The organism is Kribbella deserti (assembly GCF_042434725.1).
GTDB lineage: Bacteria > Actinomycetota > Actinomycetes > Propionibacteriales > Kribbellaceae > Kribbella > Kribbella deserti.
On record NZ_JBHLTC010000009.1, the window covers coordinates 1 to 57,509 of the forward strand.

Sequence of the window (57,509 nt, forward strand, 5' to 3'; positions counted from 1 at the left end):
GGGTGAGGGGTGTCCGCCGTTGGCGGAGTTTTGTGCGATGGAGTTCGGTGGGCGGTTGGGGATGTCGCACGGGGCGGCGGCGGCCTATCTGGGTGAGGCTCTGGCGTTGCGGCACCGTTTCCCTAAGACTTTCGCGCAGGTTCTGGCCGGCAAAGCTGAACCGTGGCGTGCCCGTCAGGTTGCCCGTGCCTGCCTTTCCCTGAGTCTGGTGGCGGCGGGAATCGTGGATGACCGGGTGAGTGGCATCATCAACAAGGTCACTCCAGCCCGTTTGGGCCGGATCGTCGCCGCTGCCAAGATGCAGGCCGATCCGGAGAAGGCGAAGGCTGACGCGGAGTTGTTCGCCCGGCAGCGTGGTGTGTGGCTGGGCCGGGCTAATGAGCACGGTACGAAGTCGGTGATCGCTCGTACCGCGGTCGGTGATGCGAACCGCCTGGACGCGGCCGTCGAGGAACTCGCCGAGATCTTGGCGCTGTGCGGTGATACCGACAGTCACCAGCAGCGCCGTGCGAAGGCCCTCGGCCTACTCGCCGATCCGGCCGCCGCCCTCGAACTCCGCAGCCACGGCCGCCGCAAAGCCGCCAGCCCCACTTCCACCCCGCCCGGCACCCCCTCGCCCCAGCCCTCCAATGCGAATCCACCCGCCGACGCGAACGCCGACGCCGACTTTGCCGCCAACGCTGGCGTTGCCGCCGACACCAACGCTGACGCTCCGGCCAAGGCCGGCACCGACCTCGATACCGATGCCGAGGACGAGGGTGACGTCGACACTGACGCCGACGCCGACGCCGACGCCGACGCCGAGGCGAAAGCGAGCCGTGGTGCCAGCACGGACGCGGACCCCAACGCCAGCCACCCCGCTGACGCCGATAGCAAGCTCGCGGGCGGAAGGCATTCCAAGGCACGCGAAGCCGACGACGAGGATGTGCCGCTGGACCAGTTGCTCGCTGACATCAAGTACCGCAGTGGCAAGCGGACGCCGCACACCTTCTACGTGCACATCACCGACGCAGCCCTGCTCTCCGGCGAAGGCGTCGCGCGGGTAGAAGGAATCGGCCCGATGCTGGTCTCGCAGCTGAAGGAACTAATCGCTCACGAACACGTCGTCCTCAAGCCGGTCATCGACCTGCGAGAACAGATCAGCGTGGACGCCTACGAAGCACCCCACCGGCTCAGAGAGTGGATGAAACTGCGCTACCCGACTCCGATGGTGCCCTGGGCAACAACCGAGACAACCCTGGGCGCGGATCTCGACCATGTGCGGCCGTTCAGCAAGAACGGTCCACCCGGCCAAACCAGCACAAAAAACCTCACACCGGTCACACGCCTGCCGCACAACGCCAAAACCCACGGCGGCTGGCGCAACCTCATCCTGCCCGACGGCAGCGTCGAATGGACCAGCCCACGAGGAGCCCGCTACCTGGTCGACCACACCGGCACCCAATACCTCGGCCAAGTCAACCTCACCACGGGAGTCCTCACCCCACCCCTTCCCCAACCCCAGACGCCCCTGCGCTCGCAGACGATCCGCAGCTCGACTCAAGACCTACCCCCGGCAGATCCACCCCCAATGCCACCCGACGCCCCCCAGGCGAGTCCCCCCACAAAACCGAACGTCAGACCCGTCGCCCCGCGCCCCCGAGGATGCCCCTGACTGCGCCCGCCACCCAGGCGGCCAATGTCACCCACGACGCCTCGGGGCGGCGGCATCGGTCAACCACCCGTTCAGTCGTGGCGCACAGGGTCGCATCGTCCTGAGCGGCGCCCCATCCGCGGCCGCTCAGCGTCCGCGGCGGCGGCGGGAGGGCTAGTACAGAGTGCCGTCTACGTACACCCAGCGTCTGGCGCGGCGGCTGAAGCGGGAACGCTCGTGGAGTTCGCCGACCGTGCCGTGGTTGGTGAAGGTGGCCACGAACTCGACCTCGCCAGTCTCGTCGTCAGGTCCGCCATCCGTGGTGTCCACGATCGTCAACCCGGTCCAACGCAGACCAGAATCGGGGGACAGGTCGTCCGGCCGGGTCCGGGGATGCCAAGTACGGAACACGTAGTCAAGGTTGCCAACGGCATAAGCCGCATAGCGCGAGCGCATCAGCCGTTCGGCCGTCTCCGCCTGCGCCTCCCCATCGTGCAATGGCCGACAGCACGCGTCATACGCCAACCGCCCGCCGCCACCCAACCCTGAACCGACGCCGACGCCGGGGGTGAACGTGGAGTCGTCAGTGGGGGCGATTGCGCCGCAGGGGCAGAAGGCCTGGAGGTTCATCGAGCACATTCTCGGGCATTGACGGTCACAGCCCGGCGGCTTATCGTCTGTAAACGATTACAAGAACGATTACAGACGGTGGTAGCTCCAGTGAAGTGAGGCAAAGCGCTACGGCCGGCGCCAGCGTCGGCGCAGACGGTACGGCCCCGCCTTAAGTGTCACGGCGACGGCAACCAGCCATGTCTCGATGGCAAAACGGCCGCGGCTACTGGAGGCGACTAGCCGCGGTTCCGAGGGCGACCCGGCCCAGGTGTTCAGCGAGTGCGAATGAGAGGGGAGTGGCGGTGAGTCGGCCGACTATTTCTGCGGTGGCTCGGGCGGCCGGGGTGTCGGTTGCGTCGGTTTCTCGGGTGCTGAACGGGCAGCCGGCCACGCCCGAGATGGCGGACAAGGTACGACGGGCCGCCGAGGAGCTCAGCTATGTTCCGGATTCACGGGCTCGCTCGCTGAAGGTGGGCCGTACGTTCCAGTTGACCCTGGCTGTCGCCGACGTCGGTAACCCCGTCTACGTCACGATGATGCGCGCAGTCGAGAGCGTGGTCGCCGCCGCCGGGTACCGCCTGGTCGTCACCACCACCGGCCCCGACGTGGTGGACGAGGTAGCCCTGGTGAGAGGAATGGCCCGCGGCTACGCAGACGGACTCGTGATCAGCCCGCTGCGAGTAGACGACGACCTCATCAAGTCGATCCGCGAGTGCGAGGTTCCCGTCGTCGTCGCCGGTAGCGTCCCCGCCAGCGCCGGCGTCGACACCGTGCGCGCGAACTCGCCCAAGGGCATGACCCTGGCGGTAGGTCACCTCAAACAGGCCGGCCGCAAACGTATCGCCTTTGTGAACGGTCCAGCCGACACCGTGCCAGGCGAGGCCCGGGCACGCGGATTCGCCGAGGCGATGAAGAAGTTCGGCCTCACCCCGGCAGGGACTGTTGAGGCGGCGGACTTCACCTTCGCCGCTGGCCGCGCAGCCGGGCCGAAGTTGCTCAAGCACACGTGGCCCGACGCGATCGTCTGCGCGAACGACCTGCTGGCCGTTGCCTTGATGCACGTACTGGCCGAGCGCGGTCTCAAAGTCCCAGATGACGTCGCAGTGATCGGCATGGACGACAGCGAGCTCGCCGAACAGTCCTTCCCGCCGCTGACCAGCGTGAACCTCGGCTCGGCCGAACGAGGCCGGCGCGCCGCCGAGTTGCTGCTGGCAAGGATCGAGGACGCCACTCGCGCGCCGCGGCGCATCGTCGTACAGCCGACGCTGAGCGTGCGGAGGTCCACCCCGTGACAACCGTGATCGCCCCGGCTCCGCACCAGAGCGAGCCCCGGCCCACGCCGAAGAGGAAGCAGAACCGCGAGGCGATCTACCTCTTCCTGCCCGCGCTGCTGCCCGTCTTGCTGCTGAGCGTCTACCCGCTGATCCGCGGCATCGCCCTTGGGTTCACCGACGCCCGCGCCGGGTTGAACGTCACCACCGAGTTCGTAGGCTTCGACAACTTCGCCCGGCTGTTGCAGAACGACCTGTTCTGGGCGTCGTTCCGGATCGGCCTGATCTGGACCGTCGCGGTCACCGTGCTCCAGTTCGTGGCGGCGTTCGGGCTCGCGTTGCTGCTGAACGCGGACCTCCGCTTCCGCGGCGTCGCCCGCACCTTGGCGCTGATCCCGTGGGCGATGCCGCCCGTGGTGGTCGCGATCATGTGGCGCCTGCTGCTGCATCCGACCAACGGCCCGGTGAACGGCGTACTGCAAGGCCTGAACATCACCGACCATCCGATCAACTGGCTCGGCGACTTCAACACCGCGTTGCCTGCCGTGATCGTGGTCGGGATCTGGGTCGGCATGCCGATGACCACGATCACCTTGCTCGCGGGGCTGCAGTCGATCGACCGGTCGCTGTACGAGGCGGCGGCGGTGGACGGTGCGAGCACCTGGCACCAGTTCTGGCATATCACCGTGCCGCAGCTGAAGACCGTCATCGTCGCGATCACCAGTCTCGACATGATCTGGAACTTCAACTCGTTCGGCCTGGTCTACGTGCTCACGGCGGGTGGCCCCGGTGGGAAGACGATGTTGCCGATGTTGTTCGCGTACAACGAGGCCTTCCGCTACGGCAACTTCGGGATGGCCGCCGCGATGGGTGACGTGATGGTCGTACTGATCATCGTGTTCCTCGGGTTCTACCTCCGCAACCGCCTCCGAAGCGAGGCGTGAGGACCATGAGAACAAAACGGACCACCCGCACCTTCCAGTACGTCGCCGTCGGCTGTTACCTGATCTTCCTCGGCTTTCCCCTGCTCTGGCTGATCTCGACCTCGCTCAAGTCACCGCGCGAGTTCGCGAGCGTCACGCCTTCGCTGTTCCCGAAGAGCCCGCAGCTGTCCAACTACACCGGCGCACTGCAGGAACAAGGCCTGATCCGGTCGATGGCGAACAGCCTGCAGATCTCGATCGCCACGACCATCCTGGTGATCATCGTCTCGCTCCCGGTCGCGTACGCGCTGGCGCGATTCCGCAGCCGGCTGCGGCCGATCACCAACGGCTGGATCCTGGTCAGCCAGGTCTTTCCGGTCATCCTGATCGTCATTCCGTTGTTCATGATCCTGCGGCCGTTGCACCTCACCAACACGATTCCCGGTGTGGTCATCGTCTACATGGTCTGGTCGATGCCGTTCGCCCTGTGGATGTTGCAGGGGTACGTCGCCGCCGTGCCGCGCGAGCTGGAGGAGGCCGCGGCGGTCGACGGCGCCAACCGGGTGCGCACCATCGTGCTGATCGTGATGCCGTTGCTGCGGCCCGGGCTGATCGCGACCGCGATGTTCACCTTCATCTCGGCGTGGAACGAGTTCTTCTTCGCCCTGGTCCTGCTGCAGGACCCGCAACTCAAAACGCTGCCGCTGGTGCTCGCCCGCTTCGTCGGGGCCGAGGGCCAGGTCCAGATCGGGCCCCTCGCGGCCGCGTCCGTGCTCGCCACCGTGCCGAGCCTGGTGTTCTTCGCCTTCCTGCAACGCCGGCTGACCTCGGGTCTGCTCAGCGGCGCGGTGAAGGGCTAGTACTTCCCGAGCGATCCCCTGAGGAGTAACAAAATGAGGAAACCACTGATCGCCCTGATCGCGGCGAGCTCACTGGTGTTGCTGGCCGCCTGTGGCGGATCCGGCGGCGATGGCGGCGGTGATCCGGCGCCCGGCGAGAAGATCACGCTGAAGTTCCAGAGCCTGGCCTTCCAGAAGACCACCGTTGCCGCGAGCAAGAAGATCGTTGCCGACTGGAACGCCGCCCATCCCGACGTCCAGGTCGAGTACGTGCAGGGCAGCTGGGATTCCGTGCACGACCAGCTGGTCACGCAGTTCCAGGGCGGCACCGCGCCGGACATCATTCACGACGAGTCCGCCGACATCACCGGTTTCGCGCAGCAGGGATACCTGGCGGACCTCTCGCCCTACTTGTCGCAGGCAACCAAAGACTCCGTACCGCAAGGGGTTTGGGACTCGGTCTCGAGCGACGGCAAGATCTTCGGCGCGCCGACGTTGCTCCAGTCGTACGTTGTCTTCGGCAACTCCGCCTTGCTCAAGCAGGCGGGTATCGCCACCACGGGCGAGAGCCTCAGCTGGGACGACCTGCGGGCCAACGCGAAGAAGCTCACGACCGGCGGCAAGTACGGCCTGGGCTGGGGTCTGAAGAGCCCGACGGCCACCGTGCTGAACCTCGGTATGAACTTCGACGCGGCCTTCTTCGAGGGCAGCGGCCGGGACGCCAAGGCCAAGATCGGCGAACCGGAACTCGAGGTGCCGAAGCGCATTCACGAGATGGCCCACACGGACAAGTCGATCGAGCCGACCTCGCTGACGCAGAGTGGTTCGGACGCACTGCCCGGATTCTTCGCCGGCAAGTACGCGATGGTTGTCGCGGGCAATTACACCGCGCAGCAGATCGTCGAGCAGGCGCCGAAGGGCTTCACCTGGGAGGTACTGCCGCCGCTGAAGGGTACGAGCGAAAAGCAGGCCGCCAACCCGCAGACGCTGTCGGTTCCGGCCGAGGGCAAGCACGTCAAGCAGGCGGCCGAGTTCATCGACTTCTTCATGCAGGCGGAGAACCTCGCGGCAGTGGGCCAGGGTGACTGGCTGATCCCGACCACGAAGGCGGCTCGGGACGCGATCGAGCAGGCCACGGGTGGCAAGCAGGGGTGGAAGCAGATGCTGGCCAGTGGCGAGGAACTGACCAAGGCGCCGTTCCAGAGCGTCGACAACTATCCGAAGTGGAAGGACCAGGTGGCGACGCCCGCGCTGCAGGAGTTCCTGGCGAACAAGATCGATCTGGCCGAACTGGGCAAGAAGCTCAACGATGGCTGGGAGCAGGCCAACAGCTGATGCGACTCGAGGACAAGGCGGTAGGCGCCCTCGTCGGCTCCGCGGTCGGTGACGCGATCGGAGGCGCCGTCGAGGGCTGGACGCCCGAGCAGATCCGCGAACGCCACGGCGGCTGGGTGACCGGCATCGTCGGCCCGTGGTTCGAGGACTGGCGCAACGCGCGCCCGATCGCGCCGTACCACAAGGGTGACGGGCACATCACCGACGACACGTTGATGACGCATGCGCTGGTCGAGGTGTACGACGAACGGCGTACGCACCTGGACGCCCACGCGATCGCGGAGTCGTTCGTACCGAAGTTGCTCGACGGCAAGAGGTGGATCCCCGAGCTGGAGACGGAGGCGCTGCTGCTGCAACGGGTCTTCCTCGCGGAGAAGTGGCTGGTGGCCCGTCTTCACTACGGGCACATCGATCCGCGCGAAGCGGGTGTCGGCAACATCGTCAACTGTGGCGCCGCGATGTACGTCGCGCCGGTCGGTATCGCGAACGCAGGTGATCCTGCGGGGGCCTACGCGGAGGCGATCGACCTCGCGGGCGCGCACCAGTCGAGCTACGGGCGGGAGGCGGCCGGGGTGTTCGCGGCGGCCGTCGCGGCGGCCATGATCCCGGGAGCGACGGCGCGTACGGCGGTAGAGGCGGCGCTGGCCCTCGCGAAGGACGGCACGCGTCAGGCTGTCCAATCGGTAGTTGACGCGGCAGGTGGTCTCGCCGATTGGCAAGAGGCCATCCCCGTATTGCGGGCGGCTGTCGAACCGTTCGACACGGTGGGACCGCACTACCGCGACCAGTCCCTCGACGCGCGCAGGCCGAGCCGGACGAAGTCGATCGAGGAACTTCCGGTCGCGCTGGGTTTTGTACTGGTCACGGACGGCGATGTCCGTCAGGCTGTGCTGGGTGGGACCAACTACGGTCGGGACGCGGATTCGATCGCCAGCATGGCGGGCGCGGTGACCGGGGCGCTCGGTGGTCTGGCCGGGGTGCCCGCGGATTGGGCCGCCACGGTCGCCGAGGCGAGCCGTACCGACCTGGAACAGCCCGGCCGGGTGATGGCCTCCGTGGCGCGCGACCTGCACGAGGCGGACGAACGACGCCGCCAGGCCCGCGCGGAAACGATGGCGGCGCTGGCGCGATGAGACTGACGTGGGTGCAACCGGAGGACCTGCTGCCGCATCAGCTGGTCCAGTCCCGCTCCGAAGGCGTCGAGGTGGAGGACGTGGCTGCCCGCTGGATCGCCGCGGGCGGATCGGTCGTGGCGCCGGTATCAGGTGCCTCCGCGGAACCGGCCGACGAGGCGCAACGCAGGCTCGCGCTGGAGTTGCTCGACCTCCTGGACGCCCGTACGCCGACGCCGCCCGAGTTCGTCGTACCAGCGGGTGTTTCGTTGTCTGGGGCAAGCAAGTCCGACCGGGTGGTACAGGCGTGGGCCGGCCGGGCGGCGGGGTGTTTGCTGGGCAAACCGGTGGAGAAGATTCCGCGCGAGGGTATCCGGGAAATCCTGGCCAGTTCCGGACAGTGGCCACTGCGGCGGTACATCACCGCCAAGGGGGTCCCGGACGACGTGCAGGCGCGGTGGCCGTGGAACCGGCGCAGCCGCCCGACGAGTCTGCGCGAGAACATCAACGGCATGCCCGAGGACGACGACCTCAACTTCGCGATCCTGGCCCTGCAGATGGTCGAGCGGTTCGGGGCCGGGCTCAGTACGGAGGCGGTCGCGCAGGCCTGGCTCGACAACCTGCCCGCGGGACGCGTCTTCACGGCCGAACGGGTCGCGTACCGGAACCTGCTGGCCGGTGTTGAGCCGGGCCGTACGGCGCTGGTCCGCAACCCCTTCCGCGAGTGGATCGGCGCTCAGATCCGGACCGACGTGTACGGCTGGGTCAATCCGGGTGACCTCAGCGCCGCCGCCCGCCTGGCCGTCGCGGACGCGCGGCTGAGTCACACCGGTGCCGGGGTCGAGGGCGCCGTCTGGGTGGCCGCGATGTCGGCCGCGGCGCTGGTGCTCGACGATGCGGAGTCAGTCATCGACGCCAGCCTGCGGGTGTTGCCGGCCGATGGCGCGATCTCACAGGCCGTCCGGTTCGGTGTGAGCCTGGCGGATCTCGACCTGGACAAGGCGCTGGACGAGTTGCACGCCGGCTACGGAGGTTTGCACTGGGTGCATTCGGTGAACAACAGTGCTCTGACGGCTTATGCGCTGACCGCGGCCCAGGGGGACTTCGGCACCGGTATCGGCATTGCCGTGATGGGGGGCTGGGACACGGACTCGGCCGGTGCGACGGTGGGTGCCGTGCTCGGCGCGCTGCACGGCGTTCCGGACGAGTGGGCCGGGTTGTTGCGCAACCGGATCGCGACCAGTCTCCCGGGCATGGACCAGGTACGGATCGACGAACTGGCACGGCGGACAGTGGAGGTGGCGACTCGGTGAGTGGCAAGGGTGTGGTGGTGGTCGGCAGCGCGAACGTCGACCTGGTGCTGCCGGTGCAGCGGATCCCGCGGCCGGGGGAGACGGTGCTGGCGAGCGGGCTCAGCCGCGGTCCGGGCGGCAAGGGCGCGAACCAGGCGGTGGCGGCGTCCCGTGCGGGCGCGACCACGCGGTTCGTCGTCTCGCTGGGTGACGACGAGCCCGGCGAACTACTGAGAGCAGTGCTCTCGGATGCGAGCGTTGATCTCTCGCTGGCCTCGACCACCACCACGCCCACCGGTACGGCGATCATCACCGTGGACGCCGACGGCGAGAACGCGATCACCGTCGCGCCGGCGGCGAACGCCGACCTGCGGCTCAACCACGACACCCGGGCCGCGATCCGGGCGGCGGACGTGGTGCTCGCGCAGCTGGAGATCCCGTTCGACACCGTCCGCGAGGCGGCCCGCGAGAGCCGGTATTTCGTGCTCAACGCCGCACCAGCCGCCGCGCTGGACGACGACCTGCTCGCCGATGTCGACCTGCTCGTGGTGAACGAGCACGAGGCATCCGTCGTGGCGGGTACGTCGGACAACCCTGGCGAGGTGCTGCTCAAGCGCGTGCCGGCCGTGGTCATCACGCTTGGTGGCGAGGGTGCACTGGTGCTCACCCGGGACGCCGAACCGCTGAAGGTCGCCGCGGTCAAGGTCGAGGTGGTCGATACCACCGCGGCGGGAGACACCTTCTGCGGGGTGCTGGCCGCCACGCTGGCGACAGGCTCCGAGTTGCCGGAGGCCGTTCGCCGGGCCACAGTTGCTGCCTCGCTCAGTGTCCAGGCCGCCGGTGCGATTCCGTCCGTGCCGACCGCCGACGACATCGCCGCACGTTATGCCGAGGTGTACCCGTGACCCCGTTCGATCCACTCGTACCCCGACCCATCGATCAGCCCACGGTCGTCGACCTGGGCGACAACGCAGACTTGAGCCGGCTGGACGAAGGCAAGATCCTCGCCGCGCCGGAGGATCCCGCCGACTGGGCCCGCTGGCGCGCCCGGCTGGCGGCGTGGTGCGATGACGCCCGAATCCGGACGGCGTACGACGGCAGCCACTACGACGTACCTGGCCGGGAATGGACCCGAACCTGCTACAGCGTCGGACTCGTCTGGCTGTGGGACAACCTGCTGTACAACGCGAAAACCGGCCGTTTCACTCCGGCGCGCCTGATCGAACGTGGCGTCGAGGACTTCGGCGGTTACGACGCCGTGGTGCTCTGGCACGCGTATCCCGTGATCGGAATCGACGACCGCAACCAGTTCGACTTCTACCGCGATGTGCCGGGGCTGGACGCGTTGGTCGCGAGCCTGCACAAGCTGGGTGTAAAGGTGTTTTTGGACTACAACCCCTGGGACATCGGCACCCGGCGTGCCGAAAGGCCCGATGCGGACGAGTTCGCCGCGCTGGTCGGCGACCTCGGTGCCGACGGCGTCTTCCTGGACACGCTGAAGGAGGGCTCGCCGACCTTCACCCGGGCGCTGGAGAAGGCGAACCCGGCGATCGTGTTCGAAGGCGAATCACGGTTGCCATTGGCAAGGATCGGCGATCACGCGTTGTCCTGGGCCCAGTGGTTCGCGGATTCGCGCGCGCCTGGCGTGCTGCGGGCGCACGTGTTCGAGCGCCGGCACATGATGCACCACACCCGTCGCTGGAACCGCGATCACAGCGACGAACTGCAGTCCGCCTGGGTGAACGGCTGCGGCATTCTCGTCTGGGAGTCGGTCTTCTCGTCCTGGGTCGGCTGGAACGCGCGCGACCGCTCGACGTTGCGCCGGATGACCGCCGCGCAGCGTGCGTTCTCGCCGGTGCTGATCGGCGGCGAGTGGACCCCGCTCACGCCGGAGGTGCCGGACGAGGCCCGGGTCCACGGCGTGTTCGGCTCGCGGTTCGAGTTGGCCGACGTCACCTTCTGGACGTTGATCAACCGCAGCGAGCAAGACTTCGACGGCCTGGCCCTGCGTTCGGAGGACCTGGTCGGCGACTGGTACGACGTGACCACGGGTGTTCCGTTGACGGCGGATTCCGACGGCGTGCGAGTGCTCGTACCGGCGCGCGGCGTGACGGGCATCGTCCGGGTCGGCGCGACCGCCGGTTCCTCGTGCCGCGCGACCGCCCGCGAGCTCGGATCGTTGCCCCGGGCCCACGTTTCGGACGCGTCCTTCCCGGCTGCGCCGGCGGTTCGGCGCGAACCACCGATCACCGGTGGCGAGGCGGATCTTGGCCCGCTGATCGCCGTACCGGCTCAGGAATTGACGTTGCCGGTGCGCTTCCGCCGTCGCGAGACGGGCCTGTACGGCGAGGCGCCGTACGTCGAGGAGTGGAAGCCGTTGCCGCCAAGGCTGCACGACATCGTCACGATCGAGCGCGCGGTATCCCTTCGTTCGGTGTCGGTGGCAACCAGCGAGGTGACGAACGCGCAGTTCGCGGAATTCGTTGCCGAGGCCAACTACCAACCACTGATCGCGAACCGCTTCCTGGCCCACTGGCAAGGCGGGTCGCCGTCGCCGGGAACGGAGAACCAGCCCGTCACCTACGTCGACCTCGACGACGCGCGCGCCTACGCGGCCTGGCGGGGCGGACGCCTGCCCACCGAGGACGAGTGGCAGGTCGCGGCCGGCGACGAGGCCTTCGGCCGGGCCGCGCCGATGGTGTGGAACTGGACCGAGAGTGAGCACGACGACGGCCGGAGCCGGTTCGTCATTCTCAAGGGCGGTTCGGACTATGTTGCCGAAGGCTCCGATTGGTACGCCGACGGTGGCCCGCAGGACCCGGAGGTGAGCTTCAAGCTGGTGCTCACCGGTGCCGGGCTGGACCGGTCCGCGTGGATCGGATTCCGCTGCGCGGTGGACGCGGCATGACCCGTGCCGCTCCGTTGCAGGGCATCAAGGTGCTGGAGGCGGCAACGCTTTTCGCGGGACCGCTCGCGGGCACGTTCCTCGGCGATTTCGGGGCCGACGTCACGAAGATCGAACACCCGCGCAAGCCCGATGCCGCGCGCGGGCACGGTGCGAGCAAGGACGGGATCGGCCTGTGGTTCAAGACCCTTGGGCGCAACAAACGGCTCGCCACACTCGATCTGTCCCGAGGGCGTGAGGTCTTCCTCGACCTGGTTCGCGCCAACGACGTACTGATCGAGAACTTCCGCCCCGGCACGCTCGAACGCTGGGGCCTTGGCCCGGACGTCCTGCTCGAGGCGAACCCGCGCCTGGTGATCGCCCGGGTGACGGCGTTCGGTCAGGTCGGACCGTGGTCGTCCCGGCCGGGGTTCGGATCGTTGGCCGAGGCAATGAGTGGATTCGCCGCGGTGACGGGTGAACCCGACGGGCCGCCGACGCTGCCGCCGTTCGGGCTGGCCGACGGCATCACCGCGCTCGCGACGGCGTACGCCGTGATGGTGGCGCTGCGCGAGCGGGACGTGTCCGGCGCGGGACAGGTGGTGGACCTCGCGATCATCGAGCCGATCCTGATGATGCTCGGCGGCGGGATCACGGCATTCCAGCAGTTGGGGTACGTGCAGCCGCGGCTCGGGAACCGCTCGTCGAACAACGCTCCGCGCAACGTCTACCGGACCGTCGATGGCGAGTGGGTCGCGGTTTCCACCAGTTCGCAGAGCATCGCCGAACGCGTGCTGCGGCTGGTCGGTCGCGACGACCTGGTTGAGCAGCCGTGGTTCGGGAGCGGACGCGAGCGGGCGGAACATGCCGACGAGCTGGACGAGGCCGTCGGTTCGTGGATCGCGGCCCGGCCGTTGGACGAGGTGCTGTCGGCGTTCGAGAAGGCCGAGGCCGCGGTGGGGCCGGTGTACGACGTACGGGGCATCGCGACCGATCCGCAGTACGCTGCCCTCGGCACGATCGCGACCGTGGACGACGAGGACTTCGGGCCGTTGCAGATGCAGAACGTGCTGTTCCGGATGTCGGAGTCGCCCGGCGCGATCAAGTGGACCGGGCGTGCGCATGGAGCTGATACAGCCGAGGTGCTTGCGGAGGTAGGGGTTTCGCCCGAGCGGTTGGCGGAGCTGCGAGCGGAGGGCGTGTGCTGACGGCGCTCTACGTGCCGGCCGACCGGCCTGAGCGTTTTGCCAAGGCCGCTGGCGCCGGAGCGGATCTGGTGATCGTCGATCTCGAGGATGCGGTGCCCGTTGCGGCTAAGGCGTCCGCGCGGGTGGACGCGGCCGAATGGCTCGATGGGCAACAAACCGCGGTGGAGGTTCGGGTCAATTCGCTCGACTCGCCGTGGGGACACGACGATCTGCGGGCGCTGGCGGAACTGGGTGCCGGCTTGAGGATCCGCCTGCCGAAAGTGGAGAGCGCGGACGACGTACGACGCGTGCTGGACTTGTTGCCCGGCGCAAGGATCACCGCGCTGCTGGAGTCACCGTTGGCAGTCGAACGCGCCTTCGAGATCGCGTGTTCGGGCGTCGCCGCGATCGGTTTGGGCGAATCCGATCTGGCGGGTCTGCTCGGCGTTGATGGACCGGAAGGCCTTGCGTGGTCGCGTGGCCGGCTCGTTTCGGCCTCTCGTGCGGCTGGACTGGGTGCACCGATGATGTCGGTCTATCCACACGTCAACGACTCCGACGGGTTGCGCGACTCCTGCCTGGCCGGCCGGGCTCTCGGCTTCAGTGGGCGCGCCGCGATCCACCCGGCACAACTTCCCGTCATCGTGCAGGCGTTCACGCCCACGCAGGAGGAATTGGCCAAGGCGATGGAACTGCTCGACGCCGTGGCGCAGGCGGGTACCGCGGATGGCGGCGTGCTGGTGTTACCGGACGGGCGGATGGTCGACCCTGCCATGCTCAATCGGGCGCGCGAACTGGTGGCGCTGGCTCCACGCTGAACCGCCGCGGTGGGGCCATGGCCTATGGTCGAAGGCATGGTGGAGAACGTCGACGCGATAGTGATCGGATCAGGGCCCAACGGTCTGGTCAGCGCGATCGCACTCGCTGATGCCGGGTGGGACGTGCTGGTGCTGGAGGCCTCCGGCCATCTGGGTGGAGCGGTTCGATCCAGCTCAGCGGACGGCTGGACCACGGACCACTGCAGCGCGTGCTACCCGCTCGGGGTGGCCTCGCCGGTGTTGCGAGCGCTGGAGCTCGAACGGTTCGGCCTGAAGTGGGCGAACGCCCCGCGGCCCTTGGTGCACCTGCTGGATCCGGACGGCTCGACGGCGTTCATCGACCCGGACCCGGAGCGTACGGCGGAGTGCCTCGCGGAGGATCATCCGGCCGACGGTGACACCTGGCTGCGGCTCTACCAGGACTATGTGCGGATTCGCGAGCCGTTCCTGCGGGCGCTTTTCACCGGATGGCCGCCGGTCGGAGCGGCCGGACGGCTGGCCAGGCAGCTTGGCTCGCTGGGGGAGTTGGGCCGGTTCGCGCGGTTCATGGCGTTGCCGGTGCATCGAATGGGCCAGGAGCTGTTCGCCGGTCCGCGCGGACGAGCCCTGCTTGCGGGCAACGCCATGCACGCGGACGCGCCGCCGTCCGCGACGGTCAGCGGAACCATGGGCTGGCTCCTCGCGATGCTGGCGCAGGACGTCGGATTCCCCGTGGTCGAAGGTGGTTCTGGCCGCCTGGCCGAGGCGATGGTGGCCCGGGCGCGCGAATCGGGTGTGGCCTTCCGGACCGGTGAACCGGTGCTGGGCATCACCCTTTCGGCCGGCCGCGTTTGCGGCGTACGGACGGCATCGGGGCAATCGATCGGCGTGACTCGGGCGGTCATCGCGGACACCTCCGCGCCCGTGCTGTATGACGAGCTGTTGCCGTCAGCAAGTATCCCTGCGGGTTTGCGGCGGGACCTCGACAAGTACGAATGGGACTTCCCGACGGTCAAGGTGAACTACCGCCTGTCGGCCTCCGTGCCCTGGACCGCCCCACCGGCACGCAGCGCGGGCGTCGTACATCTCGGTGGGGACGCGGACGAGCTGGTTCACACCGGAGCCGACCTGGAGACCGGAAGGTTGCCCGCGGCCCCGTTCCTCTTGGTGGGACAGACGAGTACGGCGGATCCGACCCGTTCTCCGGCTGGAACAGAGGCCTTGTGGGCGTATTCGCACTTGCCGCGCGGCGTCGTAGATGACGCCTCCGCGGACAAGCTGGCAGGCCGGATGGATCGCCAGCTCGAACGGCATGCGCCGGGTTTTGCCGAGTTGGTGGTCGACCGGGAGGTCCAGCGGCCCGCACAGTTCGAGGCAGAGAACGCCGCGATGGGCCTCGGTGCGCTGGGTGGCGGCACGAGCCAGCTCCACCAGCAATTGATCTTCCGTCCGACCCTGGGACTCGGTGGACCTCGGACCTTCGTTGACGGGCTCTACCTCGGCAGCAGCGCTATCCACCCAGGCCCCGGCGTACACGGCGCCTGCGGCTGGCTGGCCGCCCGCGCCGCCCTCCGCGACGCCTCACCCCTCGGCCTCCTGACCCGCCGCCCCACCACAGCTTTGCTCCGCCGCCTGCAGGCCTAGCCCACGTCCGACCTCCTTACAAAACCCGCTGGCCGTCGTAGTCTGGGAGTGGAGGGGAGGGCCGTGGGGTGGAAAACAGCAGAATTATTGCGGTGACTGGGGCAACAGGACGGCAGGGTGGTGCGGTACTACGCCGACTGCTGGCGGATGGCTGGCAGGTCAGAGCGTTGACCCGCAAGCCGGACTCGGACCGGGCCCGAGCGGCGAAGTCCCTCGGCGCGGAAGTGGTCGGCTGCGATCTCGCGGATCCGGACTCGCTGGTTCCGGCCTTCGCAGGCGCCTGGGGCGTTTACAGCGTGCAGAACCCGATGATCGCGGGGATCGACGGAGAAGTGGCCCAGGGCAAGAATGTCGCCGACGTCGCGAACGCGACGGGGGTCCGGCACCTGGTTCAGGGCGGGGCTGGTCCGGGACTGCGCGGCACCGGAGTCGGCTCCTGGGAGTCGAAGCTGATCATCGCCGACTACGTGCGCGAATTGGGCATTCCGCTGACGGTGTTGCGGCCGATGGCGTTCATGGAACTGATGACCGACAAGGACTTCTATCCACCGGTGGCGATGTGGCGGCTGATGCCCAGGTTCGCCGGCCCGGACACGCCGATCCCCTGGCTGGCGGTCGACGATCTGGGCGCGGCGGCTGGGCGGGTCTTCGCCGATCCGGACACCTACGCCGGAACGGACCTTCCGCTGGCCGCGGAGATTCGGTCGGTCAATGAGTGCCGCGAGACCTGGCAACGGGTGACGGGCCGGTCGCCGCGCGGCTTTCCGATGCCGGTTCGGCTGTTCGAGCGCTTCACCGGCAAGGACCTGACGACGATGTGGCGCTGGCTCGCCGCGAACGAGGTCGCGGTCGATCCCGAGCAGACCAAGGCCATGCTCGGCACCGTCACCACCGTCGAACAGTTCATCGTCAACCGCGCCTGACCACCGCGCCCGGCTGCCGCCGACGGCCGCGGTGTGTCGTGGGTCACGTGAAACGAGGTGTAACTTCGGTTTACAGTGGGCGCACGGAGTGCCGAAGCAGGGAGTGTGCGCATGACGGTGCCGCGGAAAAGCCGGCGGGACGCGATCGGAATGGGCGTCGCGCTGCTGAACCGGCTGTCGAAGTCGCGAACGATCGACCGGCTGGGCCTGCGTAAGCAGACCGAGCGAGTGGTGTTCGAGGCGACCAAGACCGGCTTCCGGACGGCCGGGGCGCTGACGCGGAACTTCAAGGCCGTTTCGAAAGCGGCAAAGCCCGCACGGTTGCCGGCGGCGAAGGGCAGTGGCAAGTTCGACCTGACGCCGACCGAGGACCAGGAGATGGTCGTTGGCGTGGTGCGCGAGTTCGCCGCCGAGGCGTTGCGCCCGGCGGCTGCCGTGGCCGATACCGCCTGCGCGACTGATCCGAAGGTGCTGGCCCAAAGCGCCGAAATCGGCCTCAACCTGATCGAAGTACCTGAGGAACTCGGCGGCATCGTCACCGAACGGTCCGCCCTCACCGGCGTACTCGTTGCTGAAGCGATGGCGTACGGCGACATGGGTCAGGCCGTCGCGTGCCTGGCGCCGGCCGCGGTGAGTACGGCGATCTCGCTGTGGGGCGACGAGACCCAGCAGGCGACGTACCTCCCGGCCTTCACCGGCGATTCCGGTCCGGCCGCCGCGCTGGCCGTCGTCGAACCCCGGCCGCTGTTCGACCCGTTCGAGCTGAAGACCCGGGCCGTCGCCGGATCCGGCGACGGGTATGTGCTCACCGGGGTCAAGTCGCTCGTGCCGCGCGGCGCCGAGGCCGAACTGTTCGTGATCGCCGCCGAACGCGAAGGCCACGGGCCGGCGTTGTTCCTGGTCGAATCGAATCACCCGGGACTCACCATCGAGGCCGAACCGGCGATGGGCCTGCGGGCGGCAAGCCTGAGCCGGGTCATCCTGGACGGCGTGCCGGCCTCGTTGCTGGGCGACGGCTCGGCCGCGGATTACGCCGAATGCATCCGGCTGTCGCGGCTCGGCTGGTGCGCGTTGTCTCTCGGTACCGCGAAGGCGGTGCTCGACTACGTCATCCCGTACGTCAACGAGCGAACGGCCTTCGGTGAGCCGATCAGCCATCGCCAGTCGGTCGCGTTCATGGTGGCCAACATCGCGATCGAGCTGGAGGGCATGCGGCTGATCACGTACCGGGCCGGTTCGCGTGCGGAACAAGGTCTCCCGTTCGCGCGCGAAACCGCTTTGGCCCGCCGGTTGTGCACCGAACAGGGCATGCGGATCGGTACCGACGGCGTCCAGCTGCTCGGCGGTCACGGCTTCGTCAAGGAACACTCGGTCGAACGGTGGTACCGCGACCTGCGGGCCATCGGCGTGATGGAAGGCGCGGTGCTGGTCTGATGATCAACCTCGAGACCCCTCGCAAGTTCCGCGCGTTCGTCAACCAGGCGCACCAGGTCGCGGCCGAGATGCTGCGGCCGAACTCCCGCGCTTACGACCTGGCCGAACACGCCTATCCGAAAGAACTCGACATGCTCGCGGCCATGGTCGACGGCCTCGGCGCCTCCGGTACCGGAACCGGCGCGGGAGCGAGCGGCGTACGGCGTAGTGAGGCCGAGGCCGATGGGGGAGTGAAGAACGGGTCCAACCTGTCGTCCGTACTGTCGATCATGGAGATGTGCTGGGGTGACGTCGGCCTGCTGCTGTCGATGCCACGCCAAGGCCTGGGCAATTCCGCCATCGCCTCGGTGGCCAGTGACGGACAGCTGAAGCGGTTCGAGGGCGTGTGGGCCGGGATGGCGATCACCGAACCCGGCTGCGGTTCGGATTCGGCCGCCATCCAGACGACCGCGCGGCTCGACGGCGACCACTATGTGCTGAACGGCGAGAAGATCTTCGTCACCGCCGGTGGTCGCTGCGACGCGGTGGTGGTCTGGGCCACGCTGGACAAGTCCCTCGGGCGCGCCGCGATCAAGTCGTTCGTGGTCTTCAAGGACACCCCGGGCCTGACCGTCGAACGGCTCGAGCACAAGCTCGGCATCCGCTCGTCGGACACCGCGACGATCCGGCTGGAGAACTGCCGCGTCCCGGCCGAGAACCTGCTCGGTACGCCGGAAGTCAACGCGGACAAGGGATTCGCCGGGGTCATGCAGACCTTCGACAACACCCGGCCGCTGGTCGCCGCGATGGCCGTCGGCTGCGCGCGAGCGGCCCTCGAACTCACGCGCGACCTGCTCGCCGAGGCCGGGGTGGAGCCGGACTACGACCGCCCGGTCCACCGCCAGCCCGCGGCCGCGGCGTCGTACCTCCAGATGGAAGCGGACTGGGAGGCGGCGTACCTGCTGACCTTGCAAGCCGCCTGGATGGCCGACAACGGTCGCCCGAACTCCCTGCAGGCATCCATGGCCAAAGCGAAGGCCGGCCGCATCGGCAACGACATCACCCTGCGCTGCGTGGAACTGGCCGGCAGCCTCGGCTACACCGAACACGAACTCCTGGAGAAGTGGGCCCGCGACTCCAAGATCCTCGACATCTTCGAAGGCACCCAGCAAATCCAGCAACTGATCATCGCCCGCCGCCTGCTGGGTAAATCCTCCACCGAGCTCAAGTAGGTGGAAGCCGGGTGCGGTGACTCCTTGCCGGTTTAGCCTGGAGATATGGCGTTCGGAATTCGCAAGCGTGAAGCGGAATACAGCAACGATCCGGCAGTGACATTGCCGATCTACCTGAAGTTCGTGCAGAAGCACCTGGCGAAGGGTGGGCAGGTCAACTACTCAAGCGCCAGCTTCGCCAGCGCCAACCTGGAATACCAGCGCGGTGGAACGGTTCGTCGAGACGAGTCCCGACGTACCGTCATCGCCGGCAAGGGCACCACCATCGAGCAGCCCAACCTCGGCTACCGCCCGCCGGATCCCGGCTCGTACTACGACGACGAGCCGACCCCACGGCAGTCGAACACCACGGTGTACGCCATGGACGGATACAAGGCCATCGGTGGCGACCAGCCGACCGTGTACGCCGATGTCGAGTTCGACGCCATCCTCACCGATCACCAGTCGATCGAGCGACGCGACCATCTCTGGAACGACTATGTCGCCCAAGGGTACGGCGACCTGGTCCCAGCCCGCCTCGGCGGCACAGCCCCCGACACCTACGCCCTCGCCCAGAACGGTCCCACCCCGGCCGCGCCGGCAGAGCTGATGCAGGACGAAACCGTCTTGCCGGAGACAGCAGAAGCCAAGGGCGAGACCACCCCGCCATCGGGCCGAACGACAGACCCAGAAACCCTCCGAGCCTTCCAAGCAGCGTTCGGAAACCCCAGCGCCCCGACCTCCCCCACAGCAGGCGCAACTCCCCCCTCCGCCACAACGCCCGCCGACCGCCCCACCACTCACCAAACCCCCACCCGCGGCATCGAACGCGACTAGCGCGGCGCATAAGGCCTGGTGCCGAGGTGTCTACGCGCTGAAAGTAGCCGTAGTTCTGACGGGTTAGAGCCTGCTGAGCGCCTGCATGGCTTCGCGTTCGATCCGGGCGAGGTCGTGGAGTAGGGAGCCGGCCTGCAGGAGGTGTTCCGCGTCGCCGGATTCGCCTGCCGTCGTGATGAGTGCGGCCACCTGCGTCCAGTGGGTGGCCGCTTCGGCGTACAGGCTGTGGCCAGTACGAAGGTGGCGGCTGTCGACCAGTTGGGCGCACTCGGCGAGGAAGTCGCGGTAGAGGTTGCGGAACAGGGCGCCGCCGGTGCCGGCCTTCTCCATGAGTACGGCGGCTTGCGGCAGGTCCCGCTGCGGGTTGTCGCTGCGGTGCAACCAGTTCGGCACTTGCTTGGCGGTCTTCTCGATACCCCGGTGGCCCAGGTTCGCGATGGGCGGGTTGAGGAAGGCGTCGGCGCAGGTCTTGATCGCCGGGATGATCCGGTCCTGCGGTGCCGTCGAGTTGCTGGGCGCGGTGATCGTGAACGAGCGGTGCTTGGCCGCCATGGGACCGCGCTCGGCCCGGGCGGTGGCCAGGCTGGTGAGACTGGTCGAGACGGCTCCGCCCTGCTGGTCGGTGTCGACCAGATAGGCGTTTTGCTCGTCGAAGCCGTACATGGCCACGACGTGCCCGCCGAAGTGCACTTTGGTGGTGAAGTAGTCCAGGTGGTAGCTGTCGAGCTGAAGTCCGACCGGCCGACCGGACTCGAGGGGGACCGCCACGCTCTGCCAGGCCTTGCGCGGGGAGGTGGTCTCCGCGACGAGTAGGTCCAGTCCGAGAGTGGCGGCCAGGTTCCTGGTGAGCTCGAACGGCTTGACCCGGCCTCCCAGGAACGGGAAGCCCATGGCCTTGCTGTCCCAGTAGATGAAGGACAGCCCGGAGCCAAGCCCGAACAGCATCGGCTCGGAGAGATCGAGTCCCTCGTGGCGCAACAGCACGCCCAGGGCCGTCGTCTCGCAGTGCTGCATACCGCGGACGTCGAGGTCCTCCACCATGGTCATGCCGGTCATGCGTCTTCCCCTCAGAAACAAGCTGGCCGCGCCTCGGCTGGCAGATGTGTATCAAAACCTAGTCCCGAACCTCTAGTTTCGAGATAGCGGTAGATCGTCGCCCTGGAGACTCTGAAGCGGACGGGCGATCCTGAGGGCAAGGGCATCACGCGACGGTGGGTGGTCCCGTCGTATGGTTAACTTTCCATTGGTGCGATTCCAAGGTGTGACGGTCGGGAGCTTCCCGGGCCCGTCGGCTTCGCCGGATCGGCGGAGTAACCCGGCAATGACCGGGGCCACGCGGTGACATCCCGCTTCAGCTCGGACCCTTCCCGGGTCCCTGGCCGGAACTGACAGCCGGAGAGCGAAGTATGTTCACAGGACGAATTGAGCACACGGCCACGGTCGCTGAGGTCATCGGCGACGTACTGCGGGTCAAGACCGGGATCTCCGTGATGCCGGGTGGTGCGGTCTGTCTCGACGGGATCAGGCTCACCGCCGAACCGGCCGAACCGGCCGAACCGGCCGAACCGGCCGAACCGGCCGAACCGGCCGAACCGGCCGAACCGGCCGATGCCGGCGAGGTGCGGGTGGTCGTGACGGAGGAGACCAGGCGGCGTACGACGCTGGACCGCGTCGCGGCCGGTACGACGATGAATGTCGAGCTGCCGATCGCGGCCGGGGACCGGATCGACGGTCACCTCGTGCAGGGTCACGTCGAGGGTGTCGGCAAGGTTCTTCGCGTCGCCGCCGAACCGGCCGGACGGCGCGTCTGGATCAAACCGCCGGATCGTCTGCTGGCCAAGCTGGTCGCGAAGACCTCGGTTGCGATCGATGGCGTGAGCCTCACCGTGGCGGAGGTACTGAAGGACCGGTTCTCGGTGGTGCTGGTGCCGAACACACTGGAGCGAACCACGCTCGCCACCCTGGCCGAGGGAGATCGAGTCAACCTGGAAAGCGACCTGCTGGTCCGGATGGCCCGTGACGCTCAGGGGCCCGAACTGCTGAGGGCGGTCAGCCGGTTGCCGTGGGCCGGTCAGCTCAGCGGCGAGATCGGCGTACAGAAGGTCGTCGCGCAGATCGCTGCCGGCGGTGGTGTGGTGGTCTGGGATCCGACCGCGGAGAACGAAGGCGATGTCGTCTTCGCCGCCGAGCGGTACCGGCCCGAAGCGATGACCTTCCTGCTCACGAACGCCTGTGGGCATACGACGATTCCGGCCGCGGCCGACGTCCTGGAGCGGCTGGAGATTCCACCGATGCCGGGGGAGGGCGACCGGCAGGGTACGGCGATGCACGTGTCGATCGATCTCGCATCCGCGACCGGAACCGGGGTGTCGGCGGCCGAGCGGGCGGCGACGATTCGCAGGCTGGCGTCGCCGGACGCCGTACCGAGCGACTTCCTCCGGCCTGGGCACGTGTTTCCGCTCGCAGCGCGGCCAGGGCTGTTGGCCGAGCGGCTGGGCCACACCGAGGCGACGGTCGCGTTGTGTCGCGCGGCAGGCCTGGCGCCGGTGGGGGTGTGCTGTGAGGTGATGCGGCCGGACGGCGCGATGGCCGGGCCCGCCGATCTGGAGCAGTTCGCGCTGCGCTGGGAGTTGCCGATGATCGACATTCACGACCTGGTCCGGTGGCTGTGAAGGGCGCCGAGCTGTACGACGATCCCGACTTCCTGAGCGGATATCGGCAGCTGCGGCGAAACGGTCTCGGGCTCAACGACGAGCTGGAGATCCCCGCGATGGACGCCGTTCTGCCACCGGTGGACGGCCTGCGGGTGGTCGACCTCGGATGTGGCGAGGGTGGTCTGGCCATTCGGTTGTGTACGGCGGGCGCGGCCGACGTGGTCGCGGTGGATGCGTCCGAGCAGATGCTGGCGGCTGCCGCCCAACATCCGCGGGTGCATTACGTACGAGCGGACCTGGCGTCGTTCGATCAGCCGCCCGGGTCCGCGGACCTGGTGGTGAGCAGTCTTGCCCTGCACTACGTGGAGGACTTTGCCGGGCTGGTCGCACGGATCGCACGATGGCTGACGCCTGGCGGATTCTTCGTCTTCTCGATCGAGCATCCGGTGGTGACGGCACCACTGGAAGCGGCGGACACCGTGGTCGACGACTACGCGGATGAGGGTCCTAGACAACGAGCCTGGTTCGTCGACGGGGTGCTCAAGTACCACCGCACGCTGGGCACGATCCTGACCGTGCTACGCCGGCACGGCTTCGACCTGGACGTCGTAGACGAACCACTGCCGACCACCGATCAGGTCCAGCGACACCCGAGGCTCGCCGTACATCGCCGTCGGCCACCACTCCTCCTGGTGAAAGCAGTCCGTCAGGCTTGAGCCAGGCGGCTTGCGCGGACGGTGTCGGTTTTGTCCAAGACGAGGGCGCGGGGGCCCTTTAGGGTGAGGCTTCAGTAGTTCGCCTGCATAGGAGGAGACAGCAGATGCGTGACCTGGTGTACACCGGTTTCATGTCGCTCGACGGCGTTGTGGACTCGCCGGGAGGACCGGAGGAGGGGCACCGTAGCGGCGGGTGGGTCGCCAAGGACCTCGAGTTCGTACCGGAGGCCTGGTCGTTGAAGGGCGAGGAGCTGGCCGATACGACGGCGCTGATGTTCGGGCGCCGCAGCTACGAGGCGTTCGCGCCGTACTGGCGTGAGTCGGAGGACCACGCGGCCTACAAGGAACTGCCCAAGTACGTCGTATCGGGCACGTTGTCCGACGACGCTCTCGTTGACGGGTGGGGGGAGACGACCATCCTGCGTTCGACCGAGGATGTCGCTGCGCTGAAGGAGAGCGAGGGTGGCGCGATCTTCATTCATGGCAGCGCCGAACTGGCCCGGCGGTTGTCGGACGCGGGTTTGATCGACCAGTACAACCTGCTCGTTTTTCCCGTACTGCTCGGTGCCGGCAAGAGCCTGTTCGACCGGGCCGACCGGGACAAGTACATGCTGACGCTGCGCGAGTCCGAGAGCTACTCGAACGGAATCCTCAAGCTGGTGTACGACGTCAAGCGCTGAGGCTGGTTTACAGCGTCAGGGCTGGTTCACGTCGAGGGCTATCGCGCCGTCGGTGCCCCGGACAATACGACCTCCCACGCCCGACCGACCCGCCGACCACTGCGGCGGCTTGAGCGTACCCATGCAGTGGTCACTCTGGGTAGTTGGCTGGAATCTGGCGCGGCCGGGCTGGGCGGGTGCATGGTGGGTTGGGGAGGGGGACGATGATGAAGCGACTCCTGGCGGGATTTACTGTCCTATTGGCTTCGTGTCTGATCGCGGCCGGCGCTAGCGCGGTTGGGTTGGAAGGCGAGAGTCCGGGGACACCTGTCGCGGGCAAGGTGGGCGCTAGTGAGGTCTACCTGGTGCTGCTCGCGGAGGCTCCCGCGGGCGCGTACGAAGGTGGCGTCGCCGGATATCCCGCGACCAAACCGGCGGCCGGGAAGCGGCTGAACAAGAAGGACGCGCAGGTCCAGCGATACGTCAACTACCTGCGCTCCCGGCACGCCCAGGTGGCGAACAGCGTCGGCGCGGTACGGGTGTACGACTACGAGTACTCGCTGAACGGTTTCGCTGCGACGCTTACCAAGGCACAGCTCGCCAAGCTGCGTACGACGGCCGGCGTCGTCTCCATCCAGCGGGATTCGCTTTCGCAGGTCAAGACCGACAACACGCCAACCTTCCTCGGGCTGAACGCGGCGGGCGGTCTCTGGAGCCAGCTCGGCGGGCGAGGTAGCGCGGGGGAGGACGTCGTCATCGGCGTGGTGGACACCGGTATCTGGCCGGAGCACCCGAGCTTCGCTGCCACCGGTTACGGAGCCGTACCGGTCGGCTGGAACGGGATCTGCCAGGCCGGTCAGCTCTGGAGCCAGCAGCACTGCAGCAACAAGGTGATCGGCGCACGCTATTTCCACAAGGGATTCGGGCACTTCGGCGGCGCGCTGCGGGACGACTACCTGTCACCGCGCGACCACGACGGCCACGGCACGCACACCGCCTCGACCGCGGGCGGCAACGCCGGGGTCAACGCGTCGATCTTCGGGCGCGATTACGGCACGGTGAGCGGGATGGCGCCGCGCGCAAGGATCGCGGCGTACAAGGCGTGCTGGCCGGGCGGTTGCGCGTCCAGCGACCTCGTGAGCGCGATCGACGCGGCGGTCGGCGACGGCGTTGACGTCATCAACTACTCGATCGGCGACGGCGATCCGGACTTCCTCGACGCCGACGACGTCGCCTTCCTGTTCGCCCGCCAGGCCGGCGTTTTTGTCGCCGCCTCGGCCGGAAACTCCGGTCCGGGTGCCAGTACGGTCGACCACGGTGGTCCGTGGCTGACGACGGTCGGCGCGAGCACCCACAACCGCTCTTTCGCCGGTACGGCGACGCTCGGCAACGGCACCGCCTTCCAAGGTGCGTCCGTCACGCAGGACCTCCCGATGACCCCGCTGGTCGACGGAGCCGCGGCGGGCAGCGAGGGCTGTTTGTCCGGTCTGTCACCGGCAGCCGTGACCGGCAAGATCGTGCTGTGCAAGGGAAGTTTCTCCCGCGCGGCGCGGAGCCTGGCGGTCAAGAACGCGGGCGGCGCCGGGATGATCCTCTACACGGAATCCCAGAGTGACGCCCTGCTGAGCGACAATCACCATGTCCCGGCCGTCCACATCCGCAACTCCGACGGCCTCGCGATCAAGGCGTACGCCGCGGCCGCAGGCGCTGCGACGGCATCGCTGTCGGGTGGTTCCAAGGCCTTCGGCGGTGGCAACACCATGGCGGCGTTCTCGTCCCGCGGGCCGCTGGTCGACAGCGCGCGAAGCACGGGTGATCTGCTGAAGCCCGACGTGACCGCGCCTGGCGTACAGATCCTGGCTGGTACCACCCCGACCGCCTTTGTCGGCGCGCCAGGCCAGCTGTTCCAGGCGATCGCCGGTACGTCGATGTCCAGCCCGCACGTCGCCGGTATCGGTGCGCTGCTGCGGGACCTGCATCCCGGCTGGACGCCGGACATGATGCAGTCGGCGCTGATGACCAGTGCCCGGCAAGACGTTCTGAAGGAGGACGGCACTACGCCGGCCGATCCGTTCGACTTCGGCGCGGGCCATATCGTGCCGAACAGCGCGGCGGATCCCGGTCTCGTGTATCCGGCCGGGTTCGACGACTACCGCGCGTTCCTGCGCAGCCAGGGCCTTTGCACCGCTTGCTTCGGCGCCACCGCGGCACCGGTCATCGCCGCGACCGATTTCAACACTCCGGCCATCACGATCCGCTCGCTCGCGGGCGTCCGTACGGTGACCCGTACCGTGCGCAACGTTGGACCCGCCGGCACCTACACGGTCTCCGTCGCGGCGCCGCCCGGGATCGACGCGGTGGTCTCGCCGAGCGTGCTGAGCCTCGGCGCCGGCGCGACGGCGTCGTACCAGGTGTCGTTCACGGCGAAGCCCGACGCGGACATGAACGCCTACGCCTTCGGTTCGCTGACCTGGTCCGATGGCGCCGGCCACAGCGTGCGGAGCCCGCTCGTCATTCGTCCGGTCATGATCACCGCGCCGGCCGCGGTGGTGGGAACCGGTACGGCCGGGTCGCTCCAGTACTCGGTCAAGACCGGTTACGCGGGCAACTTCGCCGTGTCGCCGCAAGGTCTCGTGGCGGCGACGACCGAGCCGAGGAGGGTCGCCGACGACCGGACGGACAACTTCAACCCGGACACTCCGGACGCGAACCAGGGCATCCAGGTGCACGAGTTCGCGGTGCCCAGCAGTACGCCGCTGCTGCGGGTGCAGTTGTTCGACGAGTTCACCGATGGCAACGACGATATCGACTTGTACCTGTACCGGGCCGGTGCCGATGGCAAGCTCACGCTGCTCGGGTCCAGTCTGACTGCCACCAGCGCCGAGCTCATCGACGTCGCGGAGCCCGCTGCAGGTACGTACCGCGTCTACGCCCACGGCTTCGCCACCGACGGCCCGGACGCGTCGTACACGCTGTTCCGGTGGCTCGTGCCCAGCTCGCCCGCGGGCAATTTGGCCGCGTCGTCGAGTACGACGACCGCGACCGTCGGCGGTACGGCGAACATCACGGTGGCGTGGACCGGTCTCACTCCGGCAACGAAGTACCTCGGCCGGATCAGCTACTCCGACACCAACTCCGAGCTTGGCGCCACCCTCATCACCGTGAACCCGTAGTCAGTGGACCTTGCCGGCGGCCAGGGCTTCTTGGACGCCGGCGAGGAGCTTCTTGCTGGTGTTGAAGACGGTTCGGCGCCCTTCGGCCGGGGTGGTGTCGGGGTGCTGGTGGAGCACGACCCCGATAATCAGGCGGCCGGAGCCGTCCAGCGCCTTTGCGGCCCACATCAGCGCGCCGCCGGCAGGCGTACTTGATCCGGTCTTGAGGCCGACTACGCCCGGCTCGTCCAGCAAGGCGTTGGTGTTGACGATCTCGCCTTTGATGCCGGGCAAAGTGACACTGCGCTTGGCGACGATCGAGCGGATCACGCTGCTTTTCATGACCTCGCGGGCCAGTTTGAGCTGGTCGACGGCCGTGCTGACCGTGGACGGCTCGAACCCGCTCGCGCCGGTGTATTTGGTCTGATCCATGCCTAGGTCATGGGCGGCCTCGTTCATCTTCTGCACAAAGGCCTCCTGGCTACCGGCGTCCCACCGAGCCAGCAGCCGGGCGATGTTGTTGCCGGAGGGGATGAGCATCAGCTCCAGCAGTTCCCGCTCGGAGTAGGACCGGCCGGCCCGGACCTTGGCGGTCGACTCATCGCGGGAGGCCGACTCGTTCTCGGCGGTCTGGTCGATCTCGATTCCCGGGCCGGCGTCGTCATCCTTCAGTGGGTGGTGCTTGAGAATCACGTACGCCGTCATCACCTTGGCCAGGCTTGCGATCGGGACTGGCTCGCGATCTCCCCTGGCGCCAAGGCTGCCCACGCCCTCGACCTCGACCGCCGACTGCCCATCCTTCGGCCACGGCAGCAAAAGGTTGCTGGCCGCAACGTTGCCGCCCGCGGCGCCACCGGCCGGCTGCCCGGCGGACCAGAGCACGGCACCGTCATCGCCAGGACGAGCGACGAGCCAACCGCTCACGCCCAGGGCGGTGATCGCAACAGCAGCCGCACCGGTTTTCAGCACAGAACGCATGGGCAAGCACCCTCCAGGAGATTGAAGTGCGGGCCTTCCCGCACTTCAACCAGGCTGTACGCCGGGCATCTCCGGGGTGTCCGAACCAGGCAGCAGTTGCCGCTTACGGACCCATCCGTTGTGTATCAGGTATTACCTGGACGCGTGGAAGTACACGGCGAAACGCGCGCGCTCGAGCGGGGCCTCGCGGTTGGACCACCGGGTCCAGCTGCCACTGTGCTTGAGGCGACCGCGATACGAGCCGGTTCGCACGCTCTTCAGCTCACTGTGGTCGAGTGCCTTGTCGCCGCTGTCGTCGTACTGGATCTTGTGCTCCGCGTTGACCCCGACGCCAGAACCTTCACTGACCGTGGTGTCGTCGAATGACGAAACCACCGTCCAGTCCGTTCCGAAGCGCGAGTTGGACGGAGTTTCGGGCAGACCCTTGAGGAAATCGCTGCCCGGAGTCATTTGCGTACACTGCCTTGGGCTGCCGAGGAACACCTTGCAGAGATTGAGCTGAGCCGTGCTCGCTCCGTCGTGCGGCGTGCCGAGCGTGACGACGTCCTCGACGTAGAGATAGGGCGGAAAACCCGCAGTGCCCTTTCTGACGTGATACAGCGCGGAGCGAATCACCAGGCCGCCCATGGAATGCGCGACCACGTCGACCTTTCTGCCGTGCCGGGAGTAGCCGTTATAGATCCGGTTCGCCAGATCCTTGGAGATTGTCGTGAGGGACGATTGACGGCTGCCGGCGTACTTGTACGTGCAGTTCTTGCCGCCGGCGTAATAGCCGTACGTGACTAGTCCGCCGCGCCAGCCCTTGCTCTGGAAGTGCCTTTTGGCGCTCGCCCAGTAAGAGGAACAGTCGGTGTCCGAGGCGTCCTTCGGGTCGAATCCGTGAATGAAGAACAAGGTGTTACTGCTGCCGTCGGATCGGCTCGGCGCAGCGGCGAGTGCCGACTCGGGACTGGCCGAGTCAGGTCTGATCGGTTCGGCGTTTGCCGGGGTGGTTGTCAGCAGGGTGGTCGTCAGCGCGAGAACCGCGGTGACGACGACGGCGGCTGATCGTCGGACTCGTTGCATGACCTTGCCTCTCAAGGTGATGGAAGGTCGCTTTCGCTGACCTCTAGTGATCGCCGCCGCACGCTATCCATCGGCACGAACACGCCACTGCCCGTACATCACCCGTACCGCGGCCTTGGCGGGCTGGCTTTGTAAGGTGGCGGGATGGTTGAGCTGCCCGCGTCGTGGCGTCATGTTGCTCGAACGGCTGGGCAGTTCCTTGACGGAGATTCCGCTCGCTGAGGCGGTCGGCGTACTGGGTGGATTGATGCGCCGGCTGGCGGTTCCCGCGGACCCGGTCCGGTGCGAGCGGATCTTTCGCGCGTTCGGCTAGTTCGCTCGGGCGGGAGTTGCCTGGCGGCGGAAGGTCCGGCGGTACGACGAGGGCGAGGTCTGCACGAGCCGGCTGAAGTGGTGCCGGAAGGTGACCGGCGTGGCGAAACCGACGGCCGTCGCGATCTCCTCGATCGGCGCGTCCCCGGACTCGAGCATCACCAGGCTCGCCTGTACTCGCTGGGCGATCAGCCACTTGCTCGGGCTGGTCCCGGTCGCACGGGTGAAGTGGCGCAGGTAGGTCCGCGTTGACAATCCGGCCCGATCAGCCAGTTCCTGTACGCCGATCTGGTCCGCGAGGTGTTCCAGCGCCCAGGCCAGACTCCGGGCCACGGGCGCGTCTGCCGGCTCCGGGGCCAGCGGGGATTCGATGTACTGCGCTTGGCCTCCCGCGCGGTGCGGCTGGATGATCATCCGCCGGGCCACTGCGTTCGCGACGTCGGCGCCGAGGTCTTTTCGAACCAGGTGCAGGCATAGGTCCAACCCGGCCGCGCAGCCCGCGCTGGTGAGCACGTTGCCTTCGTCGGTGTACAGCGGTTCGGGGTCCACCATGATGTCGGGATACCGCTCGCGCAGCAGGTCGGCGTACTGCCAGTGGGTGGTCGCGCGGCGGCCGTCGAGAATGCCGGCGGCGGCCAGGGCGAACGCGCCCGAGCAGATCGAGACGATCCGGGCTCCGCGTTCGTACGCCTGGCGCAGTGCGGCGATCAGCTCGGGGGAGGTCTCAGCTCGCGGGTCGGCGACGCTCGGCACCACCACGGTGTCCGCGGCGGCGAAAACGTCCAGGCCGTACGGCGTACTCAGGGTTGCGCCACCGAGGACTCGCACGGGTTGCGGTGTCTCCGTGCAGACGGTCAGCTCGTACCAGGGCCGGCCGATATCCGGCCAGCTGAGCCCGAAGATCTCGATCACGATGCCCGACTCGAATGACGTCATGCCGTCGTACGCGAGCACGGAGACGGTGGAACGAGCCATGTCCGAATCTTAGCGGTAGTCGTCTTATGCGCCACTTCTATGGTCGCGCGGGAAGTTCGACGATGAAGTCATGATGCGAAAACTGCTCCGGACGATCGCAGGCCATACCGCCGATTTCGCCGCCGGAATACACGCCGCGCACGCCATCCGGCACGGCGCGGAACCGCCGCAGCGGGCCCGAACCAACCGAGCTACTCCGCTTCACGCCGGGCGTCGAGCAGGCGCATCGCCGGGGTGACCGCGACGCCGTGCACGACCACGCTGAGCAGTACGACGAAGGCGGTGGTGGCCCAGAGCCAGCCGAGATCCGGCGCGAAGTCCTTACCGGCGTACGCGAGGTAGTAGATCGAGCCGACGCCCCGGACGCCGAAGGCCGCCGTGACCCACCGCTCGGACCGGTTCATCGCCGTACCGGTCAGGGAGACCCAGGCGCTGAGCGGGCGGATCACCAGGATCAGCAGTAGACCGATCAGCACGCTCTGCCAGGTCAGCGGGCCGAGAATGCCACCCGTGACGGCGATCCCGAGCAGCAGCAGGATGCCCCAGGTCAGGATGTGCTCCAGCTGTTCGAGGAACCAGTGCAGGTCCTCGTGGAACTCGTGCCCGCGTTCGGCTCCTCGTACGGTCAAGGCGGCAACGAAGACCGCGATGAACCCGTAGCCGTGCGCCACCTCGGTCAATCCGTACACGCCGAGCGTGATCGCGAGAGCCAGGATCGGTTCACGCGAATCCGCCAGCCGCAGGCTCTCGATCGGCGCCGAGAAGGCCATCCGCCCGAGCAGCCAGCCCGCGCCGGCACCGATGACCACGCCGATCACGGTCTTGCCGAGCAGCTCCCACGCCAGCCACTCCAGGGCCCACTCGCCGATGGCGCCCTTGGTGGCGAGAAAGACCGCCGCGTAGACGAGCGGAAACGCGAGCCCGTCGTTCAGCCCGGCCTCGGACGTGAGCCCGAACCGAACTGGATCGTCCTCCTCGGGCTCGGCCCCAGGGCCGGTTGACGGACCCTGCACCTGTACGTCGGACGCGAGCACTGGATCGGTCGGAGCCAGTACGGCGCCGATGAGCAAAGCCGTCGCCGGCGCGAGTCCGATCGCCCAGCCCACCCCGGCCACCGCCAGAACGCAGGCGGGCATCGCCACCAGAAGCAGCCGCCAGGTGGTCCGCCAAGCTCGCCAGCCGATCGGCCGGTCGATCGCGAGGCCGACGCCCATCAGCGCGACGATCACGGTCAGTTCCGTCAGGCGCTCGGTCAGCGCCGGATGGGTGATCGGGTCCACCTTGCCCCGGTCGACCACCAGGCCGAGCAACATCCCGGCGCCCAGGAAGGCGATCGGCGCCGAGACCGCGTACCGCCGCAGCAGTCGAGGCAGCACCGCCCCCAGCAACAGCGCCGTCCCGGCGACCAGGTACAACCCGTCCCCGTCAATCTGCATCCCCTGACCCTAGGCGCAGAAGTGCTCCACCCGTCGAACGGGACCACCAGCAACCTCAGGTGGCGCCGTCAGCCCTGCGCCGCCGGTTCCGTCGTCGTGGTGGAAGGCGATCCGGGAGGAGTCGCCGGGCTTCGACCCGGACATCACGCCGGCCGGACCCAGCATGGGCCGGCTCGCGGAGCTGGTGCGTACCTGTCGCGGTACCGTCCGGCGGAAGTTGCTGAAGGCAACTAATCCACCTGCTATCCGGCCGGACCGCCGAGTGGCAGGCGGTTGATCGATGTCCTTCTTGAGACATGCGGACGATGCCGGCGCCAGTTGATCTGCGTCGGCTCTCGACAATGACCTCTGGTCGCGGCTACGGTCGCCCGCACAAGTGAACATCGCGCTGTTGATCCCACTCGGGAGAGTCCACGCCCTACAGGGTGGTGGACGCCGGAGGAGCAATTCTCCCCCAGAAACTCTCAGGCACCGATACCGACGGGTGAGGCGACTCTGGAAAGCCGGGATGACGTGATCCCGCACCCACGGTGCAAACCGCTTACCCGCGGTGAAGCTCTCAGGTACCAATGACAGAGCGGGGAGGCCCGACCGGTCTGGTCATGGCTTTGCCATGGCCGGGGAAGTGAGCCTCCGCCATGCTCAGTGAAGTCCTGCCCGACGACGGGCGGATCAGCAATCTCGAAACCGCCCAGAAGTGGTACGTCGACACGCTCGGGTGGACCGTCACCATCGACCGGGACAACGGCCGCCTGCTGGCCACGATCGGCACGCGGCTCGGCGGACTCGTCGTACCGGCGGAGTTCGCGATCGTGGCCCGTCGTACCGCGGGCGTGCGGGAGGCGCTCGGCCCGATGCTGAAGGCCGCGGACCGTACGACGTGGACGCTGCTCGCGGTTGGGCGATTTCCGCAGCTGCCGCAACAGCTGGTTCAGGCGGGCCTCAGCGTGCTGTCCGCCGGGAGCCGGATCGAGTTGCCCGCGCACGAGGGGCACGCCGAGGCCGCGGTGTCGTGGATCGACGCGCCGACCGGTGATCCGTTGCCCGTGGCCGGAGAGCTTTTCGCCGCGATCCAGCGGGTGGTCGACGTACTGCTCAAACGCCGGCAGGCGATCATGATCGACACCGTCGACGCGTATCTGGCCTCGGGCAGCGATCCGTTGCGAACGGCCACCATTTTGGGCATAGACCGCGGCGAGCTGGTGCGCCGGCTGGCGATGATCCGCGAACTCACGGGCCTCGACCTCGCCGACGCATCCAGCAGCTAGCCGCAGGCGAGCGTGGGATAGAGCGGGAATTTCGCCACGAGAGTGGAGACCCGGTGGCGGAGTTCGTCCCGCAGGGCGTCGGTTGGCGGTTTGATCAGCGTGGTCGCGATGATGTCGGCGACTTCCTTGAACTCGGGGTGATCGAATCCCCGCGTGGCCAGCGCGGGACTGCCGATGCGTAGTCCCGACGAGACCATCGGCGGCCGCGGATCGAACGGCACGGCGTTGCGATTCACGGTGATACCGATCGCATCGAGGCGGTTCTCGGCTTGTTGCCCGTCGAGTTCGGAGTTGCGGAGGTCGACCAGCACCAGGTGCACCTGGGTCCCGCCGGTGAGTACGGAGATCCCCGCGGCTCGTACGTCGTCCGCGAGCAGCCGTCCGGCGATAGCCCGGGCGCCCTCGAGCGTACGGCGCTGGCGGTCGGCGAACTCGGCCGTCGCGGCGACCTTGAACGCGACGGCCTTCGCCGCGATCACGTGTTCCAGCGGTCCGCCTTGCTGGCCAGGGAAAACCGCCGAGTTGAGCAACTTGGCGAGGTCCGCGCGGTTCGTGAGGATCACTCCGCCGCGCGGACCTGCCAGGGTTTTGTGCGTCGTGGTGGTGACCACGTCCGCGTACGGAACCGGGTTGGGGTGCAACCCGGCCGCGACCAGGCCCGCGAAATGGGCCATATCCACCATCAGGTAAGCGTTCACCTGATCGGCGATCCGCCGGAAGCCGGCGAAGTCCAAGTGCAAGGGGTACGCCGACCAGCCGGCCACGATCAGCTTCGGCCGGTGTTCGATGGCGAGCCGTTCCACCTCGTCCAGATCGATCCGGCCGTCGGCCTGCCGGACGTGGTACGAGACGACGTTGTAGAGCTTGCCGCTGAAGTTCAGCCGCATGCCGTGGGTGAGGTGGCCACCGTGGGCGAGATCGAGGCCGAGAATCGTATCGCCGGGTTCGAGCAGCGCGGCCATCGTCGCGGCGTTGGCCTGCGCGCCGGAATGCGGTTGCACGTTGGCGAATCCGGCCCCGAACAGGCTTTTCACCCGGTCGATCGCGAGTTGCTCGACCACATCGACGTACTCGCAGCCACCGTAGTAGCGGCGGCCCGGATAGCCCTCGGCGTACTTGTTGGTGAGTACGGAACCCTGGGCCTGGAGGACGGCGAGTGGGGCGAAGTTCTCGCTGGCGATGAGTTCGAGGGTTTGCCGCTGGCGGTTCAGTTCGGCGGTGATGGCGGCGTCGATCTCGGGATCCAGCTCGGCGAGGGACTGATCGAGCGTGCTCACTGGCCCGCCTCGCCTTCGGTGAGGGCCTGGTAGGCGGTGGCGTCGAGCAGGTCGGGCGTTCGGGCGACCTTGAGGCGGAAAAGCCAGGCCTTGAAGGGATCGGCGTTCAGCAGTGACGGTTCGGCGACAACGGCTTCGTTGATCTCGACGATCTCGCCGTCGGCGGGCGCGTAGAGATCGCTGACCGATTTGGTCGACTCGAGTTCGCCGCAGGTTTCGCCGGCGGTGACGATCGTGCCGACCGCGGGCAGGTCGACGTACACGAGATCGCCGAGCGCGTCGGTGGCGAACTCGGTGATGCCGACGGTGGCGGCATCGTCGCCGAGGTCCAGCCACTCGTGCTCGGCGGTGTACTTCAGCTGGGCAGGTAGCGGTGTTCGGTTGGGCACGGCGGAGGCTCCCTGGTTCGGGCAGCGCGCGGCGCGCGCCACCGTTGGGTGACCTCCCCGCTCTGTCATCGCTACCTGAGAGCTTCGCCGCCTGGTGGGCGGCTTGCACCGTGGGTGCGGGACCGATGGCGGTCCCGTCTTTCCAGAGTTCGCCTCGCCGGAGCGGTGACTGGGCCTGAGAGTTTCTGGGGAGAGTTGCTCCTCCGGCGCCTCAACCGTGGTGCGGTGAGAGCTCTCCCGCTCCGATTCGAACAGCGCTATATGCAGTTAGGTCCGGTGACCATAGGTCGAGACCTCGTACGCCGTCAATCTCCACCCAGCCATCTCAGCTTGGGTTGTTGATGTCGTCCGGAGTGGTTTCGGGCTTGGTGTGGAGCACTTCGCGGACCTGTTCGGCGGCACGCAGCATCGCCTCGCTGATGAAGTCGCTGAAGCGGGCGATGTTCTCCAGGCGGGCAGCGGCCGGCGTGCCGGGTACGAGCACGTGAACGCCTTGCCGGGCGGTCTCGGCCACCTGGGCGATGCCCCGCGCGCCGGCGATCGTGGAGTGGTACCAGACGTCGTCGTCGACGAAGTACCGCTCGCGACGGCTGTCGTCTCGGCGCTCGCGTCGGATCAGGCCTTGCTCTTCGAGGAACGAGATCGCCTTGGAAACCGACGCCGGGCTGATCTGGAGATGCTGCACGAGGTCCGCCGCGGTGAGGCTGCCCGCGTCGGTGACGAACAGGCAGGTCAGCACCCGGGCCATCATCTGGGGCAAGCCCTGTCGCATCAGCAGGGTCGTGAACGTCTCCTCGTACTCGCGCACCGCCGCGTCGTCGCGCCCATGGCCGCTTGTGAGCGCGCGCCGTTCGCGCGGCAGGGCTTGTGGACGTCGACGGGTACGACGTTCGGTGGCGCGGTGGGCGAGGTCGGCCCGATAGGCGGTCGGGCCGCCGTTGCGCATCACCTCACGGGTGATGGTGGAGGTCGGGCGATCCAGCCGCCGGGCGATCTCCGCATAGGCGAGGCTGTCCGCCAGGCCCAGGGCGATCTGCTGGCGCTCCTGCTGGGTGAGTCTGCCTCCCGGCACCACCAGCTCCCTTCGTGCGGTTTCGCCCGTCCCGCGCAGGCTAGCACTTCAATGCAACGTCTGTTGAGTCGACGTTGCATTGAAATGGCGAGTTCTCTTCGTCTATTTGAGGTGTTGACCTGCGTTGATGCAGGCGCTGCGATTGCGTGTTCGGGGAACGCAACGTAGCGTTTTATGGGTCGGAAACATTGCGGAAGCGCCTCAGATGTCGGCGCGGTTCGTTGGACGAGGTCTGGCGGGGCAATCGGAGGTAGCGTGAGGATTCAGCCACCGCTACTGACAGGTTTCGCGCGAGGAGCGATTGTGGATCGATCCACGGCTCGGCCCTGGCCCGGAAACGGCGGTCAGGAACCACCGCCGCTCGACGCGCAACTGATGGCCCGGGTGGCGCGTGGTGATACCGAGGCCTACAGCTCGCTGTTCGACCTGGTCTCGCCCAGGGTCTTTGGCCTGGTTCGCCGGGTCCTGCGCGATCCGGCCCAATCCGAAGAAGTCGCCCAGGAAGTCATGATCGAGGTGTGGCGCACCGCCGCCCGCTACGAGGCCGGCCGTGGTTCGGTGATCACGTGGGTGCTGACGATGGCGCACCGGCGCGCGATCGACCGGGTCCGCTCCGCCCAGGCGGCGACCAATCGCGATCAGGCCGTCGCCGCGCAGTCGGTGGAGACGGAGTTCGACCAGGTCACCGACTCGGTCATCAACCGGCTCGAGGCCGAGCAGGTTCGCCGGTGCCTGGGCTCGCTGACCGAACTGCAGCGCGAGTCGATCACCCTGGCGTACTACGGCGGCCACACCTACGGGGAAGTGGCGGCCCTGCTGGATGCGAAGCTGGCGACGATCAAGGCGAGAATGCGCGACGGCCTGATCCGGCTGCGCGACTGCCTCGGCCTGGCGGGAGAGTGACGATGATGAGTGAAGACCTTCATCTGCTGACCGGCGCCTACGTACTCGACGCGCTCCCCGAGGAAGACGAGGCCCGGTTCGAGGCTCACTTGGCCGAATGCGCGTCGTGTGCGGCCGAAGTCGCCGAGCTGCGGGAAGCCACCGCGAAACTCAGTGTCGGCATGGCCACGCCGCCATCGGCCGGGCTCAAGGCCAGCGTGATGGCGTCCATCGCGCAGGTCGAGCAACTGCCGCCCTCATCCAGCATGTCGTCGCCCCCGTCGCCCCCTGCAACTGCAGTGCAGCGCCGGGGGGTCAGCCGGAGGTCTTTGTTCGCTCTTGCGGCGGCCGTGGCGATCATCGCGGGAATGGCCGGCGTGGCCATCGATCAGTACCGCGACAACGCGGCCACCCGCCGCGTCAACGAGTCCATCGCGGCCGTACTCGCTCAGCCGGACGCCCGCACCGCCCACGGCGCGGTCGCCAACGGTGGGCAGGCCACGGTGGTGTCCTCGGCGAGCAAGGACACCGCGGTCGTCGTACTGAAGGACTTGCCGGACCTGCCCTCGGGGCGGACGTACCAGTTGTGGTTGATCGACAAGTCCAAAACCGCCCACTCCGTCGGGCTGGCGGATCCGGACTCGGACGAACCGGCCCGAGTCGTCGCGGGCGTCGCCGGCATGGCCGCCTTCGGCCTGACCGTCGAACCGGAAGGCGGTTCGGCCAAACCGAGCATGCCGGCCGCCGTCATCGTCCCGATGGCCTAAGCCGGCTCTCCGCGGCTCAGGCGGTGGCCTCGAGTTGGGCCAGGTCGCGCACCGCGTAACGGTGGTGCTCGGCCTCTTCCTTCAGCACCACCTTGAGGCAGCGGCGTACGACGTACTCCTGATCGGGGTACGGCGGTGCGGGTTTGCGCGCGCAGACCCGGTCGAGTTCGGCCTCGGTGAGTTCGTCGATGACTCGCCGCATCGTGGCCATGCGGGCCAGCCGCGCCGCGAGTGCCTCGTCGAACGTTGGCTTGGCGTCGAGCGTGAGCCCGAGCTTGGCCGATTCCTCGGCCGGCATCCCGCCGGCGGGATAACCCAGCGGGTGGTACGGCGCCTCCTCTTCGAGTACGGCGCTGCCGAGCCAGGCGTCGCTGGCGAACAATAGGTGCCGGTGGGTCTCGACAAATGACCACTCGCCGTTGACCCGCTCGGACAACTTTGCCTCAGGCAACAACCTGGCGCGGTCGAGCGTGGTCTGCCACATCGTCTCGATGGCCTGCCAGGCCGCCCGGTAGTCGTCGACCGAGGCGGCGTCACGCGCCATCGCCCGGATGGGGTGCTGCCGGTCGAGCTCGGCTTCGACGTACGCGGTCACATCGATGTCGTTGACCACCACGCGCTCGAAGTCGCCACCAAGGTAGACGTCGCTGCCGTAGCAGTCGACGATCTTCAGCCCGCTGACCTCGCAGTCGCGGATCTCAAGATCGCCGAGTTCGCACAGGTGAATGCGGGCACCACGAAACTGGTCACTTTGAACATATTCGGCAGCCATCGCAGCAGTCTGCCGCACTCGTGATCGTTGCTGCTACCCGGTGCGCCAGCGGCTTTGGTGGGTCCAGCCGATCGTCGACGCGGCGCGACCGCAGTCGAAAACCGACGTGGTACCTGGCAACGGCCTGGTCACTGTGGTTGCCGGCGCGTGTTCAGCAAGCAGTTCGGCGGTCGGGCGGCGGGATCCGGTGTCTTCGGCGGTGATCAGTAAGGTCAGGAACCGATCAATGTCCGCCCGCGGAGCAAGGGCCAGCAGACACGCTCTGGCCGCCTCGCCAAGGTCGACATAGCCCCAAAGGTTGGACGCGTTGGCCGCTGGTGGCGCCTCGGCGACGAACTCACGAACTTCGGCCGGCGTGAGGATCCAGTGGAACCGCAAGGCGGTCACCTGCATACCCCTGCGGGCGTACATCTCGCCGGTCCGCTCCAGGAAATCCTTGCTGAGGGCATACGGGTCGACGTACTGCAGTTGAGTTTGCTCGTCGACCGGTGCCGACGGCCACGGCAGGTCGACCGGTGACCAGGCGGGCCCGTAGAGGGAGCCACTCGAGGCGAGAACCGCGTGCCTGATGCCGAGTTTCCAGGCTTCTTCCATGGCGTTGAAGGTGGTCATCGTGTTCCGCAGGACCAGCTGCGCCGGGTCGATCGCCTCCGGAGTCGGAATCGCCGCGCAGTGCACGATGGCGTCCGCGCCGGTCAGCGACTCGCGAACGGACGCCGGGTCCATCAGGTCAACGGGTGCGTCGCCGGTCAGGTCGGCCGCGGTGACTTCATGGCCTGCCGCTGTCAGTTGGCGGCAGACTTCGGCGCCGAGTTTGCCGCGTGCACCGCTGACCCAGACTCGCATCGCATCATCCTAGGCCGGACCGGCGAAATGCTGTTGGGGCTGAGGTCTCGCGGTGGCCGGTGAAACGATGTAAAAGTGAAACCTCGCAGGTTCCGCCCACCTGAGGAGAGTTGTTATGGGTAGACGAGTGCTGGTGGCGATGACGGCACTGGCCGTGCTGGCCGCCCCCGTCGTTCCGGCCGCGGCCGGTGACCAGGCTGTTGCGGCCGCGGTGTTTCCGCAGACCGTGATTGCCGCGGATTTCCCGGATCCGGACGTGATCCAGGTCGGTAGTACCTGGTACGCCTACTCGACGAACAACGGCCGGGGCAACGTGCCCGTAGCGAGTGCTCCCGCGGCGAACGGGCCGTGGACGATTCGCGGCGACGCGATGCCGGATGGCCCGTCGGCCAGCTGGGCCCAGGGCGGCCGGACCTGGGCGCCCGACGTACATCGCAATCCGGACGGCAGCTTCACCCTCACGTACACGGCGTGGCATCGGTCGAGTGGGCGTCAGTGCATCGGGGTCGCGACGGCGAGTTCGCCGCTCGGCCCGTTCGCCCCGGCCGAGGGAGCGCCGATGATCTGCCCGCTGAACCTCGGCGGTGCGATCGACGCGAACACCTTCGTGGCCGCGGACGGGACGCGGTACTTGCTCTGGAAGAACGACGGCAACGCGATCGGCGTGAACTCGACGCTATGGCTGACTCGGACCACCAACAACGGCAGGGCCCTGACCGGCGGCAATACCGCGCTGTTGTCGTCCCGCGGCGTGATCGAGGCGCCTGACCTGGTTCAGCGCGGCAGCAGGTTCGTGCTGTTCTACTCAGGAGGTGGTTACGTCGACTGCAACTACCTCACCTCGTATGCGACGGCGACCTCCCTCAGTGGCCCGTGGACGGTTGCTTATCGACCGCTGATGACCACCGCCAGCTTCGACAACCGGATCTGCGGCCCGGGTGGTGCCGACTTCACGGCCGACAAGGTGTTCCTGCATGGCTGGGTGAACGGATCCAGGCACATGTACGTCGCGGACCTCGGCTGGGCCAACGACTACCCGGTCGTACGGGGGAGCCGCGTGCGGTACGAGGCCGAAGCCGGAACGCTGAACCACTGCCGGATCCGTACCGGCGCGGCCGGGGCCTCGGGAGGAGCCGTTGCCGCCTACATCGATTTCGCGGACTCGTGGGTCGAGAACACGGTGTACGCGCCTCGCGCGGGTGGTTACACCCTGCACGTCAGCTACGCCAACGGCACGGCTGGTACCGCCAGCCACGGTGTTGTTGTCAACGGCAACAACCAGGGCTCGGTGAGTTATCCCGCGACCGGGTGGGACAACTGGCGGCAGGCCTCGGTTTCGATCACCCTCAACGCTGGGTTCAATCGGGTTCGGTTGACCAAGGGTGCGGGTTATGCCGAGGTCGACTTCCTCGAAGTCCAGTAGACGCATGGGGTGAACGCCGTACCCGGATGCGGTACGGCGTTCACCCATCCTCAGTGGACGCGCTCAGCTGAGCCACCTTGTCGCCGTTCATGGTCGGGAAGGTGACGTTGGAGGCGCGCCAGCTCGCTCCTGGTACGCCTGGTCCGCCCGCGTTGTCGCGCGCGGTCGCGGCCGCCATACTGCCGAGGATCGCCACCGCCTGTCCGGCCGGCCTTCGGTGGGACGAGCTGGTTGGGCGTAAGGGGTTCGGGCACCCGCGGCGAGCCGTGCCGGCGGGGCGGTGGCCGGTTGACTACGTTTCGGTGATGGGCTCGGATCGACAGGCCGCGCAAGACTGAAGCGCAATTATTATTTCCGGATCTGCCCTTTCCGGCGACGCTGAGCGATAATTATCCGGCTACCTCTCGGTGGCAGGGAGAGGAGAACGCCGTGACCTTGGACAGCGTGCGGGCGGCGAGCGCGAGCCTGCCCGAATCGTTGCGGCGGATCGCCGACTTCGTCCTGTCCGAGCCGTCCGTGGCCGCGCGGCTGACGATTACCGAACTGGCCGAGCGCACCGGCACGTCGCAGGGAACCGTCACGCGTTTTTGCCGCGCCTGCGGCCTCAAGGGATTCGCCGAACTGCGCATCGCGATGGCCGAAGAGGTCGGCCGGACGGGCGCGCAGCGCTGGAGCGACGACATCGGCCGCGAGATCGGGCCGGAAGACACCACGGAACAAGTCCTCAAGGTCTTGGTCGCGACCAACGTGCAAGCCCTGTCCCGAACCGCCGAGCAACTCGATCTGGCCGCCGTCGACGAGGTGGTCGAGAAGCTGATCGCGGCCCGGCATTGCCACTTCTTCGGCGTCGGGACCAGCGGCGTGAGCGGCAACGAACTCGCCAAGCGCCTGCAGCGGATCGCTATCACCTGCTGGAGTTCCAGCGACGTACACACTGGCCTCGTCGCCGCCAGCCTGGCCGAACCGGCGGACGTCTTCGTCGGCATCTCGTCATCCGGCAAGGTGGTGGAAACCATCGAGGTGCTGCAGGCCGCCCGCCGCAAAGGCGCAACCACCATCGCCATCACCGCCCAACCCGGCTCACCCCTGACCGACGCGGCCGATCTCGTCCTCACCACCGGACGCCAAACCAGCGCCGAACCGGCCGGAGCCCTCGCCGACCGCCACGCCCAGTTCCTCGTCCTCGACATCCTCTACACCCGAATCGCCCAAGCCACTCACCCCCAAACGCTCACCCTGCTCGTCTCCACCGCCGAAGCCCTCCAACCCCACCGAACCACCCCCAATCCCCCCAAACGCAAACCCAAACCCTGAGCGGGTCAGCGGGGACAGCGTGGTTCGTAGTCGCGAGAACCCGGGCCTGGAGGCTTGCCTGGCCCTCCGGCGGTTCTGCGGGGGGCTCGACGACTCCGCCGGTAGGCAGCGAACGCGCGGTCACCAGGGGTGGTGCTACGGGCAGTGTTTAGGGTGCCTTCATGGGAAGCAGCGTGTACGTCGCATCGGTGGAGGGTTACACCGGGAAATCCACGGTGGCTCTGGGAGTGCTCGAGCAACTGTCCAGGCGGGTCGAACGGGTGTCGGTGTTCCGGCCGATCGTGCGGCCGGATACCGCGCTGTACGGCGGGCGTGACTACGTGCTCGAGTTGCTGACGTCGCACGATGCGGTGGCGTTGCCATACGAGGACTGCGTCGGTGTCACCTATGACGAGGTGCACCACGATCCCAACGCCGCGCTGGACCGCATCGTGCAGCGGTACCGCGACGTGGCCGAACTTGGTGACCCGGTCCTGATCGTTGGTAGCGACTACACCGACGTAGGGACGCCTACAGAGTTCGCCTACAACGCCAGGATCGCCGCTAACCTAGGTGCACCCGTGCTGCTTGTTCTCAACGGAGCGGGCCGAGCGCCGGAGGACCTCCGTACGTTGACGGACATGGCTACCGCGGAACTGGCGGCCAACCACGGTTCGCTCTTCGCAGTCATCGCCAACCGCGTTGCCAAGGATGAACTCGACCAGGCCGTCGCTGCGATCACCACGCCCGACGTACCGGCGTACGCCATCCCTGAGGACCCAGTGCTGAGTGCACCCTTGGTGGCGGACCTGATGCGGGCGGTGGACGGTCAGGTGCTCAGCGGCGATCCCGCGCTGCTGTCCAGGGAAGTCAGTGGACTGGTTGTAGCCGGGATGACCATGCCGAACGTGCTCGACCGGTTGTTCGAAGGAGCTGTGGTCGTAACCGCCGCAGACCGCCCGGAGGTGGTTGTCGGCGTTTTGATGGCGCACGCGTCGCAGAACTTCCCGCAGGTCTCTGCGATCTTCCTGAACGGGGGATTCGCCCTGCCGAAACAGGTGCTTCGACTGCTCGAAGGCGTCGGTAGCACTATGCCGATCATCGAGACCACCCTCGGCACGCATGCCGCCTCGACCGCGCTCACCGCCGTACGAGGGCGGTTGACGAAGAACTCCCCGCGGAAGGTGGATACGGCACTCGCCCTGTTCAGTCAGTACGTCGATGGGCCGGCGCTGCTGGATCGGCTTGAGGTGGCTCGTAGTAGCGCGGTGACGCCGCTGATGTTCGAACACCAGTTGATCGACGAGGCGGTTGCCGATCGCAAGCACATCGTGCTGCCCGAGGGTGAGGAGGAGCGGATCCTGCGTGCGGCCGACGTATTGCTGCGCCGGGGAGTCGCCGAACTGACGCTGCTCGGGGATCCGGTGGCGATCAGCGCGAAGGCGGCCAACCTCGGCGTGGACATCTCGGCGGCGCGGACCATCAGCCCCGAGGACGACAAGCTGGGTGAGCAGTTCGCGGCGGAGTATCACCGGCTGCGCCAGCACCGCGGAGTGGATCTCGATCGCGCCCGCGACGTGGTGAAGGACGTCTCGTACTTCGGCACGATGATGGTGCAAATGGGCCTGGCCGACGGCATGGTTTCGGGCTCGATCCACACCACCGCGCATACGATCCGCCCGGCGCTGGAGGTCGTGAAGACCCTGCCCGGCGTATCGGTGGTGTCCTCGGTGTTCTTCATGTGTCTGGAGAACCAGGTGCTCGTGTACGGCGACTGCGCGGTGAACCCGGACCCGACCGCGGAGCAACTCGCCGACATCGCGATCTCCTCGGCGGCTACCGCGGCGGCCTTCGGCATCGAACCGCGCGTCGCCATGCTGTCGTACTCGACGGGCTCATCGGGCACCGGAACCGACGTGGAGAAGGTGTCCAAGGCAACGGCCATCGTCCGGGAGCGCGCGCCGGAACTGCTTGTCGAGGGGCCGATTCAGTACGACGCCGCCATCGACAGCGCCGTGGCCAAGACCAAACTGCCCGGGTCGCCCGTGGCCGGCCGTGCGACGGTGTTCATCTTCCCGGACCTCAATACCGGCAACAACACGTACAAGGCGGTGCAGCGCTCGGCGAACGCGGTCGCGGTCGGGCCGGTTCTGCAAGGGCTGAAGAAGCCGGTGAACGACCTTTCCCGCGGCGCCACCGTGCGGGACATCATCAACACCGTCGCGATCACGGCCATCCAGGCGCGGCACATCGGGGCGGCCCGAGCGGCCCAGGCGGATCGGGCGGCTCAGGCGGGCAAGGAGGAAGGCCGATGAACGATCACGTGCTGGTCATCAACGCGGGCTCGTCCTCGCTGAAGTACAGCCTGATCGACGCCGGTTCCGGTGAGGCGGCCGCGGCCGGTGTGGTCGAGCGGATCGGCGAACCGGAAGGCGTGTTCCGTCATCGCGGCCCGGACGGCGAAACCCGTACGACGCGGCCGATCGGCTCTCACGAGGACGCGTTGCGCGCGGCGATCGACGCCTTCGAAGAGCATGGCCCGTCGCTCGACGGTATCGAGATCGCCGCCGTGGGGCATCGCGTCGTACACGGTGGTTCCCGGTTCGGCGATCCGGCGCTGATCAACGAGGACCTGATCGACGAGGTGTCCGACCTGGTGCCGCTGGCGCCGTTGCACAACCCGGCCAACCTGGAAGGTATGCGGGTAGCCGGACGGTTGTTCCCGGACCTACCGCAGGTGGCGGTCTTCGATACGGCGTTCCACCAGACGCTGCCGCCCGAGGCCTATACCTACGCGGTTCCGCGGGGGTGGCTGGCTGAGCACGGTATACGCCGGTACGGGTTCCACGGGACCTCGCACGCGTTTGTCTCGGAGCAGGCCGCACAGCTGCTTGGACGCGAACCAGCCGACGTGAACGTGATCGTGCTCCATCTGGGCAACGGTTGTTCCGCAGCGGCCGTACGCGGCGGCAAGTCCGTGGACACCTCGATGGGCTTGACGCCGTTGGAAGGCCTAGTGATGGGGACGCGGTCTGGAGACGTGGATCCGGCTATCCACGCCTACCTGGCCCGGGAGGCCGGGTTGTCGTTGGACGAGATCGACCACGCTCTGAACTTCGAGTCGGGTTTGAAGGGTCTCGCCGGTGAGAACGACTTCCGCGAGTTGTCCCGCCAGCGAGAGGCTGGAGACGAGCAGGCGCGACTGGCGTTCGACGTCTACTGCTACCGCATCAGGAAGTACGTCGGCGCCTACTACTCCGTACTGGGCAAGGTGGACGCGATCGTGTTCACGGCGGGGGTAGGCCAGAACTCCGCAGAGGTGCGCTCGGCTTCGCTGGAGGGTCTCGAAGGCCTGGGTATCGAGATCGACGCCGAACGGAACGCCGAGTCCTCCGACGAGGCCCGGGCCGTCTCCACCAAGGACAGTCGGGTGGCGGTGCTGGTGATTCCGACGAACGAGGAGTGGCAGATCGCCCGCGAAGCGCTCAAGCTCGTCCGGTCCTGACGGCGGTGGATTCAGGGGAGTGCGCTTGGGTACTGCCGACGGATGAACAGCACACCGACAGGAGCGCAGCCTGATCCCACCAGGCAAGGGCCTGGGAGTCGAGTATGAGCGAGATGCTGGAGCAGCGGGAGCGCTCGGGAAAGACCTTCTTCGGTCAGCCGCGGGTGCTGGCGAACCTGTTCGGGGTGGAGCTGTGGGAGCGGTTCTCCTTCTACGGCATGCAGGGCATCCTGCTCATCTATTTGTACTACTCGGCGACCGACGGTGGCCTCGGCATCAACCGCGACACCGCCACCAGCATCGTCGGGGCCTACGGCGGCTTGGTCTATCTGTCGACCATCCTCGGCGCCTGGCTCGCGGACCGGCTGCTCGGCGCGGAGCGGACACTGTTCTACAGCGCCGTCGTCGTGATGGTGGGGCATATCGCTTTGGCCCTTCTGCCGGGGCTGGTGGGGGTTGGCGTCGGTCTGGTGCTGATCGCGCTGGGCAGCGGCGGCGTCAAGGCCACCGCCACATCACTGGTCGGCAGCCTGTACGCCGAAGGTGATACGCGTCGCGATGCGGGCTTCTCGCTGTTTTATCTAGGCATCAACCTCGGCGCGCTGGCCGGTCCGTTGCTGACCGGGCTGTTGCAGAAGAACGTCGGCTTCCACTACGGTTTCGGGCTCGCGGCTGTCGGTATGGCCTTGGGACTCACCCAGTACGCCTTCGGCCGTAGGCAGTTGGCCGAGGCCGCGCGGGAAGTCCCGAACCCAATCGAGCGTGGGCAGTTGCTGAGGTACGCGGGCATCGGTGCCGCGGCGCTGATAGTCGTCGCCCTGCTCGCGTCGACCGGACTGCTGCCCGCGGACCGACTGGCCACCATCGTCGCCGTGATCAGCCTGATCGCCGCGGTGATCTACTTCGTGGTGATCCTGTCCAGCAAGCAGGTGGAAGGAGTGGAGCGGCGGCGGGTATTCGCGTTCATCCCCCTGTTCATCGCGAGTGCGGCCTTCTGGTCGTTGTACCAGCAGCAGTTCACGGTCGTGACGATCTACTCCGACCAACGCCTGGATCGCACCATCCTGGGCTGGGAAATGCCGGTGTCGTTCGTGCAGTCCATCAACCCGGTGCTGATCATCGCGTTGGCTGGTGTGTTCGCTGCGATGTGGACGAAGCTCGGGCCGCGGCAGCCGTCCACGCCGGTCAAGTTCAGCATTGGCCTGGTGGTGATGGGGGTGGCGTTCTTGCTGTTCCTGCCGATGTCCGGCGGTGGGCCTAACAGTGCGCCCTTGCTCGGGCTCATCGGTGTGCTGCTGGTCTTCACCATCGCCGAGTTGCTGCTTTCTCCGGTGGGTCTGTCATTGTCGACCAAACTCGCCCCGGCGGCTTTCCGTACGCAGATGGTGGCGCTGTTCTTCTTGTCGGTCGCCCTCGGCACTGCGATGTCCGGCGTGCTTGCGCGGTTCTACAGCGCCGGCCACGAAACCGCCTATTTCGGCATCATCGGCGCCGTAGCCATCGCCATCGGCCTACTCCTGGCCATCGCCGCCCGCCCCATCCGCCGCCTGATGAGCGGCATCCAATAGCCGCCACTGCACCATCCTGCCTAGCTGGGCGGAGCGGACAGTGACCTGGTGGCCAGCCGTCATCTCCGCCCAGCGCCGTTGTCAGACGTTGGCTAGACCGCCGCTGTCAGACGAGGGCTGGTTGGTCGTCGGGGATTGGGCCAGTGATCGATGGGCGCGTTGGTTCGGGCAGGCCGGCTTCGCTGTCGAGGCTGACGCTCGGCAGCAGGCGGTCGAGCCAGGCTGGGATCCACCAGTTGGCGTCGCCCATCAGCTTCATCGCGGCCGGGACCAGCACCAACCGGACGATGGTCGCGTCGATGAAGACCGCGACGGCCAAGCCGAGGCCGAACATCTTCGCCGTCGGATCGTCGCCCTGCCCGAAGCTGATGAACACCGAGATCATGATCAACGCGGCGGAGGTGATCACGCGGCCGGTGGTCGCGATGCCACGAATGACGGAGGCGTCGTTGTCGCCGGTGCGCAGGTATTCCTCCCGGACCCGGGAGAGCAGGAAGACCTCGTAGTCCATCGACAACCCGAAAAGAATCGCGAACATGAACATCGGGATGAACGGCAGGATCGGCACGGTCGATTCCAGCCCGATCAGATCGGCGGCCCATCCCCACTGGAACACCATCACCATCACGCCGAAGGAAGCGCCGATGCTCAGCAGGTTCAGCAGCGCTGCCTTGACAGGTACGACGATCGAGCGGAACACCACGGTCAACAGCAGCACCGACAACAGGATCACCGCGCCGATGAACAGCGGAAGCCGATCGTTCACCTTGGCACCGACATCGGCCAGAGTCGCCGTCTGCCCACCGATATGAGCCTTCGCGGGGCTTTGCCCGAGCACTGACGGGAAGACGTCGGCCCGGAGACGTTTGACGGTCTCCATGGTGGCGCCATCCTGCGGACCAGTGGTGGGGAAAGCGATCAGCGTTGCGACGCCTGCCGCGACGTTCACCTCGGCGGGAGCCACGGCCGCGATTCCCGCGTCGGCCTTCACCGCTTTGAGCAGAGGTTCGACGACGGCGGCGTCCTTCGAGATGTCGACCGCGATTACCAGCGGCCCATTGATGCCCGGGCCAAAACCCGCGGCGACGAGGTCGTAGGCCCGGCGCTCGGTTCGGTGCTCGGGCAGCGCGCCGTCATCGGGAGTACCGACGCGGAGGGCCAACACCGGCGCCGCGAGGGCGAGCAGCAGAACAGTGGCGCCGATGGCATACGGAGCGGCGTGCCTGGAGACGTGCCCGGCCCAGCGCTGCCAGCCCGCGCCGGGAACGGCCCGTCCCGACGTACGCCGGCGGTGGATTCCGAGGCGGTTGATCCAATGCCCGGCCAGGCCAAGGAACGCCGGCAGCAAGGTGAGCGAGGCAAGCACCATGATCAGCACGATCAGCGAGATGGCCACCCCGCCCGCGGTCATGAACGGCACGCCCGCCACGGCCAGCCCGAGGATCGCGATGACGACCGTGCCACCGGCGAAGAGCACGGATTGACCGGCGGTGGCGACAGCACGTCCGGCCGCTTCCTCGACACTGATTCCGCGGGCGAGGAACTCCCGATGCCGGGTGACCACGAGCAGCGCATAGTCGATTCCCACGCCCAGGCCGACCATGCTGCCGAGCACCGGCGCCCAGCTGGGGATGTCGATCAGATAGGTGACGAGCGACAGCGAGCTGATGCCCAGGGCGAGCCCGAACAGGGCCATGCCGATCGGCAACCCCATCGCGATGACCGACCCGAAGGCCACCAGCAGGATGATGATCGCGGCGATCAGGCCGACCGCTTCGCCCAGACCGGTCGCTGGTTCCTCGAAGGCATAGAACAGGTCGCCGCCTAGTTCGATCTGGAGCGGTGAACCCACCCGCACCTGGTCGCCGAACGCCTTGAGGTCCGCGAGCACGCCTGGGTCGAGTTCGGCGAGCACGGGATATTGGACCCGGATCACGGCGACTCGGCCGTCGGCAGAGATCGCTCCACTACTGACAGCTCCGGGCCCGGCGGCGAGAGCGCCGACGGGATCACTGGTGCCGAGCACTTGCGGCAGCTTGGCGGCCGCCGACTGGACTTTGGCCAAGGCGGCTTTGGCGGTGGGGGAGTTGAAGAACGTCGCGCGGTCGTCGAGTGGCGTCATCACCACCTGGGCGGTGAGACCGGCCTGGTCCGCACCGGCGGCCGAGAGCAGGTCGGTCGCATGCTGGGAGTCGACGCCCGGTGCTCCGAAGGACTCCTCGAGCTTCTTGCCGAAGGTGCCGGACGCCGCGACCACCAAGGCCGAGACGACCAGCCACACCCCGATCACCGCCCACGGTCGTCGAGCGGCGAACCGCCCCAACCGGTACAGATTCGACATCATCCTTGCTCTCCTTCAGTGCGGCGGGCGGTCCAGAACCGATCGGTTTCATCGTGTCGGGGCTGGCCGGCTCGCACCTCGGACGATCGGTCCGACTTCCCTCGGCCGATAGGCCGAGACAAATCCCGTACTTTGGGCCGATACGGTGAGCGCTCGCGGGTCCCTACGCTGTGCGCATGCTGAGAAACGCCCTTCGGTCGCTGTGGGCCGAGCCACGAGCGCCGCACCCGCCTGGCCGGGTCTGGCACGACTGGCTGCTGGTCGCGGCGCTGCTGCCGACGGCGATCATCGAGGGCGTACTGCGCGAGGAGGTGATCTGGCGTCCGGTGGCGCTGGCGCTCGCGGTCCTGACGGTCTGCGCGTTCCTGTGGCGGCGTAGCCATCCGCTGACCGTGGTTGCCGCGGTGTTCGGCGCGCTGATCGTGGTCGATATCGGGGCTTTGATCAGCGGTGTCGGCTCCGTCGGGCTGTACACGATGATCAGCGTCGTGCTCCTGCCGTATGCGCTGTTGCGATGGGGGTCCGGGCGCGAGATCGGCATCGGCCTGGGGTTCATCGGGGTCGCCCTGGTGCTGGGCCACGTCTCCGACTTCACCGGCGTGGTGGAGATGCTGGTGGGCACCATGTTCCTGCTGTTCCCGGGCACCCTCGGCGCGGCGGTCCGCTATCGGGGCACCTCCCGGCTTCGCGAGCTGGACCAGGTGCGCTTACGTGAGCGGGAGCAATTGGCCCGCGAGCTGCACGACACGGTGGCTCATCACGTTTCGGCGATCGTCATCCGGGCGCAGGCCGGCCGGGTCGTCGGAGCCACCACGCCGAAGGCCGCGATCGATGCCCTGGCCATCATCGAAGCCGAGGCGACCCGTACTCTCGCCGAGATGCGCACGATGGTGGGCGGCCTTCGGGACGGCGCGACGGCGACGTTTGCCCCGCAGCCGGGGCTGGTCGATATCGAGCGGCTCGCCCGGGACGGCAGCGAGGGACCCGAGATCGAGGTGGAGTTCCAAGGTGACCTCCATGACCTCGGCCCCTCGGTAGGTGCCGCGCTCTATCGCATTGCCCAGGAGTCGATCACCAACGCCGTCCGGCACGCACGGCTGGTCACACGCGTCGTCGTCCGCGTCACCGGTGACAGCGAGAGCGTGCGCCTCACAATTTACGATGATGGAGAACCTGGTCCCATGACACGAACCACGCTGGGCTACGGCCTGGTCGGTATGAACGAACGGGCGATACTGCTCGGTGGTTCCTTCGAGGCAGGGCCTGGGCCGGAGCGGGGCTGGATTGTCAAAGCGGTGCTACCGAAGGCGGGGCCGGCCAGATGACGGTTCGGGTGCTTGTCGCCGACGACCAGGATCTTGTTCGTACTGGGCTGTCGATGATTCTCGACGCTCAACCGGATATCGAGGTGGTCGGTCAGGCGGTTGACGGCCTGCAAGCGGTCGAACTCGCTCGCCGGCTATCGCCTGATGTGTGCCTGTTCGACATTCGCATGCCCGGGATGGACGGGGTTGCGGCTACCCGCGAACTGGCCGGTCCGGATGTTGAGGATCCACTGGCGATCGTGGTCATCACCACCTTCGACATCGACGAGTACGTGTACGGCGCGCTGAAGGCAGGCGCCCGCGGTTTTCTGCTCAAGGACGCAGGACCCGAACTGCTGGTGCAAGCGATCCACGCGGCGGCCAAGGGGGACGCGATGATCGAGCCGCGGATCACCGCCCGGCTGCTGGCCGCTTTTGCTGATTCGCGCACCACGCCGCCGCCCGCGCAACCGGTCGAACCACTCACCAGCCGGGAGGAGCAGGTGCTGATCACGGTGGCGAACGGCCGGACCAACGCCGAGATCGCCGCGGAACTCCACATCAGCCTGAGCACCGTGAAAACCCATCTCACCAGCATCATGAGCAAGATCGGCGCCCGGAACCGCGTCGAGATAGCCATGTGGGCTCACGAAACGCGCCGCCTGCCACGCTGACGCGATCCCACCAGAGACTGGGCCGGGTGGCTGGCCTATTCGGCGCCGCCCCAGACGATGCAGAACACGTTTCCTTCGATATCGCGCATCACCTGCCAGAGGCCGCCGTCGTAGATGTCGTTCGCCGTGGTGGCACCGAACGCGATAGCCCGGTCAATCGCCTTCTGTCGTAGGTCTGGCTGCACGAAGATGTCCAGGTGCAACCGATCTTTGGCGGTTGTCCGTTCGGCTGGAGCGCGGACGAAGTCGAGCCGTAGGGCCGCGCCATGGAGTTCGGTGTCCCCGTCTCGGACTTCGCGAAGGTCGCCACCGAGCAGTTGCTGCCAGAACCGACCCACGGCCTGCGGGTCATCGCAATCGATGACCAGTGCGTCGAGTACCAGAACCGGGTCTTCCGTCACCTGCTGCTCATCCCGAGGGCTATCCATTCGGCTGTTCTCCTTTGTCTGTTCCGACCAGGTGCCCATTCGTGTCGAGTCAACTCCTCAAACCACCTGGCCAAAGCTACTTTCTAGCCGGCGCGAGGAGGTGTGCGGTGAGGAAGTCCAGCTGGTCGCGGATCAGCGAATCGACCGCTGGCGGGTGGTAGACCTCGAAATGGTCGGTGTCGTAACGGCGGAGGCGCACTGGCCCGATGAGCCGGTTGCCGAGTGGGCAGGCGAGTTGACGCGGGTAGCCATGGGATCTGGCAGGCGGTTCGTCGTCACCCCAACGCGACTCCGCTGATCCTTACCCGGCGGGAGAGGACTGGGCGATCCTGCGGCCGAGCGAGGCGTCGCTGGCATGGCTGCGGCTCGCAGCGGGCGGTCGGGCGCTGACGAGGAGTTCCAAGCCGGTCTTCGCATTGAGCTGATCGTCCTGGCGAACGCTCAGAACGCGTTAGCCGAGGCTGGCGAGGCGGGCGGTTGCCGCGTTGCGGCGGCGTTCGGCGATGGCGGCCATGCGGGTGGTGCGGGTGAGGGTCCGTTCGAGGCGGCGGGTTTGGGATTGGGCGCGCTTGAGTTCGCGGCGCGCGTTGTCGAGTTCCTCGGTCAGGCGTTCGATGGCAGTTTGCATGTCGGCGATGTGGTGTTCGTTGGCGTCCACTTCGGCTTCGGCCGCCGCGCGTTCGGTCTCTGCCTCGGCGTACTCGCTGTCGAGTTCGGCCAATCGCGCCTCCAGCTCGCGGCGATTGCGCTCCGCGATCCGACGCTCGGCGGCCTCCCGCTCAGCCCTCCGCTCAGCGGCCCGCTGCTCAGCGGTGTTCCGCTCGGCCTTCTGACGTTCGCTGGTTGTACGGGCCGTGGCTGCGATGCGTGCGTTCCTGGCAGTTAGCCGTCCCGCGCCGCCGATCGGCGTGGGCCTGTCAGCAGGATCCGCCGCCCGCTTCGCTGTCGGGCGAACACCATACTCCGCGCGCCCTGCCGAAGAACCCCTCCGGCCTGCCGAACCGGCCGCTCGGGCCTTTGAAGTAGCGGCCGGAGTGGGCGTGGCGGCTGTTGTTGGGGTGTTGGGGCGGATGGTGAGGGAGGTTAGGTGGGCGGGGGTGCCGGATTCGTCTACTACGCCGAAGCCGACGTGGCGGAGGGCGCTGGTGAGGCGGCCGGAGCGCAGGAGTTGCGCGGCCGTGGGGTCGACCAGGGCGGCGTCTAGGGTTTCGGTCAGCCGGTCGGCGACCGCCTCCGTGACCTTCCGTCCCTGCTCGGCCGCGCGCCGCGTTGCCGCGGTCACGAGTTCGGCGACGAGCTCGTGACGGCGTGGGGTCAGCTCACGTAGGCGAGCGCCGTCCCGGGTCAGGTGGGCCTCGCGCAGTTCGGAACCGAGCCGCGTCAGCTCATCTACGCGATCCGGTTCCGCGCGGACGAGCTGGTTGGCCAGCCAGGCGGCCAAGGTCGGTTTACGCAGCGCCTTGATCGCCGCACTGGCCGTGATCTCGCCGGCCGCTTTCGCCTGCGCGGCGGCCTGGTTGCGGGCAGCGGTGAACGAGTCCGGGGCCAGCCCGTACAGGTCCACCGCGACCAGCTCGAGGTCCACCTCTCCACTGTGCACACGCCCGTTGCCATAAGCAACCGTCGCCGGAACTGGATCAGCGGCAGGTGGGTAGCAGAGTCTGCACGCTCTGCTGGTCGTCCTTCGTGATGGGCAGGCCGTACTTGGCGGCCACTCGCAGGTAGCGGAGCAGGTAGGTGCAGCGGAAGGCCTTGTTGATCGGCATCCACTCACCCGGGCCGTGATCGGACTTGCTCGCGTTGGTCGAACCGTCCACGGCGAGCAGATTGTCCGTCTGGTCGTTGGCGAAGTCCAGGCGTCGCTGCAGCGGCCAGCGCGAAGCGCCGAGGTCCCAGGCCCGGGAGAGCGGGTAGAGGTGGTCGATCTGGACCTTGCCGGCGTCGGACTTCCGGAACTCGATGGCCCGGCCGGTGTAGGGGTCCTGGAGTTTTCCGCTCAGTACTACGCACTGCTTGGCGCCCGGCTTGTACTTGATCTCGGTGAGTTGCCGGGCGAGCACGTTGTTCCGGGTGTCGCAGCCGTCGTGGCCGCCTCGGCCCGTGTGCTTGTCGGACCAGGACGGGCCGAAGGAGCAGGCGTCGTCCCGGCCGCAACGCCGCTCGTACCCTGCAACCTTCGGTCGCCGGGATACCACCTTCACCTTGGCAAGCTCGGCAGAGATGGCCTTGGACGACGCAGCCGGGTCTGGTTTGGCTGCGGCTTCTTGCGCGGCATCGCAGCCGGTGGAGGTTAGAGCCAGAGCTAGAGCGAGGACGGCGGTACCAAGGGCGGAGCGGTACTTCGTGAGCAAGATGGCCTTTCGGGTCTGACGGCGGCACCCGCGCTAGCGACACGCGGAGGGTGGTCTGTCAGTTTGGGCCACTGCCGCGACCTGGCGCGGGATCGACGCGCGCGCCTACCTCGCAATCGCCTTCTGCAGTAGGGGCACTAGCGGCACCAACTTGTCCGGGAAGGCGTCTACGAGGCCGTCGACGTGGTTGCCCCCTTCGACTCGCTGGTAGGTGTGCAACCGGGTTCGGCCGGTACGGCGTACTAGCTCGGCGTATCGGTCGGAGTCCTGGGTGATGGGCAGCAGGCTGTCGTACGTGCCGTGGATGGTGACGAGTGGTCGGCCGATCTTCCCGGTTAGTGCGATCCGTCGAACGGCTCGTTGCACGTCCGGCCGCTGCATGTAGTTGTAGTCGCCTTCACTGCCCTGGTACGTCGGGTCCAGCTCCGCGGCGTAGATGCGCATAGTGAGTTTCCAGTAGACCGTGTAGTGGTAGTTCCACAAGAAGTCCGACTGTGGATCGAACCCGGCCTTGACGATCAGTGCCGGTGATTGCTGCTCGTAGCCCCGGATAGCCGGCGGGAGGAACGTCAGCAGGTTAGGGCCTTTCGCGCTCCACAGCGTTCCCTCGAGGTCCACGCCACGCGTATAGAGCTCCGGGTGGTTCTCCAACTGCCAGCGCACGAGGTAGCCACCGTTCGAAATACCCGCGGCGATAATCTCGCGCGCCGGGCGGCGGTAGTGCTGGGCGACGACCGCCCGAGCAGCGCGAGCCAGTTGGGTGGTCCGACGGTTCCACTCGACCATGGCGTCACCCGGCCGTACGCCGTCCATGAAGAAGTTGACGCCGGTGTTGCCCTTGTCCGTCGCTGCGAAGGCGAATCCCTTGGCAAGTACGTAATCCGAGATCGCCTTGTCGTTCGCGTACTGCGCTCGTACGCCGGGTGAGCCCGCGACGACGAGACCGCCGTTCCACCTGGCCGGGAGGCGTAGTACGAACTGGGAGTCGTGGTTCCAGCCGTGGTTCGTGTTGGTCCGCGAGGTGTCCGGGAAGTACCCGTCGATCTGTACGCCGGGTACGGCTGGTTGCTGGGGGAGTGCCGCGTGAGTGAGCCCCGCGTAGTCCGCCGGGTTGGTGTGGCCGGACGCCGCAGTGCCGGTGGTAGTTAGGTCTGCGAGGCAGGCGACGATCTGGTGCTCGGCGCCCGGCACGCGCGGAAGGCCCGCACACTCAGACCCACCTGCGGCGGCGGAGGTGGTGAGCAGCAGCGCAGGAAGCACCGCGGCGATGGACAAGGCGAGGCGGCGACGCATGAGGGGCCCTCCCGGGATCGGCTTCGCAGCACACTAGGATCCGGGTCGGCCCGCGAGTATGGGATCGCGCCACACATCCGCCTTCCGTCGCATGTCCGCCCCTGACAGGTCCCGATCAGTCCCGGAATGAGCTGAGCGCCTTGCTGGTAGGCGTCGGCTGGTTGGTGTAGTCGCCGACGAGGCCTTCGAACAGCACGGTTCCACCGTGACGGCCGGGACCAGGACCGAGGTCGATCAGCCAATCGGCCCGCCGGATGACGTCGAGGTTGTGCTCGATGACCACGACCGTGTGGCCGCGTTCGACCAGTCGGTCCAGGACGTGCAGCAGGGTGTCGATGTCGTTCAGGTGCAACCCGGTCGTCGGCTCATCCATCACGTACAGGGTGGGCTGATCGGCCTGACCGAGCTCCTTCGCGATCTTCACCCGCTGGCATTCGCCTCCGGACAGCGTGTTCAGCGATTGCCCCAGCCGGAGATAGCCCAGGCCGACCTCGGCCAACTGGCGCAGCGCATTCGCGATCCGCTTGCCGGGCAGCCGGGTGACGGCCTCATCGATGGTGAGTTCGTCGACGTCCGCGATGGAAAGACCGTTCACGGTGTGCGCGAGCACCTCCGCGGTGAAGCGGCGACCGTTGCAGGTCTCGCAGATCGCCTTCTGGCCATCCATGAAGGCGAGGTCGGTATAGATGTACCCGAGGCCCTCGCAGTCCGGGCAAGCGCCCTCGGAGTTGGCGCTGAACAGACTCGCGCTGACTCCGTTGCGTTGGGCAAACAACTTGCGAATCGCCGGGGCGATCCCGGTATAGGTGATCGGGGTCGAACGGCGGTTCGTGCTCACCGGCTTCTGATCGATCACCGTCGCCTGGTGCTGCGCGATCAGCTCGTCCGCCAGGCTGGATTTGCCCGAGCCGGCCACTCCCGTGAGTACGGTCATGACCCCGGTGGGAATCCGTACGGTGACATCCCGCAGGTTGTTCCGGTTGGCGCCCGCGACGGTGAGATGGCCGTCGCCGGTCCGGACCGTGGGCTTGAGCGGTCGACGCCGGGCGAGGGCCTGGCCAGTCGGTGTACCGGCTTCGCGGAGCCGGGCGAAGGTGCCTTGGAAGATGAGTTGTCCGCCACCCGCGCCCGCGGCCGGGCCGATCTCGATCACTTGGTCCGCTTGCGCCATCACGTCGGGATCATGTTCCACGACCAGCACGTTGTTACCGCTGTCGCGAAGCCGCTTCAGCAACTGGATCACCGACTCCACGTCGGTGGGGTGCAGGCCGACGGTCGGCTCGTCCACGACGTACGTCATCTCGGTGAGGCTGGATCCGAGGTGCTTGACCGTCTTCACCCGTTGCGACTCGCCGCCGGACAAGGTCGACGTCGCCCGCGAGAGCGTGAGGTAGCCAAGCCCGATCTGGTCCATCGCGTCCAGCCGGGCGGTCAAGGCCGCGACCACGGGTGCCACGTTGGCGGACTTGACCGTACGAACGAACCCGGCCAGTTCCGTGATCTCCAGGCGGGACAGTTCGCCGATGGTGTGGCCGAGCAGCGTGGCGGTTCGCGCGGCCTTGTTCAGGCGTTCGCCCGCACACTCCGGGCAGGTCTCGGCCCGGGTGAACTGGCGAATGGTCTCCTGCTTGCGCTCGGACATGTCGTCGGCGGTGCGCAGGTAGATCCGCTCGAATCGTTCGACCACTCCCTCGTACCCCTTGGGAGGTTTCCGCCCCAGCTTCGCGGCCGCCTCGCCGCCGTACAGCAGCGCCTCGCGTTCGGCCTGGCTCCACTGCCGAAGCGGGGTGTCGACGTTGAAGCTGCCGATGTCGGCGTACTGCGAGTACCAGTAGCCGCCGTTGCCGAAGCCGGGGAGGCGGATCGCGCCGTCGGCGAGGGACTTGTCCAGATCCAGGAAGCGCCCGACCGCGCTCACCACCACCTCACCGAGGCCCGAGCAGGCCGGACACATGCCGGTGGCATCGTTGAACGAGAACCGATTCGACTCACCCACGTGCGGCTGGCTGAGCCGGGAGAACAACAGCCGCAAGTACGTCCAGGTGTCGGTGATCGTGCCGACGGTCGAACGGGCGTTGCCGCCGATCCGGCGCTGGTCGATCACCACCACGGGGGTCAGGCCCTGGATCTGCTCGACGTCCGGGCGGGTCCACTTCGGCAGGCGGTTCCGCGTGAACGGCGGATACGTCTCGTTGA

General features: G+C 67.5%; 49 protein-coding genes, 1 pseudogene and 4 riboswitches (1 of these 54 running past the window's edge). Of the genes and pseudogenes, 32 read left to right on the top strand and 18 right to left on the bottom strand.

What is annotated here, in order from left to right; all coding sequences use genetic code 11:
- Positions 1–1,654 (top strand): 13E12 repeat family protein (locus ACFFGN_RS08170; RefSeq protein WP_512700328.1); only part of this gene is annotated, 1,654 nt, incomplete at its 5' end.
- Between the two features lie 153 nt (positions 1,655–1,807).
- Here the strand turns inward: ACFFGN_RS08170 and ACFFGN_RS08175 are convergent.
- Entirely contained in the window at positions 1,808–2,263 is a 456-nt protein-coding gene (locus ACFFGN_RS08175) for a YchJ family protein (protein WP_380044769.1), read from the bottom strand.
- Positions 2,264–2,571: 308 nt separating this feature from the next.
- Here ACFFGN_RS08175 and ACFFGN_RS08180 point away from each other — a divergent pair, with 308 nt between their 5' ends.
- From ACFFGN_RS08180 to ACFFGN_RS08250, 15 genes are all read left to right on the top strand, one after another.
- A complete protein-coding gene (locus tag ACFFGN_RS08180; RefSeq protein WP_380045081.1) occupies positions 2,572–3,537 on the top strand; it encodes a LacI family DNA-binding transcriptional regulator in 966 nt (321 codons plus the stop codon).
- The gene (locus ACFFGN_RS08185; protein ID WP_380044771.1) at positions 3,534–4,460 is read left to right on the top strand and encodes a carbohydrate ABC transporter permease; all 927 of its coding nucleotides are present in this window, start codon (positions 3,534–3,536) and stop codon (positions 4,458–4,460) included. The genes ACFFGN_RS08180 and ACFFGN_RS08185 overlap by 4 nt, the downstream gene beginning before the upstream one ends.
- Positions 4,461–4,465: 5 nt before the next feature.
- Positions 4,466–5,299, top strand: a complete 834-nt coding sequence (locus ACFFGN_RS08190; protein ID WP_380044773.1) for a carbohydrate ABC transporter permease — start codon at positions 4,466–4,468, stop codon at positions 5,297–5,299.
- Between the two features lie 33 nt (positions 5,300–5,332).
- Positions 5,333–6,613: an ABC transporter substrate-binding protein gene (locus tag ACFFGN_RS08195; RefSeq protein WP_380044775.1), complete on the top strand. Its 1,281-nt coding sequence runs from the start codon at positions 5,333–5,335 to the stop codon at positions 6,611–6,613.
- Positions 6,613–7,746 carry an ADP-ribosylglycohydrolase family protein gene (locus tag ACFFGN_RS08200; RefSeq protein WP_380044777.1) on the top strand — a complete coding sequence of 378 codons (1,134 nt, stop codon included), beginning with the start codon at positions 6,613–6,615 and terminating at the stop codon, positions 7,744–7,746. Before ACFFGN_RS08195 ends, ACFFGN_RS08200 begins: the two co-directional genes overlap by 1 nt.
- Complete coding sequence (locus ACFFGN_RS08205) at positions 7,743–9,038, top strand: ADP-ribosylglycohydrolase family protein (protein WP_380044778.1); 1,296 nt, start codon at positions 7,743–7,745, stop codon at positions 9,036–9,038. The genes ACFFGN_RS08200 and ACFFGN_RS08205 overlap by 4 nt, the downstream gene beginning before the upstream one ends.
- Positions 9,035–9,922, top strand: a complete 888-nt coding sequence (locus tag ACFFGN_RS08210; protein ID WP_380044779.1) for a ribokinase — start codon at positions 9,035–9,037, stop codon at positions 9,920–9,922. Before ACFFGN_RS08205 ends, ACFFGN_RS08210 begins: the two co-directional genes overlap by 4 nt.
- Positions 9,919–11,925: an SUMF1/EgtB/PvdO family nonheme iron enzyme gene (locus ACFFGN_RS08215; protein ID WP_380044781.1), complete on the top strand. Its 2,007-nt coding sequence runs from the start codon at positions 9,919–9,921 to the stop codon at positions 11,923–11,925. The genes ACFFGN_RS08210 and ACFFGN_RS08215 overlap by 4 nt, the downstream gene beginning before the upstream one ends.
- On the top strand, positions 11,922–13,109 hold the full coding sequence (locus ACFFGN_RS08220; protein ID WP_380044783.1) for a CaiB/BaiF CoA transferase family protein: 1,188 nt from the start codon (positions 11,922–11,924) through the stop codon (positions 13,107–13,109). Before ACFFGN_RS08215 ends, ACFFGN_RS08220 begins: the two co-directional genes overlap by 4 nt.
- A complete protein-coding gene (locus ACFFGN_RS08225) occupies positions 13,103–13,906 on the top strand; it encodes an HpcH/HpaI aldolase/citrate lyase family protein (protein ID WP_380044785.1) in 804 nt (267 codons plus the stop codon). Before ACFFGN_RS08220 ends, ACFFGN_RS08225 begins: the two co-directional genes overlap by 7 nt.
- Before the next feature lie 36 nt (positions 13,907–13,942).
- Positions 13,943–15,529, top strand: a complete 1,587-nt coding sequence (locus ACFFGN_RS08230; RefSeq protein WP_380044787.1) for a phytoene desaturase family protein — start codon at positions 13,943–13,945, stop codon at positions 15,527–15,529.
- 92 nt (positions 15,530–15,621) lie between these two features.
- Entirely contained in the window at positions 15,622–16,452 is an 831-nt protein-coding gene (locus ACFFGN_RS08235; RefSeq protein ID WP_380044788.1) for an NmrA/HSCARG family protein, read from the top strand.
- Between the two features lie 111 nt (positions 16,453–16,563).
- Entirely contained in the window at positions 16,564–17,886 is a 1,323-nt protein-coding gene (locus tag ACFFGN_RS08240; protein WP_380044790.1) for an acyl-CoA dehydrogenase family protein, read from the top strand.
- A complete protein-coding gene (locus ACFFGN_RS08245; protein ID WP_380044792.1) occupies positions 17,886–19,097 on the top strand; it encodes an acyl-CoA dehydrogenase family protein in 1,212 nt (403 codons plus the stop codon). Before ACFFGN_RS08240 ends, ACFFGN_RS08245 begins: the two co-directional genes overlap by 1 nt.
- A 45-nt stretch (positions 19,098–19,142) precedes the next feature.
- On the top strand, positions 19,143–19,913 hold the full coding sequence (locus ACFFGN_RS08250; protein WP_380044793.1) for a hypothetical protein: 771 nt from the start codon (positions 19,143–19,145) through the stop codon (positions 19,911–19,913).
- Between the two features lie 63 nt (positions 19,914–19,976).
- On the opposite strand, the gene ACFFGN_RS08255 is transcribed toward ACFFGN_RS08250, so the two are convergent.
- The gene (locus tag ACFFGN_RS08255) at positions 19,977–20,969 is read right to left on the bottom strand and encodes a BtrH N-terminal domain-containing protein (protein ID WP_380044795.1); all 993 of its coding nucleotides are present in this window, start codon (positions 20,967–20,969) and stop codon (positions 19,977–19,979) included.
- A 350-nt stretch (positions 20,970–21,319) separates the two neighbouring features.
- Here ACFFGN_RS08255 and ACFFGN_RS08260 point away from each other — a divergent pair, with 350 nt between their 5' ends.
- From ACFFGN_RS08260 to ACFFGN_RS08275, 4 genes are all read left to right on the top strand, one after another.
- Complete coding sequence (locus tag ACFFGN_RS08260) at positions 21,320–22,585, top strand: 3,4-dihydroxy-2-butanone-4-phosphate synthase (protein WP_380044796.1); 1,266 nt, start codon at positions 21,320–21,322, stop codon at positions 22,583–22,585.
- The gene (locus ACFFGN_RS08265) at positions 22,576–23,283 is read left to right on the top strand and encodes a class I SAM-dependent methyltransferase (protein WP_380044798.1); all 708 of its coding nucleotides are present in this window, start codon (positions 22,576–22,578) and stop codon (positions 23,281–23,283) included. Before ACFFGN_RS08260 ends, ACFFGN_RS08265 begins: the two co-directional genes overlap by 10 nt.
- Before the next feature lie 104 nt (positions 23,284–23,387).
- Entirely contained in the window at positions 23,388–23,963 is a 576-nt protein-coding gene (locus tag ACFFGN_RS08270; protein ID WP_380044800.1) for a dihydrofolate reductase family protein, read from the top strand.
- Positions 23,964–24,166: 203 nt separating this feature from the next.
- Positions 24,167–27,115, top strand: a complete 2,949-nt coding sequence (locus ACFFGN_RS08275; RefSeq protein ID WP_380044802.1) for a S8 family peptidase — start codon at positions 24,167–24,169, stop codon at positions 27,113–27,115.
- Here ACFFGN_RS08275 and ACFFGN_RS08280 read toward each other — a convergent pair whose 3' ends face one another.
- Entirely contained in the window at positions 27,116–28,072 is a 957-nt protein-coding gene (locus tag ACFFGN_RS08280; RefSeq protein WP_380044803.1) for a D-alanyl-D-alanine carboxypeptidase family protein, read from the bottom strand.
- A 132-nt stretch (positions 28,073–28,204) separates the two neighbouring features.
- Positions 28,205–29,137: an esterase/lipase family protein gene (locus ACFFGN_RS08285; RefSeq protein ID WP_380044805.1), complete on the bottom strand. Its 933-nt coding sequence runs from the start codon at positions 29,135–29,137 to the stop codon at positions 28,205–28,207.
- 172 nt (positions 29,138–29,309) lie between these two features.
- Here ACFFGN_RS08285 and ACFFGN_RS08290 point away from each other — a divergent pair, with 172 nt between their 5' ends.
- Positions 29,310–29,450, top strand: a complete 141-nt coding sequence (locus tag ACFFGN_RS08290; RefSeq protein WP_380044807.1) for a hypothetical protein — start codon at positions 29,310–29,312, stop codon at positions 29,448–29,450.
- Here ACFFGN_RS08290 and ACFFGN_RS08295 read toward each other — a convergent pair.
- Both ACFFGN_RS08295 and ACFFGN_RS08300 read right to left on the bottom strand, forming a co-directional pair.
- Positions 29,447–30,424, bottom strand: a complete 978-nt coding sequence (locus ACFFGN_RS08295) for a GlxA family transcriptional regulator (RefSeq protein ID WP_380044809.1) — start codon at positions 30,422–30,424, stop codon at positions 29,447–29,449. The genes ACFFGN_RS08290 and ACFFGN_RS08295 overlap by 4 nt on opposite strands.
- A 191-nt stretch (positions 30,425–30,615) precedes the next feature.
- Complete coding sequence (locus tag ACFFGN_RS08300) at positions 30,616–31,860, bottom strand: cation:proton antiporter (protein ID WP_380044811.1); 1,245 nt, start codon at positions 31,858–31,860, stop codon at positions 30,616–30,618.
- An 85-nt stretch (positions 31,861–31,945) separates the two neighbouring features.
- Here ACFFGN_RS08300 and ACFFGN_RS08305 point away from each other — a divergent pair.
- A pseudogene (locus ACFFGN_RS08305) lies at positions 31,946–32,137 on the top strand (AAC(3) family N-acetyltransferase); the annotation flags it as partial.
- 115 nt (positions 32,138–32,252) lie between these two features.
- Positions 32,253–32,350, top strand: a riboswitch (glycine riboswitch).
- A riboswitch (glycine riboswitch) is annotated at positions 32,351–32,446 on the top strand.
- A gap of 52 nt (positions 32,447–32,498) precedes the next feature.
- Positions 32,499–33,128 (top strand): helix-turn-helix domain-containing protein, encoded by a 630-nt coding sequence (locus ACFFGN_RS08310; RefSeq protein ID WP_380044813.1) that lies wholly within the window; start codon positions 32,499–32,501, stop codon positions 33,126–33,128.
- On the opposite strand, the gene glyA is transcribed toward ACFFGN_RS08310, so the two are convergent.
- From glyA to ACFFGN_RS08325, 3 genes are all read right to left on the bottom strand, one after another.
- Positions 33,125–34,405 carry a serine hydroxymethyltransferase gene (gene glyA, locus ACFFGN_RS08315; RefSeq protein ID WP_380044815.1) on the bottom strand — a complete coding sequence of 427 codons (1,281 nt, stop codon included), beginning with the start codon at positions 34,403–34,405 and terminating at the stop codon, positions 33,125–33,127. The genes ACFFGN_RS08310 and glyA overlap by 4 nt on opposite strands.
- Positions 34,402–34,794, bottom strand: coding sequence for a glycine cleavage system protein GcvH (gene gcvH / locus ACFFGN_RS08320; protein ID WP_380044816.1), 393 nt, complete (start codon positions 34,792–34,794; stop codon positions 34,402–34,404). The genes glyA and gcvH overlap by 4 nt, the downstream gene beginning before the upstream one ends.
- Before the next feature lie 52 nt (positions 34,795–34,846).
- A riboswitch (glycine riboswitch) is annotated at positions 34,847–34,946 on the bottom strand.
- Between the two features lies 1 nt (position 34,947).
- Positions 34,948–35,044: riboswitch (glycine riboswitch) on the bottom strand.
- Between the two features lie 75 nt (positions 35,045–35,119).
- Positions 35,120–35,866 carry a GbsR/MarR family transcriptional regulator gene (locus tag ACFFGN_RS08325; protein ID WP_380044818.1) on the bottom strand — a complete coding sequence of 249 codons (747 nt, stop codon included), beginning with the start codon at positions 35,864–35,866 and terminating at the stop codon, positions 35,120–35,122.
- A 303-nt stretch (positions 35,867–36,169) separates the two neighbouring features.
- On the opposite strand from ACFFGN_RS08325, the gene sigK reads away from it, so the two are divergent.
- Positions 36,170–36,769: an ECF RNA polymerase sigma factor SigK gene (sigK, locus tag ACFFGN_RS08330; RefSeq protein WP_380044819.1), complete on the top strand. Its 600-nt coding sequence runs from the start codon at positions 36,170–36,172 to the stop codon at positions 36,767–36,769.
- Positions 36,770–36,774: 5 nt separating this feature from the next.
- On the top strand, positions 36,775–37,515 hold the full coding sequence (locus tag ACFFGN_RS08335) for an anti-sigma factor (protein ID WP_380044821.1): 741 nt from the start codon (positions 36,775–36,777) through the stop codon (positions 37,513–37,515).
- Between the two features lie 16 nt (positions 37,516–37,531).
- Here ACFFGN_RS08335 and ACFFGN_RS08340 read toward each other — a convergent pair whose 3' ends face one another.
- The gene (locus tag ACFFGN_RS08340) at positions 37,532–38,287 is read right to left on the bottom strand and encodes a DinB family protein (RefSeq protein WP_380044823.1); all 756 of its coding nucleotides are present in this window, start codon (positions 38,285–38,287) and stop codon (positions 37,532–37,534) included.
- 33 nt (positions 38,288–38,320) lie between these two features.
- Complete coding sequence (locus ACFFGN_RS08345; RefSeq protein ID WP_380044824.1) at positions 38,321–39,133, bottom strand: NAD-dependent epimerase/dehydratase family protein; 813 nt, start codon at positions 39,131–39,133, stop codon at positions 38,321–38,323.
- A gap of 115 nt (positions 39,134–39,248) precedes the next feature.
- On the opposite strand from ACFFGN_RS08345, the gene ACFFGN_RS08350 reads away from it, so the two are divergent.
- Positions 39,249–40,556: a family 43 glycosylhydrolase gene (locus tag ACFFGN_RS08350; protein ID WP_380044826.1), complete on the top strand. Its 1,308-nt coding sequence runs from the start codon at positions 39,249–39,251 to the stop codon at positions 40,554–40,556.
- A 40-nt stretch (positions 40,557–40,596) separates the two neighbouring features.
- Here ACFFGN_RS08350 and ACFFGN_RS08355 read toward each other — a convergent pair whose 3' ends face one another.
- Positions 40,597–40,734, bottom strand: a complete 138-nt coding sequence (locus tag ACFFGN_RS08355; RefSeq protein WP_380044828.1) for a hypothetical protein — start codon at positions 40,732–40,734, stop codon at positions 40,597–40,599.
- Between the two features lie 251 nt (positions 40,735–40,985).
- Between ACFFGN_RS08355 and ACFFGN_RS08360 the strand changes: the two genes are divergently transcribed.
- The 4 genes from ACFFGN_RS08360 (at position 40,986) to ACFFGN_RS08375 (ending at position 46,922) form a co-directional block, all read left to right on the top strand.
- Positions 40,986–41,870 (top strand): MurR/RpiR family transcriptional regulator, encoded by an 885-nt coding sequence (locus ACFFGN_RS08360; protein ID WP_380044830.1) that lies wholly within the window; start codon positions 40,986–40,988, stop codon positions 41,868–41,870.
- A 161-nt stretch (positions 41,871–42,031) separates the two neighbouring features.
- Positions 42,032–44,164, top strand: a complete 2,133-nt coding sequence (pta, locus tag ACFFGN_RS08365) for a phosphate acetyltransferase (RefSeq protein WP_380044832.1) — start codon at positions 42,032–42,034, stop codon at positions 44,162–44,164.
- The gene (locus tag ACFFGN_RS08370) at positions 44,161–45,354 is read left to right on the top strand and encodes an acetate/propionate family kinase (protein WP_380044834.1); all 1,194 of its coding nucleotides are present in this window, start codon (positions 44,161–44,163) and stop codon (positions 45,352–45,354) included. Before pta ends, ACFFGN_RS08370 begins: the two co-directional genes overlap by 4 nt.
- 104 nt (positions 45,355–45,458) lie before the next feature.
- Complete coding sequence (locus tag ACFFGN_RS08375; RefSeq protein ID WP_380044836.1) at positions 45,459–46,922, top strand: peptide MFS transporter; 1,464 nt, start codon at positions 45,459–45,461, stop codon at positions 46,920–46,922.
- Positions 46,923–47,028: 106 nt separating this feature from the next.
- Here ACFFGN_RS08375 and ACFFGN_RS08380 read toward each other — a convergent pair whose 3' ends face one another.
- On the bottom strand, positions 47,029–49,266 hold the full coding sequence (locus tag ACFFGN_RS08380) for an MMPL family transporter (protein ID WP_380044838.1): 2,238 nt from the start codon (positions 49,264–49,266) through the stop codon (positions 47,029–47,031).
- Positions 49,267–49,439: 173 nt separating this feature from the next.
- Between ACFFGN_RS08380 and ACFFGN_RS08385 the strand changes: the two genes are divergently transcribed.
- Together ACFFGN_RS08385 and ACFFGN_RS08390 are read left to right on the top strand one after the other, a co-directional pair.
- The gene (locus ACFFGN_RS08385) at positions 49,440–50,588 is read left to right on the top strand and encodes a sensor histidine kinase (protein WP_380044839.1); all 1,149 of its coding nucleotides are present in this window, start codon (positions 49,440–49,442) and stop codon (positions 50,586–50,588) included.
- Positions 50,585–51,241 carry a response regulator gene (locus ACFFGN_RS08390; RefSeq protein ID WP_380044841.1) on the top strand — a complete coding sequence of 219 codons (657 nt, stop codon included), beginning with the start codon at positions 50,585–50,587 and terminating at the stop codon, positions 51,239–51,241. Before ACFFGN_RS08385 ends, ACFFGN_RS08390 begins: the two co-directional genes overlap by 4 nt.
- Positions 51,242–51,276: 35 nt before the next feature.
- Here ACFFGN_RS08390 and ACFFGN_RS08395 read toward each other — a convergent pair whose 3' ends face one another.
- The 5 genes from ACFFGN_RS08395 to ACFFGN_RS08415 form a co-directional block, all read right to left on the bottom strand.
- Positions 51,277–51,669, bottom strand: coding sequence for a VOC family protein (locus tag ACFFGN_RS08395; protein ID WP_380044843.1), 393 nt, complete (start codon positions 51,667–51,669; stop codon positions 51,277–51,279).
- 451 nt (positions 51,670–52,120) lie between these two features.
- Positions 52,121–53,254 (bottom strand): hypothetical protein, encoded by a 1,134-nt coding sequence (locus tag ACFFGN_RS08400; protein WP_380044845.1) that lies wholly within the window; start codon positions 53,252–53,254, stop codon positions 52,121–52,123.
- A gap of 52 nt (positions 53,255–53,306) precedes the next feature.
- A complete protein-coding gene (locus ACFFGN_RS08405; protein WP_380044847.1) occupies positions 53,307–54,020 on the bottom strand; it encodes an HNH endonuclease family protein in 714 nt (237 codons plus the stop codon).
- Positions 54,021–54,125: 105 nt separating this feature from the next.
- Positions 54,126–55,313, bottom strand: coding sequence for a tannase/feruloyl esterase family alpha/beta hydrolase (locus ACFFGN_RS08410; protein ID WP_380044849.1), 1,188 nt, complete (start codon positions 55,311–55,313; stop codon positions 54,126–54,128).
- A gap of 115 nt (positions 55,314–55,428) precedes the next feature.
- Positions 55,429–57,509 carry the 3' portion of an ATP-binding cassette domain-containing protein gene (locus ACFFGN_RS08415; protein ID WP_380044850.1) on the bottom strand. 163 nt of this gene lie beyond the right edge of the window, so 2,081 of the gene's 2,244 nt are visible here — the last part of the coding sequence; the start codon falls outside the window, past its right edge — the gene reads right to left on this strand; it ends in the stop codon at positions 55,429–55,431.

Bases quoted from the DNA above. Each gene is read 5' to 3' on its own strand.
- ACFFGN_RS08250 (WP_380044793.1), top strand. From the start codon at position 19,143: ATGGCGTTCGGAATTCGCAAGCGTGAAGCGGAATACAGCAACGATCCG.
- ACFFGN_RS08270 (WP_380044800.1), top strand. From the start codon at position 23,388: ATGCGTGACCTGGTGTACACCGGTTTCATGTCGCTCGACGGCGTTGTG.
- ACFFGN_RS08370 (WP_380044834.1), top strand. From the start codon at position 44,161: ATGAACGATCACGTGCTGGTCATCAACGCGGGCTCGTCCTCGCTGAAG.
- ACFFGN_RS08350 (WP_380044826.1), top strand. From the start codon at position 39,249: ATGGGTAGACGAGTGCTGGTGGCGATGACGGCACTGGCCGTGCTGGCC.
- ACFFGN_RS08220 (WP_380044783.1), top strand. From the start codon at position 11,922: ATGACCCGTGCCGCTCCGTTGCAGGGCATCAAGGTGCTGGAGGCGGCA.
- ACFFGN_RS08240 (WP_380044790.1), top strand. From the start codon at position 16,564: ATGACGGTGCCGCGGAAAAGCCGGCGGGACGCGATCGGAATGGGCGTC.
- ACFFGN_RS08175 (WP_380044769.1), bottom strand. From the start codon at position 2,263: ATGAACCTCCAGGCCTTCTGCCCCTGCGGCGCAATCGCCCCCACTGAC.
- ACFFGN_RS08340 (WP_380044823.1), bottom strand. From the start codon at position 38,287: ATGGCTGCCGAATATGTTCAAAGTGACCAGTTTCGTGGTGCCCGCATT.
- ACFFGN_RS08245 (WP_380044792.1), top strand. From the start codon at position 17,886: ATGATCAACCTCGAGACCCCTCGCAAGTTCCGCGCGTTCGTCAACCAG.
- ACFFGN_RS08205 (WP_380044778.1), top strand. From the start codon at position 7,743: ATGAGACTGACGTGGGTGCAACCGGAGGACCTGCTGCCGCATCAGCTG.
- ACFFGN_RS08295 (WP_380044809.1), bottom strand. From the start codon at position 30,424: ATGGCTCGTTCCACCGTCTCCGTGCTCGCGTACGACGGCATGACGTCA.
- ACFFGN_RS08275 (WP_380044802.1), top strand. From the start codon at position 24,167: ATGATGAAGCGACTCCTGGCGGGATTTACTGTCCTATTGGCTTCGTGT.
- ACFFGN_RS08385 (WP_380044839.1), top strand. From the start codon at position 49,440: ATGCTGAGAAACGCCCTTCGGTCGCTGTGGGCCGAGCCACGAGCGCCG.
- ACFFGN_RS08410 (WP_380044849.1), bottom strand. From the start codon at position 55,313: ATGCGTCGCCGCCTCGCCTTGTCCATCGCCGCGGTGCTTCCTGCGCTG.
- ACFFGN_RS08230 (WP_380044787.1), top strand. From the start codon at position 13,943: ATGGTGGAGAACGTCGACGCGATAGTGATCGGATCAGGGCCCAACGGT.
- ACFFGN_RS08375 (WP_380044836.1), top strand. From the start codon at position 45,459: ATGAGCGAGATGCTGGAGCAGCGGGAGCGCTCGGGAAAGACCTTCTTC.
- ACFFGN_RS08280 (WP_380044803.1), bottom strand. From the start codon at position 28,072: ATGCGTTCTGTGCTGAAAACCGGTGCGGCTGCTGTTGCGATCACCGCC.
- ACFFGN_RS08285 (WP_380044805.1), bottom strand. From the start codon at position 29,137: ATGCAACGAGTCCGACGATCAGCCGCCGTCGTCGTCACCGCGGTTCTC.
- ACFFGN_RS08200 (WP_380044777.1), top strand. From the start codon at position 6,613: ATGCGACTCGAGGACAAGGCGGTAGGCGCCCTCGTCGGCTCCGCGGTC.
- ACFFGN_RS08355 (WP_380044828.1), bottom strand. From the start codon at position 40,734: ATGGCGGCCGCGACCGCGCGCGACAACGCGGGCGGACCAGGCGTACCA.
- pta (WP_380044832.1), top strand. From the start codon at position 42,032: ATGGGAAGCAGCGTGTACGTCGCATCGGTGGAGGGTTACACCGGGAAA.
- ACFFGN_RS08310 (WP_380044813.1), top strand. From the start codon at position 32,499: ATGCTCAGTGAAGTCCTGCCCGACGACGGGCGGATCAGCAATCTCGAA.
- ACFFGN_RS08345 (WP_380044824.1), bottom strand. From the start codon at position 39,133: ATGCGAGTCTGGGTCAGCGGTGCACGCGGCAAACTCGGCGCCGAAGTC.
- ACFFGN_RS08195 (WP_380044775.1), top strand. From the start codon at position 5,333: ATGAGGAAACCACTGATCGCCCTGATCGCGGCGAGCTCACTGGTGTTG.
- ACFFGN_RS08290 (WP_380044807.1), top strand. From the start codon at position 29,310: ATGTTGCTCGAACGGCTGGGCAGTTCCTTGACGGAGATTCCGCTCGCT.
- ACFFGN_RS08390 (WP_380044841.1), top strand. From the start codon at position 50,585: ATGACGGTTCGGGTGCTTGTCGCCGACGACCAGGATCTTGTTCGTACT.
- ACFFGN_RS08190 (WP_380044773.1), top strand. From the start codon at position 4,466: ATGAGAACAAAACGGACCACCCGCACCTTCCAGTACGTCGCCGTCGGC.
- ACFFGN_RS08380 (WP_380044838.1), bottom strand. From the start codon at position 49,266: ATGATGTCGAATCTGTACCGGTTGGGGCGGTTCGCCGCTCGACGACCG.
- ACFFGN_RS08260 (WP_380044796.1), top strand. From the start codon at position 21,320: ATGTTCACAGGACGAATTGAGCACACGGCCACGGTCGCTGAGGTCATC.
- ACFFGN_RS08255 (WP_380044795.1), bottom strand. From the start codon at position 20,969: ATGACCGGCATGACCATGGTGGAGGACCTCGACGTCCGCGGTATGCAG.
- ACFFGN_RS08300 (WP_380044811.1), bottom strand. From the start codon at position 31,860: ATGCAGATTGACGGGGACGGGTTGTACCTGGTCGCCGGGACGGCGCTG.
- ACFFGN_RS08395 (WP_380044843.1), bottom strand. From the start codon at position 51,669: ATGGATAGCCCTCGGGATGAGCAGCAGGTGACGGAAGACCCGGTTCTG.
- ACFFGN_RS08335 (WP_380044821.1), top strand. From the start codon at position 36,775: ATGAGTGAAGACCTTCATCTGCTGACCGGCGCCTACGTACTCGACGCG.